Annotated in this window: 48 protein-coding genes, 2 tRNA genes and 2 pseudogenes; 29 read left to right on the top strand and 23 right to left on the bottom strand. The window is 64.9% G+C overall.

Annotation, left to right across the window (positions count from 1 at the left end; all coding sequences use genetic code 11):
- Positions 1-1,061, bottom strand: a 1,061-nt coding sequence (gene aroB, locus K0M74_RS16655; RefSeq protein ID WP_293974991.1) for a 3-dehydroquinate synthase, incomplete at its 3' end; no start/stop codon positions are given.
- Complete coding sequence (locus tag K0M74_RS16660; protein ID WP_293974994.1) at positions 1,049-1,627, bottom strand: shikimate kinase; 579 nt, start codon at positions 1,625-1,627, stop codon at positions 1,049-1,051. The genes aroB and K0M74_RS16660, both read right to left, overlap by 13 nt.
- A 127-nt stretch (positions 1,628-1,754) precedes the next feature.
- Here K0M74_RS16660 and K0M74_RS16665 point away from each other — a divergent pair, with 127 nt between their 5' ends.
- From K0M74_RS16665 to K0M74_RS16680, 4 genes are all read left to right on the top strand, one after another.
- Positions 1,755-3,581: a hypothetical protein gene (locus K0M74_RS16665; protein WP_293974997.1), complete on the top strand. Its 1,827-nt coding sequence runs from the start codon at positions 1,755-1,757 to the stop codon at positions 3,579-3,581.
- 29 nt (positions 3,582-3,610) lie between these two features.
- The gene (locus K0M74_RS16670; RefSeq protein WP_293975000.1) at positions 3,611-4,540 is read left to right on the top strand and encodes a tyrosine recombinase; all 930 of its coding nucleotides are present in this window, start codon (positions 3,611-3,613) and stop codon (positions 4,538-4,540) included.
- Between the two features lie 10 nt (positions 4,541-4,550).
- Positions 4,551-5,498: an acetyl-CoA carboxylase carboxyltransferase subunit alpha gene (locus K0M74_RS16675; RefSeq protein ID WP_293975003.1), complete on the top strand. Its 948-nt coding sequence runs from the start codon at positions 4,551-4,553 to the stop codon at positions 5,496-5,498.
- Between the two features lie 152 nt (positions 5,499-5,650).
- The gene (locus tag K0M74_RS16680; RefSeq protein WP_293975006.1) at positions 5,651-7,162 is read left to right on the top strand and encodes a M48 family metalloprotease; all 1,512 of its coding nucleotides are present in this window, start codon (positions 5,651-5,653) and stop codon (positions 7,160-7,162) included.
- Between the two features lie 85 nt (positions 7,163-7,247).
- Here the strand turns inward: K0M74_RS16680 and K0M74_RS16685 are convergent, their stop codons facing one another.
- Both K0M74_RS16685 and K0M74_RS16690 read right to left on the bottom strand, forming a co-directional pair.
- Positions 7,248-7,415, bottom strand: a complete 168-nt coding sequence (locus K0M74_RS16685) for a Flp family type IVb pilin (RefSeq protein ID WP_293975009.1) — start codon at positions 7,413-7,415, stop codon at positions 7,248-7,250.
- 140 nt (positions 7,416-7,555) lie between these two features.
- Positions 7,556-7,768 carry a Flp family type IVb pilin gene (locus K0M74_RS16690; protein ID WP_366932694.1) on the bottom strand — a complete coding sequence of 71 codons (213 nt, stop codon included), beginning with the start codon at positions 7,766-7,768 and terminating at the stop codon, positions 7,556-7,558.
- Positions 7,769-7,791: 23 nt separating this feature from the next.
- On the opposite strand from K0M74_RS16690, the gene K0M74_RS16695 reads away from it, so the two are divergent.
- On the top strand, positions 7,792-8,220 hold the full coding sequence (locus K0M74_RS16695) for a (deoxy)nucleoside triphosphate pyrophosphohydrolase (protein WP_293975015.1): 429 nt from the start codon (positions 7,792-7,794) through the stop codon (positions 8,218-8,220).
- Here the strand turns inward: K0M74_RS16695 and K0M74_RS16700 are convergent.
- Positions 8,217-9,008, bottom strand: a complete 792-nt coding sequence (locus K0M74_RS16700) for a methyltransferase domain-containing protein (protein WP_293975019.1) — start codon at positions 9,006-9,008, stop codon at positions 8,217-8,219. The genes K0M74_RS16695 and K0M74_RS16700 overlap by 4 nt on opposite strands.
- A gap of 102 nt (positions 9,009-9,110) precedes the next feature.
- On the opposite strand from K0M74_RS16700, the pseudogene K0M74_RS16705 reads away from it, so the two are divergent.
- From K0M74_RS16705 to K0M74_RS16725, 5 genes and pseudogenes are all read left to right on the top strand, one after another.
- Positions 9,111-9,281 (top strand): annotated as a pseudogene (locus K0M74_RS16705) (ComF family protein); the annotation flags it as partial.
- A 216-nt stretch (positions 9,282-9,497) separates the two neighbouring features.
- Positions 9,498-9,902, top strand: a complete 405-nt coding sequence (locus tag K0M74_RS16710; RefSeq protein ID WP_293975114.1) for a ComF family protein — start codon at positions 9,498-9,500, stop codon at positions 9,900-9,902.
- A 72-nt stretch (positions 9,903-9,974) separates the two neighbouring features.
- Entirely contained in the window at positions 9,975-10,235 is a 261-nt protein-coding gene (gene grxC, locus K0M74_RS16715; protein WP_293975022.1) for a glutaredoxin 3, read from the top strand.
- Between the two features lie 2 nt (positions 10,236-10,237).
- Positions 10,238-10,711: a DUF1178 family protein gene (locus K0M74_RS16720; RefSeq protein ID WP_293975025.1), complete on the top strand. Its 474-nt coding sequence runs from the start codon at positions 10,238-10,240 to the stop codon at positions 10,709-10,711.
- A gap of 49 nt (positions 10,712-10,760) precedes the next feature.
- A tRNA-Arg gene (locus tag K0M74_RS16725) sits at positions 10,761-10,837 on the top strand.
- A 90-nt stretch (positions 10,838-10,927) separates the two neighbouring features.
- On the opposite strand, the gene K0M74_RS16730 is transcribed toward K0M74_RS16725, so the two are convergent.
- From K0M74_RS16730 to K0M74_RS16740, 3 genes are read right to left on the bottom strand one after another with little or no spacing between them, the layout of a single operon-like run.
- Entirely contained in the window at positions 10,928-11,920 is a 993-nt protein-coding gene (locus K0M74_RS16730) for a hypothetical protein (protein ID WP_293975027.1), read from the bottom strand.
- Between the two features lie 37 nt (positions 11,921-11,957).
- Positions 11,958-13,532, bottom strand: coding sequence for an aldehyde dehydrogenase family protein (locus K0M74_RS16735; protein ID WP_293975030.1), 1,575 nt, complete (start codon positions 13,530-13,532; stop codon positions 11,958-11,960).
- A 47-nt stretch (positions 13,533-13,579) separates the two neighbouring features.
- Positions 13,580-14,929, bottom strand: coding sequence for an amidohydrolase family protein (locus K0M74_RS16740; RefSeq protein ID WP_293975033.1), 1,350 nt, complete (start codon positions 14,927-14,929; stop codon positions 13,580-13,582).
- 176 nt (positions 14,930-15,105) lie between these two features.
- On the opposite strand from K0M74_RS16740, the gene K0M74_RS16745 reads away from it, so the two are divergent.
- The 4 genes from K0M74_RS16745 (at position 15,106) to K0M74_RS16760 (ending at position 20,473) form a co-directional block, all read left to right on the top strand.
- Positions 15,106-17,547 (top strand): TonB-dependent receptor, encoded by a 2,442-nt coding sequence (locus tag K0M74_RS16745; RefSeq protein WP_293975037.1) that lies wholly within the window; start codon positions 15,106-15,108, stop codon positions 17,545-17,547.
- Between the two features lie 192 nt (positions 17,548-17,739).
- A complete protein-coding gene (locus K0M74_RS16750; protein ID WP_088442311.1) occupies positions 17,740-18,363 on the top strand; it encodes an XRE family transcriptional regulator in 624 nt (207 codons plus the stop codon).
- A gap of 101 nt (positions 18,364-18,464) precedes the next feature.
- A complete protein-coding gene (locus tag K0M74_RS16755) occupies positions 18,465-19,529 on the top strand; it encodes a membrane dipeptidase (RefSeq protein WP_293975040.1) in 1,065 nt (354 codons plus the stop codon).
- Entirely contained in the window at positions 19,526-20,473 is a 948-nt protein-coding gene (locus tag K0M74_RS16760; RefSeq protein ID WP_293975043.1) for a hypothetical protein, read from the top strand. The genes K0M74_RS16755 and K0M74_RS16760 overlap by 4 nt, the downstream gene beginning before the upstream one ends.
- A gap of 136 nt (positions 20,474-20,609) precedes the next feature.
- On the opposite strand, the gene K0M74_RS16765 is transcribed toward K0M74_RS16760, so the two are convergent.
- From K0M74_RS16765 to hutI, 5 genes are all read right to left on the bottom strand, one after another.
- The gene (locus tag K0M74_RS16765; protein WP_293975046.1) at positions 20,610-20,786 is read right to left on the bottom strand and encodes a hypothetical protein; all 177 of its coding nucleotides are present in this window, start codon (positions 20,784-20,786) and stop codon (positions 20,610-20,612) included.
- A gap of 130 nt (positions 20,787-20,916) precedes the next feature.
- Entirely contained in the window at positions 20,917-22,581 is a 1,665-nt protein-coding gene (hutU, locus tag K0M74_RS16770; RefSeq protein ID WP_293975049.1) for a urocanate hydratase, read from the bottom strand.
- On the bottom strand, positions 22,578-23,381 hold the full coding sequence (gene hutG / locus K0M74_RS16775) for an N-formylglutamate deformylase (RefSeq protein ID WP_293975052.1): 804 nt from the start codon (positions 23,379-23,381) through the stop codon (positions 22,578-22,580). Before hutG ends, hutU begins: the two co-directional genes overlap by 4 nt.
- Positions 23,381-24,901 (bottom strand): histidine ammonia-lyase, encoded by a 1,521-nt coding sequence (hutH, locus tag K0M74_RS16780; RefSeq protein WP_293975054.1) that lies wholly within the window; start codon positions 24,899-24,901, stop codon positions 23,381-23,383. Before hutH ends, hutG begins: the two co-directional genes overlap by 1 nt.
- A complete protein-coding gene (hutI, locus tag K0M74_RS16785) occupies positions 24,898-26,109 on the bottom strand; it encodes an imidazolonepropionase (protein WP_293975055.1) in 1,212 nt (403 codons plus the stop codon). The genes hutH and hutI overlap by 4 nt, the downstream gene beginning before the upstream one ends.
- A gap of 29 nt (positions 26,110-26,138) precedes the next feature.
- Here hutI and K0M74_RS16790 point away from each other — a divergent pair, with 29 nt between their 5' ends.
- Genes K0M74_RS16790 through K0M74_RS16800 form a run of 3 tightly spaced genes read left to right on the top strand, consistent with a single transcriptional unit; the run spans position 26,139 to position 30,278 of the window.
- Positions 26,139-27,488, top strand: coding sequence for a formimidoylglutamate deiminase (locus K0M74_RS16790; RefSeq protein WP_293975057.1), 1,350 nt, complete (start codon positions 26,139-26,141; stop codon positions 27,486-27,488).
- Complete coding sequence (locus tag K0M74_RS16795; RefSeq protein ID WP_366932695.1) at positions 27,485-28,258, top strand: GntR family transcriptional regulator; 774 nt, start codon at positions 27,485-27,487, stop codon at positions 28,256-28,258. Before K0M74_RS16790 ends, K0M74_RS16795 begins: the two co-directional genes overlap by 4 nt.
- Before the next feature lie 43 nt (positions 28,259-28,301).
- Positions 28,302-30,278, top strand: a complete 1,977-nt coding sequence (locus K0M74_RS16800; protein ID WP_293975111.1) for a transglycosylase domain-containing protein — start codon at positions 28,302-28,304, stop codon at positions 30,276-30,278.
- Between the two features lie 142 nt (positions 30,279-30,420).
- On the opposite strand, the gene K0M74_RS16805 is transcribed toward K0M74_RS16800, so the two are convergent.
- Genes K0M74_RS16805 through K0M74_RS16820 form a run of 4 tightly spaced genes read right to left on the bottom strand, consistent with a single transcriptional unit; the run spans position 30,421 to position 37,252 of the window.
- Positions 30,421-31,485, bottom strand: coding sequence for a DNA alkylation repair protein (locus tag K0M74_RS16805; protein WP_293975059.1), 1,065 nt, complete (start codon positions 31,483-31,485; stop codon positions 30,421-30,423).
- 48 nt (positions 31,486-31,533) lie between these two features.
- On the bottom strand, positions 31,534-32,934 hold the full coding sequence (locus tag K0M74_RS16810; protein WP_293975062.1) for an efflux transporter outer membrane subunit: 1,401 nt from the start codon (positions 32,932-32,934) through the stop codon (positions 31,534-31,536).
- Positions 32,927-36,091, bottom strand: a complete 3,165-nt coding sequence (locus tag K0M74_RS16815; protein ID WP_293975065.1) for a multidrug efflux RND transporter permease subunit — start codon at positions 36,089-36,091, stop codon at positions 32,927-32,929. Before K0M74_RS16815 ends, K0M74_RS16810 begins: the two co-directional genes overlap by 8 nt.
- Positions 36,092-36,097: 6 nt before the next feature.
- Positions 36,098-37,252, bottom strand: coding sequence for an efflux RND transporter periplasmic adaptor subunit (locus K0M74_RS16820; protein ID WP_293975068.1), 1,155 nt, complete (start codon positions 37,250-37,252; stop codon positions 36,098-36,100).
- Between the two features lie 109 nt (positions 37,253-37,361).
- Between K0M74_RS16820 and K0M74_RS16825 the strand changes: the two genes are divergently transcribed.
- The 7 genes from K0M74_RS16825 (at position 37,362) to rplA (ending at position 42,627) form a co-directional block, all read left to right on the top strand.
- Positions 37,362-37,997, top strand: coding sequence for a TetR/AcrR family transcriptional regulator (locus K0M74_RS16825; RefSeq protein WP_293975071.1), 636 nt, complete (start codon positions 37,362-37,364; stop codon positions 37,995-37,997).
- A gap of 80 nt (positions 37,998-38,077) precedes the next feature.
- Positions 38,078-39,430 (top strand): MFS transporter, encoded by a 1,353-nt coding sequence (locus tag K0M74_RS16830; protein ID WP_293975074.1) that lies wholly within the window; start codon positions 38,078-38,080, stop codon positions 39,428-39,430.
- A 159-nt stretch (positions 39,431-39,589) separates the two neighbouring features.
- Positions 39,590-39,787: a preprotein translocase subunit SecE gene (gene secE, locus K0M74_RS16835; RefSeq protein ID WP_088442198.1), complete on the top strand. Its 198-nt coding sequence runs from the start codon at positions 39,590-39,592 to the stop codon at positions 39,785-39,787.
- A gap of 34 nt (positions 39,788-39,821) precedes the next feature.
- Positions 39,822-40,358 (top strand): transcription termination/antitermination protein NusG, encoded by a 537-nt coding sequence (nusG, locus tag K0M74_RS16840; protein WP_293975077.1) that lies wholly within the window; start codon positions 39,822-39,824, stop codon positions 40,356-40,358.
- Between the two features lie 40 nt (positions 40,359-40,398).
- Positions 40,399-41,328 carry an acyl-CoA thioesterase II gene (locus K0M74_RS16845; RefSeq protein WP_293975080.1) on the top strand — a complete coding sequence of 310 codons (930 nt, stop codon included), beginning with the start codon at positions 40,399-40,401 and terminating at the stop codon, positions 41,326-41,328.
- A gap of 164 nt (positions 41,329-41,492) precedes the next feature.
- Positions 41,493-41,924, top strand: a complete 432-nt coding sequence (gene rplK / locus K0M74_RS16850; RefSeq protein WP_293975083.1) for a 50S ribosomal protein L11 — start codon at positions 41,493-41,495, stop codon at positions 41,922-41,924.
- Positions 41,925-41,928: 4 nt separating this feature from the next.
- Complete coding sequence (gene rplA, locus K0M74_RS16855) at positions 41,929-42,627, top strand: 50S ribosomal protein L1 (protein WP_088441336.1); 699 nt, start codon at positions 41,929-41,931, stop codon at positions 42,625-42,627.
- A gap of 148 nt (positions 42,628-42,775) precedes the next feature.
- Here rplA and K0M74_RS16860 read toward each other — a convergent pair whose 3' ends face one another.
- The 5 genes from K0M74_RS16860 to K0M74_RS16880 form a co-directional block, all read right to left on the bottom strand.
- A complete protein-coding gene (locus tag K0M74_RS16860) occupies positions 42,776-43,282 on the bottom strand; it encodes a YbjN domain-containing protein (RefSeq protein WP_293975085.1) in 507 nt (168 codons plus the stop codon).
- 156 nt (positions 43,283-43,438) lie between these two features.
- Positions 43,439-43,771 (bottom strand): accessory factor UbiK family protein, encoded by a 333-nt coding sequence (locus K0M74_RS16865; RefSeq protein WP_293975088.1) that lies wholly within the window; start codon positions 43,769-43,771, stop codon positions 43,439-43,441.
- Between the two features lie 37 nt (positions 43,772-43,808).
- Complete coding sequence (locus K0M74_RS16870) at positions 43,809-44,360, bottom strand: TspO/MBR family protein (protein ID WP_293975090.1); 552 nt, start codon at positions 44,358-44,360, stop codon at positions 43,809-43,811.
- A 61-nt stretch (positions 44,361-44,421) separates the two neighbouring features.
- Complete coding sequence (locus K0M74_RS16875; protein WP_293975093.1) at positions 44,422-45,162, bottom strand: TlyA family RNA methyltransferase; 741 nt, start codon at positions 45,160-45,162, stop codon at positions 44,422-44,424.
- Positions 45,162-47,201: a thioredoxin family protein gene (locus tag K0M74_RS16880; RefSeq protein ID WP_366932697.1), complete on the bottom strand. Its 2,040-nt coding sequence runs from the start codon at positions 47,199-47,201 to the stop codon at positions 45,162-45,164. The genes K0M74_RS16875 and K0M74_RS16880 overlap by 1 nt, the downstream gene beginning before the upstream one ends.
- 125 nt (positions 47,202-47,326) lie before the next feature.
- On the opposite strand from K0M74_RS16880, the gene K0M74_RS16885 reads away from it, so the two are divergent.
- Together K0M74_RS16885 and K0M74_RS16890 are read left to right on the top strand one after the other, a co-directional pair.
- Entirely contained in the window at positions 47,327-49,003 is a 1,677-nt protein-coding gene (locus K0M74_RS16885; RefSeq protein WP_293975099.1) for an alkaline phosphatase family protein, read from the top strand.
- A gap of 20 nt (positions 49,004-49,023) precedes the next feature.
- Positions 49,024-49,854, top strand: coding sequence for a pyrroline-5-carboxylate reductase (locus K0M74_RS16890; protein ID WP_293975102.1), 831 nt, complete (start codon positions 49,024-49,026; stop codon positions 49,852-49,854).
- Here the strand turns inward: K0M74_RS16890 and K0M74_RS16895 are convergent.
- On the bottom strand, positions 49,851-50,363 hold the full coding sequence (locus K0M74_RS16895; RefSeq protein ID WP_293975105.1) for a MarR family transcriptional regulator: 513 nt from the start codon (positions 50,361-50,363) through the stop codon (positions 49,851-49,853). The two genes, K0M74_RS16890 and K0M74_RS16895, sit on opposite strands and share 4 nt — an antisense overlap.
- A 78-nt stretch (positions 50,364-50,441) precedes the next feature.
- Between K0M74_RS16895 and K0M74_RS16900 the strand changes: the two genes are divergently transcribed.
- The 3 genes and pseudogenes from K0M74_RS16900 to K0M74_RS16910 form a co-directional block, all read left to right on the top strand.
- The gene (locus K0M74_RS16900) at positions 50,442-51,527 is read left to right on the top strand and encodes a branched-chain amino acid aminotransferase (protein ID WP_293975108.1); all 1,086 of its coding nucleotides are present in this window, start codon (positions 50,442-50,444) and stop codon (positions 51,525-51,527) included.
- 56 nt (positions 51,528-51,583) lie between these two features.
- A tRNA-Gln gene (locus K0M74_RS16905) sits at positions 51,584-51,658 on the top strand.
- A 139-nt stretch (positions 51,659-51,797) separates the two neighbouring features.
- Positions 51,798-51,944 (top strand): annotated as a pseudogene (locus tag K0M74_RS16910) (IS256 family transposase); the annotation flags it as partial.
- Positions 51,945-52,080 lie beyond the last annotated feature (136 nt).

Raw genomic sequence — 52,080 nt, forward strand, 5'->3', positions numbered from 1 at the left:
TATTCGCTGATCGCCGCAGGATCGATGGGAACACTCTCCGAAGTGTGGGGCGAGCTTTCCCAGGCATCGGGTGCTGCGGAACGGCTGGGCGAACTGCTGCAGGAGGTTTCGCAGGTCGCCACCCCCGCGGTGGCCAGAGCGTGCGCCACGCCGCCCGCGGCGAGAGCCGCCCCGACGCGGGGGGCGTCGGCGCTCGGGCACAGACCTTGCAATGCCGAAAAACGGTGAGCGAGCGCCATGCCGGCGGCCACGGCCTCGCCGTGCAGCAGCTTGTCGGAATAGCCTGTCGCGGCCTCGAGCGCATGACCGAAGCTGTGGCCAAGGTTGAGCAATGCCCTGATGTCCTGCGTCTCGCGTTCGTCGGCGGCAACGATGCGGGCCTTCGCTGCGACGCTATGGGCGATCGCCTTGTGCCGGGCGGCGCTGTCGCCCGCGAGCAGCGCCGCACCATGCGCTTCGCACCAGGCGAAGAAAGCGGCATCGTCGATCAAGCCATATTTGATCACTTCGGCATATCCTGCGGCCAGATCGCGGCGCGGCAGAGTCTCGAGTGTCGTCGGATCGATCACGACCAGCGCGGGCTGGTGAAAAGCGCCGATCATATTCTTGCCCGCGGCGACGTTGATCGCGGTCTTGCCGCCGACACTGCTGTCGACCTGCGCCAGCAATGTGGTCGGCACCTGGATGAAGTGGCAGCCGCGCTTGACGATACTGCATGCGAAGCCGACAAGGTCGCCGATCACGCCGCCGCCAAGCGCGATGACATGGTCGCTGCGTTCAATCCCTTCGCCGATCAGCCATTCGGTCAGGCGAGCGAGCCCGGCCCAGCTTTTCGTCGCTTCGCCGGGGTCGAGGACGAAGGACGAAAAGGAGATATTCTCCATCGCCAGCGCGGTGCCGAGGGGGGCCAGATAATGATCGGCGACATGGGCATCGGTGACGATCATCGTCCGCGGGCGTTTCAATAATGGCGCGACATGTTCGCCGATGCTGCGGATCAGCCCGTCGCCGATCAGGATCGGATAACTGCGGGCGCCAAGGTCAACGGTCAGCTGTTCCATTGCGGATCTTCCCACTTTGACAGGGCCTCCAGTATCGCGCGCACGGTGTGATCGTGCGGGGTGCTCGCCGAACTGACGCGCAGATGCGCCTCGGCATAGATCGGGTTGCGGACCGCCGCCAGTTCGCGCAGCACCTCGGCAGGGTCGCGGTTCTTGAGCAGGGGGCGGTGGCTGCGACGCCCGACGCGCTCGACCAATGTCGCGATGTCGGCATCGAGCCAGATGCACAGACTGTCCCGCAGGATCAGCGCACGCGTATCGGGGTTGATGAAGGCGCCGCCGCCGGTCGCCAGCACCATCGGTTTGCCCGCGAGCATGCGCGCGATCACCCGCCGCTCGCCGTCGCGAAAATGCGCTTCGCCAAAGCGTTCGAAAATGTCGGCGATCGTCATCCCGGCGGCGCGCTCGATTTCGTCGTCGGCGTCGGCGAAACGCATGCCGAGCCGTCCCGCAAGGCGGCGGCCTACGGTGGATTTTCCTGACCCCATCAATCCGACAAGCACGATCGACCGGTCGCGGATCGATGTGGGATTGGCAGCAGCCGGGCTTTTCGGGTTTCGCGACATGGTGCGCGGGGCTATACCGCCCGGGACGCGCGGAACAACGGTTTTCGCCGATCAACGAAGGCCCGGCCAATCGGGCGCGAAGGATTGAGGTGGACGTGGCCGACAAGATTGGCGAAAGCGCAGCGCAATGACGAAAAAACTGCTGACGCTGACCGTCGCCCTGTCGGGTACTGCGCTGGCCGCCGCGCTGGTGCTGCCCGCGCTCGCGCAGGAATCGCTGCTGCCCGAAGGCTTTGGCAATCCTGCCGACACCCCGGCGCCGCGCCCCACGCCAACGCCGTCGCAAACCCCCGCGCCGACATCGGCACCGAAAAACGGCACGACCCCACCGCCTGTCACCTCCTCGGTGGGCGCCACCGACACTGCCGGAACGCCCGCCGACGCCGCTGACGAAAAAGGCGAAGACGGCGAAGACGGCGAAGAGGTCACCCCCGGCACGCTGAAATACGACCTACCGCCGGGCGCCCGCCGCCTGCTCACCCGCATCGGGCCGCTGACGCCCGAAACCGGCGGACTCGCTCCCGATGCCTTTGGCGTGCGTGGCCAATATGCCGCGGCGATCATGCGCCGCACCAACGGCCAGTTTGCGTCGCGCTGGGGCCAGATCCTGCTGCGCCGCGCGCTGGTATCGGCGATCGATACCCCCGATACGATTAACGGCGCTGATCTGGCCGCCGATCGTGCATCGCTGCTGTTGCGCATGGGCGAATCACTCGCGGCCCGCTGGATCGTTCAGGCTGTTGATTATGATCGCGCGAGCCCGCGCCTCGTGGCCACGGCGCAGCAGACTTATCTGGCCAACGCCGATCCGGCAGGCATGTGTCCCTATGTTCCCGCGGGTTTGGCCCATGGCGACGAGCAGGCATGGCGACTGGCTTCGGCGATCTGTTCGGGCTTGTCGGGCGAGGCGGGGCCAGCGGGCTGGGCGATCGGGCGCGTCCGGTCGAGCGGCAAGATTTCGAATTTCGACATATTGCTTACCGAACGTGTGCTCGGCGCAACCGGCAGCGGGCGCCGCTCGACGACGATCGAATGGGATAATGTCGACCGGCTGACCAGCTGGCGGTTCGGGATGGCGACCGCGACGGCGGTCCCCGTCCCCGAACCCCTTCGCACGTCGGCCCCGGCCAATATGAAGGGCTGGACGGTGCTCGCGCCGATGACCGAAATGGCGAATCGCGTCGCTGCGGCGCCCGAGGCGGCGGCGCGCGGCGTGCTGTCGAGCGAAGCCTATGTATCGTTGCTGAGCGCGGCGGCGGGCGAGGAAGAACCCGCGGAGGCACTTGCGGCGCAGACCGAACAGTTGCGGGCGGCCTTTGGCGCCGCCGATGGCGGTGAACGCTATACCGCGATGCAAAGGCTTTGGGGTGCTGGAACAACACCCGTGCAGAGCTACGCCGCGATCGTTTCGACCGCGCGCGCCGCCGCCGCGTTGCCAGTGAGCACCGATGTCGGGAGCGATCCCTGGCAGTTGCTGGGGTCGATGCTGGCCGGCGGTTACGACGCCAACGCCATCGCTTGGGTGCCGAAGGTGACGGTGGGCAGCCGCGCGTGGGGCCTGCTGGCGGTCGGGTCGCCGCGGCCGCTGAACGGCACGACGGCTGGCACCGTCGGGCAGTTTTCGGGCGATGACGATAGCGCCGGCTTTCTGCGCTCGAAATTCCTGCTCGCCGGACTGGCAGGCCTCGGGCGGATCGAAACGGGCGTTGTGGCGTCGGCGGCGAGCGATCTCGAAGTCGATCTGGGCAAGCAGACGCGCTGGTCGCGCGCGATCATGGCGGCCGCCGAGCGGCGCGAGCCCGGCATGGTGGCATTGCTCGCCGCCGCCGGGATGCAGGGCGAATGGTCGAAAGTGCCGCCCTATCATCTTTATTATATCGTCCGCGCGCTGCGCGAGGTGGGGCTGGCGTCCGAAGCGCGGATGATCGCCGCCGAAGCGCTGGTGCGTGTCTGAGTCTGAGCGTTTGATGGCGCAGTCAGACGATGTCTGACGGAGCAGCGATCGACCGTTTTCTGGAGATGATGGCCGCCGAGCGCGGCGCGGCGCGGAACACGCTCGCCGCCTATCGCCGCGATCTGGAGCAAGCGGCCGAATGGATCAAAGGCCCGCTCGCCGACGCGGACGTCGCGGCGCTGCGCCGATTGATGGCAGATTATCAGTCGCTTGCGGCTAGCAGCGCGGCGCGCAAACTGTCGGCGCTGCGGCAGTTCTTTGCCTTCCTGCTCGACGAAGGCGACCGTGCCGACAATCCCGCGCTCGATATTGCACGGCCGACGACGCGCCGCCCGCTGCCACGCATTTTGACCCATGAGCATGTCGAGCGGCTGTTCGCGCAGGCCGAAGAGGACGCCGCAGGCGAAGCGCCGCCAGCGCGCGCGGTGCGGATGCTGTTGCTGCTCGAACTTCTCTATGGTTCGGGGCTGCGCGCGAGCGAGTTGGTGGCACTGCCGCGGCGCGCAATCGCCGGCGAGCGCGAATATCTGATCGTGCGGGGAAAAGGCGACAAGGAGCGGCTGGTGCCGTTGTCGGATCGCGCGCGCGGCGCGCTCGACCGCTGGGTTCCGCTGCTGGCCGACGGTTCGCCCTGGCTGTTCCCGTCGGGCAAAAGCCATGTCTCGCGCGTTCGGTTGTTCCAGATGCTGCGCGATCTGGCGGGCCGCGCGGGGATTGATCCGACCGCGGTCAGCCCGCATGTGCTGCGCCACGCCTTTGCCACCCATTTGCTCGAGGGCGGGGCGGACCTTCGTGCATTGCAGCTGATGCTGGGCCATGCCGACATCGCGACGACCGAGATCTATACCCATGTCGACAGCCGGCGCCTCGTCGAACTGGTCAATCGCCGCCACCCGCTCGCGCACATCGACGCCGGACCGGAGTCGCCAGACGTTGACGTTGCGGCGCCATCGGCTTAGCGGTCCGACGATGACAGCCTTTCTGGACTTCGAAAAACAGGTCGCCGCGCTCGATCGGCAGATCGCCGAATTGCGCGAGATGGGGGACGACCCGACGCTCAATATCGACAATGACATCGCGCGGCTGGAGGATAAGTCCTCGAAATTGCTGCGCGATATCTACACCAAGCTGACGCCGTGGCAAAAGACGCAGGTCGCGCGCCACCCCGACCGCCCGCATTTCAAACATTATGTCGCCGAGATGTTCGACGACTGGATGCCGCTCGCCGGCGACCGCAACTTCGGCGACGATCAGGCGATTTTGGGCGGGCTGGCGCGCTTTCGCGGCCGCCGCGTGATGGTGATCGGCCATGAAAAGGGCGACGATATCCCGTCGCGGATGAAGCATAATTTCGGGATGGCCAAGCCCGAGGGCTATCGCAAGGCGATCCGCCTGATGCAGCTCGCGGACCGTTTTGGCCTGCCGGTGATCACGCTGGTTGATACCTCGGGCGCCTTTCCGGGCATCCAGGCCGAAGAACGCGGTCAAGCCGAAGCGATCGCGCGCTCGACCGAACAATGTCTGGCGCTCGGCGTGCCGATGGTTGCGGCGATCGTCGGCGAGGGCGGATCGGGCGGCGCAATCGCGCTCGCTGCCGCGAACCGCGTGCTGATGTTCGAACACGCCGTTTATTCGGTGATTTCACCCGAAGGTTGCGCGTCGATCCTGTGGCGGACGTCGGACAAGGCGGCCGATGCTGCGGCGGCGATGAAGATGTCGGCGCAGGATCTGCTCGGGCTGAAGATCATCGATCGCATCGTTCCCGAACCCGTCGGCGGGGCGCATCGCGATCCCGACATGGCGATTGCCGCGCTCGGCGATGCGATCGCACAGGAACTCGACAGCCTGTCGGGTATGCCGCGCGACGCAGTCCTTGCCGCGCGTGAGGAGAAATTCCTCGCGATGGGGCGCGCCTGACGCGCCGCAATAGCGGAACCCGATCGCGGGGATTAGCGTTCATCGTCAAGATATTGGCCGCGTCTCTGGCAAGCCGCGGTTGCGCCACGGCTTGCCTCGTGGCGAATAGGGGATATTCCTTGGGCAACGAACGGCATGTGGGAGGCGCAGCGATGAGCAAGATCAAAAAAAACAGCCTGGCGATCAAGCTGGCGGCGACGGCGGCGCTCGGCAGTCTCGCTTTCACTGGGGTTGCCGACGCTCAGCTCAAGGCGATCAAGACGGCGACCAACATTTCGCCTTCCGAGCGCAAGCAGGGCGATGAAGCGCATCCGCAGCTGATGGCCGAATTCGGCGGTGCGTATAACGGCCCGCAAGCGGCCTACGCCGTCCGCGTCGGACAGAATATCGCGCTGCAATCGGGGCTGTCGAATGCGCGCAGCGATTTTACCGTCACTTTGCTCAATTCGCCCGTGAACAACGCCTTCGCGATCCCCGGCGGCTATGTCTATGTCACCCGCCAGCTGATGGCGCTGATGAACGACGAGGCCGAACTCGCCGGGGTGCTGGGGCATGAGGTCGGCCATGTCGCGGCGCAGCACAGCAAAAGGCGCCAGTCGGCGGCGACGCGTAATCAGATTCTGGGTGTGCTGGGCGCGGTGCTCGGCGGCGCGATCGGCGACAGCGGCGGCGTGCTCGGCGGACTCGGCGGCCTGCTCCAGAATAATGCGATGCGGGTCGCACAGTTTGCAACGCTGGGCTTTTCGCGCAGCCAGGAATTGCAGGCCGACCAGCTCGGCGTTCAATATCTGCGCAGCGCGGGGTACGACCCGCTCGCGCTTTCGACGATGCTCGCGAGCCTCGCCAACCAGACCAATCTCGACGCGCGGCTGTCTGGCGGTGACGCGCGGTCGCTGCCGGCATGGGCGAGCACACACCCCGATCCGGCCTCACGCGTCCGCAACGCTCAAACGCTGGCGAGCCGCGTTGGCGGCACCGGCGGGGTGCGGAATGTCGACGCCTTCCTCGCCGCCATCGACAATGTCCTTTACGGTGACGATCCGGCGCAGGGCGTCGTCGAAGGCAACCAGTTTCTGCACCCCGATCTGCGTCTGCGTTTTGAAGTGCCGCGCGGATACGGCATGCAAAATGGTGCCACCGCGGTGTCGGTCAGCGGCAATGGCGGGCAGGCGCAGTTCACCACCGGACCCTACAGCGGCGACATGAATGCCTATATCGCCGCCGCGTTCAAATCGGTCGCGGGCAATTCGGCAATCAGCCCCAGTGCGGTCCAGCGGACGACGGTGAATGGGCTTCCTGCCTTTTATTCGACGGCGCGCGTCGCCAGCCAGTCGGGGCAGGTCGATGTGACGGTTTTCGCGTATGAGTTTTCGCGGAGCAGTGCGTTTCACTTTATTACGTTGACGAAGGCGGGCGGCACGGGCGTGTTCAACCCGATGTTCAACAGCGTCCGGCGGCTGAATGCGGCCGAAGCGGCGGCGATCAGGCCGCGGCGGATCGATGTGGTGACGGTGGGGCGCGGCGATACGATGGCCAGCCTGGCGCGGCGCATGGCCTACAGCAATTATCAGGCCGAGCGGTTTCAGGTGCTTAACCGGCTGACCGCATCGAGCCGGTTGACGCCGGGGCAGAGGGTGAAAGTCGTGGTTTATGCCAATCGTTGAGGCGATTAGGACAAAAAATAAGGGGCGGCCCTGCAGGGCCGCCCCTCTTTTTTATTTCCCCGGCAAGCCGGGAAATTTCGGTCGATTACGCGTCGGTCAGACCGTTATCGACCTTCTCGAAAGTGCTGGTGACGCTGTTGCCAACCGCGCCCATGGCGGTGATGCCAGCGACGGCGATCAGAGCCGCGATGAGGCCATATTCAATGGCGGTAGCGGCCTTGGTATCGCGGACGAACTTTTTGATGAACTTCATGACTGGTCTCCTGATTTCACTTACCCTGTTGACGGTCTGGTCTGGGTCAACACGGGTTGGTTTAAGGCGAATAGGTTTTGAAAATCTTAATGACGGACCCTGAACAAAAAACCTACCGAGTCCCATAAACGGACACTCTATTACATTGCGTTGGTGGCGGCCGACGAAACACCGGTCCACATATTCGACGTTGATCTGCCGACGTTGGTTATTGTGCTCATCGCAGCAAGAAAGATGAGGGCCAGTATCAGCCCATATTCGACGGCTGTGGCGGCCCTGGTCGACCGCATCAGCCTGTAAAGATTGCGCATTGTTCCACCCCTGACTGAAATATAGTTCCCGAGGATGCCCATGTTCGCACAGGAAGGTTAACAATTTGTCCGTCGCCAACCCCGGAAAACCGCCAAAAAGTGACCTGGTCGTAGTCGCCGCCGCGCTTGTCGATCGCGACGGTCGCCTGCTTGTCCAACAGCGACCCGACGGATTGCCAATGGCCGGCCTATGGGAGTTTCCGGGCGGCAAGATCGAGCCGGGCGAGACGCCAGAACAGGCGCTGATCCGCGAACTCGCCGAAGAATTGGGCATTGATGTCGAACAAGCCTGCCTGGCGCCAGCCTGCTTCGCCAGCGATATACTGGGGGATCGGCACCTGCTCTTGTTGCTATTTGTTTGTCGCAAATGGCGCGGTACGCCCGTCGCACGACATGCGAGCGCGCTTCGCTGGGTGCGCCCGGTCGACCTTTATGGGCTGGCCATGCCGCCAGCGGATAAGCCGCTGATCGGTCTGCTCGAAGCGTTGATTTAGGCTTTCGGCTTCAGCGCCGCGGCGAGCGAGGCTTTGCCGCTGCCGCGCCGGGCCGGCTGTGGCTGGTCCGGATGGGGCGCCCAGCCGCTGAAATGGACGAGGCGAAAGCTTTCGGCGACGCGGCCGTCGGCGTCGGCCTGTGCGGCAAAGGCAGCAGTGATGCTGGCAATTTCCGTACGGGTCAGCGGTGGCGGCGCCGGGTCGAGCCGACTCGCCATGCCGCCTGCCCTGAGATCGCGGACCAATGCCAACCAGTCGCCATAGCGAACGGCCAACGCCTCGACATCGACGACGGGCAGGGTAAAGCCGACGCGCTGGAGCAGATTGCCGATCGCCGAAAGGTCGATCTGCGGGTGCATTCGGGCGATGGGGCGTACGCCGTCGGCCATGACCGCGCGGCGCAATCGCGGCAGGCTGCCGTCCCCCACAAAAGCGCCGAGGAGAAGTCCGTCCGGAGCGAGCAAGGCACGCAGTCGGACAAGCGCACCGGGAACATCATTGAGGCTGTCGAGCCCGCCCGGCCAGACGACAAGGTCGAAGCTGGCGAAAGGCAGGTCGATGCTGTCCGCTTCGCAAACCATTGCGCCGGTAAGGGCTGCCAGACGCGGTCCGGCTTCGACAATCGTCAGCTCATGGGCGATGCCGCGCAAATGCGCCGTCAGCGCCGGATCATGCGCGCCGATCAACAGGATACGCGAAAACGCGCGCGTCACCATCGCTAGCCGGTCAACGATCGCCTCGGCGATGACCGGCGCCAGAAAATTGGCCGAAGCTGGTACGTTCGCCATCCGGTCGCGCTGGGCAAGATGGCGCGCGGACGAAAAGAGCGGGCGGGGCAAATGCGACATGCGCCGCTTGTGCCGCCGCAGAGGATGCGGCACAAGTCGTCGATGGCGGCAATAACCGGTGATGCCGAAGAAAATGCGGCGGCGACGGCGCGATGGTCGTACCACTTGCGCGCCTTAGTGCGGACCATCGCCGGCGATGCGCTACCCCCACGCTGCCCCGGATGCGGCGTCATTGTCGGCGAGGACCGGCAGTTTTGCCTGTCCTGCTGGACATCGCTCGATTTTCTCGATGGCCCGGCCTGCTCGCATTGCTCGGTCCCATTGCCCAGGGCGCTGCCCGTGGGGCCAATCGCTTGCGGCGCCTGGCTGGCGGCAGCACCACCCTTTGAGGGCGCGCCTGCCGCCCTCGCCTGTAGCCCTGTCGCGCACTGTGGTGTTGCGGCCGAAATATGGCGGCGAACCGGTCACGCGCGGTTGATGGCGCAATTGATGACACGCCCGTTGATGGCGTTCGGCGATCCGCAGGAGATGCTGCTGGTGCCGATCCCGTTGCATCGCTGGCGCCTCTGGTCGCGCGGTTTCAATCGGGCAGCGCTGATTGCCCATGCGCCGACGCGGGTAACCGGCACGCCGCACGATCACCACCTGTTGCGGCGCGTCAAATCGACCGCATCGCTCCGCGACAAGAATCGCCGCGAACGGGAAAAAGAGGTTTCCGGCGCCTTTGCGCTGGCGCGCGATTCCGGGGTGCGCGCGTCGGGTCGTCATGTGTTGCTGATCGACGACGTTCACGCCAGCGGCGCGACTTTGCGCGCGGCGGCCCGGGCGTTGCAGCGCAGCGGAGCGAACGGGTGTCGGCTCTCACATGGGCGCGCGCGGTTCCCGACGCGCTGATGACAAGCAACATATTTGACTTTGCATCGTTGGATTCCGATATGTCCGACCACATCATGACAGGATAGCCGCATGGCGAAGATCGAAGTATTTACAAAATTCCTCTGCCCCTATTGCTCGCGCGCGAAAGCGCTGCTCGATCGCAAAGGCGCCGAATATCAGGAAATCGACGTGACGATGGATCGCGCCGGGTTTGATGCGATGGTCGAGCGTGCGGGGGGAGCACGCACGGTTCCGCAAATCTTTATCGACGGCAAACATATCGGCGGCAGCGACGACATGGCGGCGCTCGACGCGCGCGGCGGGCTCGACCCGCTGTTGGGGATTGCCTGACCTTGATCGTTTTCGATCTTTGCTGCGCTGCCGGAGATCACCGTTTCGAAGCGTGGTTCGCGAGCAGCGACGCCTTTGCCGACCAGCAGGCGCGCGGGCTGATCGGCTGTCCGGTGTGTGGCGACAGCGATGTGAAGAAAGCTGTGATGGCTCCACGGGTGGGGGCCAAGTCGAACCAGTTGACAGTCAAAGCGCCGACCAATCCGAACAATGCCGCGACAGCGGGCGAAATTTCGCCCGAACTGGTACGCAAAGTCATAGCCGAAATTGCAGCGAAACAGGCCGAGATGCTACCCCGATCGCGCTGGGTCGGGCGCGATTTTGCGGACGCGGCGCGCGCGATGCACGAAGGCCGCACAGCAGAGGATCTGATCCACGGCCAGGCCTCGCCGCAGGAGGCGCAGGCGCTGCGCGACGACGGCATTGCGGCGATGCCGCTGCTCGTGCCGATCGTCCCGCCCGACGCGGTAAATTGACCCGGCCCAATTGACGCTGCGCGTGCGGCGCCGCTACACGAGCCGCGGCGCACCCGTAGCTCAGCAGGATAGAGCATCAGATTCCTAATCTGGGGGCCACAGGTTCGAATCCTGTCGGGTGCACCACCTCCAGTCCTCGACGATCGCCACCTTCGCGACCGTTCCCGCGCCCCTGGTACTCCGCGCGCGAACGGCCGCTCTTGGGGGCTAAGCGCGTCAGGGTTGCTGGCCGGGGAACAGCAGCAACCAGTCGGCCTCGGCCTGGACCCGGGCAAAATAGCTCCAGCTGTCGACGTTGATCGACCGCTGGAGCCAAGGTTTCGCCTTTTCGGCCTCGCCCATCAGGATGTAATAATTGGCGAGGCTGTAGGCGGTCGATGCGGCGACGCCGTCGGCGGTGGCGAAAGCGCGGCCGGTGTCTTCGGCGCTGAAGAAGGATTTGGGCGACCGATGGCCCTTGAACAGCTGGAGTCCGTCGAAATAGGTGTCCGGGCTGCCGTCGGGTTGCACCTCGAACAGGGTCAGGTCGTAATCGTCGAGCACCTTCTGCGCCGCGCGCAGATTGCCGCCGCGCGCGAGCGACAGATATTCCCAATAGCTGTTCGCGGTGCGCGCTTCGACATCATGGTTGAACGCGGCCGATTCGCTCGATTTGGCGAACCATTTGGCGGCGTTATCGAAATCATGCTTGGCGAAATAGGCCTGGCCGAGGTGATAATAGAGATAATATTGCACGACGTCGGGGGTGCCGGGGAAATAGTCGGGGCCTGGCTTTTCGCGTTCGAGCGGCTGACCTTCGTAAATCTTCGCGGCCTTCAGACCGACCTCGACCGACTTGTCGAACTGGCGCAGCGAGAAATGGCGGTGCGCGAGGTGGCGCATCAGCTTGCCCGAATTGGGAAAGCGTTTGAGCGCGGTTTCATAGACCGCGGCCGATTCTCTGACATAGCCCTGATAGAACAGGATGCGCCCGTACCAGGTCGCAGTGTCGACGTTCATGTTGCTTTCGAACGCCGCCTTGGCGTCTTTCGCGGCGCGTTCGAGCGTGGCGACCGCGGCGACGCCGACGTTGCGGTCGGGGTTGGTCACCATCGGCTGGCCGAGCAGCGAGGTGCCCTGGAAGCTGCCTTCCTGCGCGGCTGCGAGCGACGGGGTCGCGAGCATCAGCAGACTTGCCGACGCCAATAGTTTCAGGGTGCGGGGGATCATATTCACTCTCCTTGGATCTTGTTTCTTGTGCGTAGTTTCACGGATCGATGTCGAGGTCGAACTTCACGCCCTGCGCCAGCGGCAGCGACGCCGAGTAATTCACCGTCGCGGTGGCGCGGCGCATGTAATTTTTCCAGCTATCGGACCCCGACACACGCCCGCCGCCGGTGACTTTTTCGCCGCCGAAGGCGCCGCCGATTTCGGCGCCGCTGGTGCCGATGTTGACGTTGACGATGCCGCAGTCGCTGCCCTGCGCCGACTGGAAGCGCTCGGCCTCGCGGACGTCGTTGGTGAAGATGCTCGACGACAGGCCTTGCGACACGCCGTTCTGCAGCGCGATCGCTTCGTCGAGGGTGTCATAGCCCATCACATAGAGGATCGGCGCGAAGGTTTCTTCGCACACGATCGCGCTTTGCTGCGGCATTTCGACGATTGCCGGGCGGACATAATAGCCGTCGGCGGCGCCCGCGAGGTCGAGGCGCTCGCCGCCATGGACGATGCCGCCCTCGCGCCGTGCCTGTTCGAGCGCGCCCTGCATGCCGTCAAAGGCGATCTGGTCGATCAGCGGCCCGACATGCGTGGCATCGTCGAGCGGCGATCCGATACGCAGGGTGGCGAAAGTTGCGATCAGGCGCTGGACAAAGGCGTCGCGGATGCTGTGGTGAACGATCAGGCGGCGCAGCGTGGTGCAACGCTGGCCGCAGGTGCCCGTCGCTGCGAACACCGCGCCGCGCAGCGCGAGGTCAGGGTCGGCGCTGGGCGCGATGATCGCGGCGTTGTTGCCGCCGAGTTCGAGGACCGATCGGCCGAACCGCCCGGCGACGCGCACCGCGACATCCTGTCCCATCCGCACGCTGCCCGTCGCGCTGACGATCGCGACGCCGGGGTGATCTGCGATCGCGGTGCCGCAGCGCGCGTCGCCAATCGCGACTTGCACCAGATGATTGGGCGCCAGATCATAATCGTCCGCGGCTTTCGCCAGCAGCCCGGCAAAGGCGAGCGCGGTGAGCGGAGTTTTCTCCGACGGCTTCCAGATCGCGCTGTCGCCGCAGACCAGTGCCACCGTCGTCCCCCACGCCCACACCGCGGCGGGGAAATTGAACGCCGAGATCAGGCCGAGCACCCCCATCGGGTGCCAATATTCGGTCAGACGATGCTCGGGGCGTTCGGACGCGATGGTCAGTCCGAACAGCTGGCGCGACAGGCCGACGGCATATTCACAGATGTCGATGACTTCCTGCACCTCGCCGCGCGCTTCGGTCAGGATCTTGCCATTCTCGATCGACAGCAGCAGCGACAGCGCCTCCTTATGCTCGCGCACCTGTGCGCCATAGCGGCGGACCAGTTCGCCGCGATGCGGGGCCGGAACGAGCTTCCAGGCGGCAAAGGCGGTGCGCGCGTTCGCAACCATGGCATCGACGTCGCCGGGGGTATCCATGCGCAGCGCGGCGAGCGGCGACCCGTCGATCGGTGAAAAGACCGTCAGGTCGGATCCGAGGCGATCGTCGAAAGACAGGCCGAGCTGATCAAAGGTCGATGCCGCTTGCGCCGCGAGCGGGGAGACGGGGAGCGCGGTTGACGGGATTTTCGCAATATTTTCGGGAGCGTTCATATGTCTCTTCTGCCAGTTCTTCGGTTGTTTGTTGCGTTTATTGTGGGTCAGTCGGCAGGCCGGGCGATGATCCGACCGTCCTTGATGACGACGGCGACTTTCTCCAGCACGGTGACGTCGCGATACGGATCGCCCGCGACTGCGATCATGTCGGCATATTTGCCGGGCGCGATCGTACCGAGATGGTCCGACTGGCCGAGCAACGCCGCGGCATCGACAGTGGCCGAACGCAGCGCCGCCATCGGGGTCATCGGCCCCTGTTCGACCATCTTGCGAAACTGCCGCGCATTTTCGCCATGCGGCGACACCCCGGCGTCGGTGCCAAAGGCGATATTCACCTTATGGCGCACCGCAAGGCGGATATTGTCGCCCGATACCTTGCGCGCTTCGGCAATTTTTGCCTGCACCGCGGGGGTAAGGCGCGCGGTGTCGGCACTGTCGTGCGATTCCAGCAGGCCGAGCGTCGGCACCAGCCAGGTGCCGCGCGCCGCCATCGTCTTTGCGGTGTCGGCGTCGAGGTACGTGCCATGCTCGATTGAATCGACCCCGGCGCGGACCGATGCGGTGACGCCCTGTCCGCCGTGCGCGTGCGCCGCCACCTTCAGCCCCAGGCTGTGCGCGGTGGTGACGATTGCGTTCAGTTCTTCGTCGCTCAGATGCTGGCCCAGCCCGCGCGCCTGCTGCGACATGATGCCGCCGGTCGTGGTGATCTTGATCAGGTCGGCGCCAAATTTCGCGGCCTCGCGCACGCGCAGCGCGCATTCGACGGCGCCGGTGCATGCGCCGGTATAGTCATAGGGAAACAGCGCCTCGGTCGTTTTGCGGTTGAGCCCCGACATGTCGCCATGGCCGCCGACGATCGAGAGCGAGGTGCCAGACAGGAAGATGCGCGGGCCGGGGACCGTCCCGTCGGTGATCGCATCGCGCAACGCGTGGATGGCGTAGCCGTCCGACCCGACATCGCGAACCGTCGTGAAACCCGCTTCCAACGTCTTTTTCGCATTGGAAAAGGATGCCAGCGCGACGTCTTCGGGCGTGTCGATCGCCGCCGACCAGTTGCGCGTCGCGGGTGAAAAGCTGAAGTGGACGTGGGTGTCGATCAGGCCGGGCAGCAATGTCCGGTCTTTAAGGTCGATCACCGGCGCATCGCCAACATCGACGTAGCCCGGCAGAAGCTGAACAATTTTGTCCTTGCGAACGACGATCGTCGTCGGGCCGAGCGCGCGCTCACCGGGAACCGCGATCACGGCGCCGGCATGAATAACAAGATCTTGCTCGGCAACTGCTGGCTGCACTGCGGCGGCAGCAGACGTCAGCAGGGCGAACACCGATGCCGACAATGCGCCAAGGCGGCGGGTCGGCCGGTCGCGTGCGGGCGGGTTGGCGATGTCGACCACGTAAAGGACTCCCCGGCGATCGGGCCAGTGCGATCAGCGGCAGCCCTTGAGCACCACATAGGAATATTTTGCTAGCTAGGCAATAAAATTTATGATAGGAAAAAATTCAAGAATAAAACGAGGTCCGGAAATTTGCGGTTTTCAGGGTCAATAATGGGTTACCAAGGAGGGAAATAATGTCGAAGTTCGTTTCACGTCTGCTGTTGTCGTCGGCGCTCGCATTCGCGATCACGCCGGTTGCCCAGGCGCAGACGCCACCGCCCGAAGCTGACGGTGCCGACACCGATGAGGGCGGCAGCGATATCGTCGTCATCGGGACGCGCCGCAAGGATCGCTCGATCACCGACAGCTCGGTCGCCATCGACGTCATCTCGCCGGAGCAGATCAGCACGACCGGCTATGCCGACGTGAACGATGCGCTGCGCACCTTGGTGCCTGCGTTCAACGCGCAGCGCCTGCAGGGAAATGACGGATCCTCGTTCGTGCGCCCGGTCACGCTGCGCGGTTCGCCGGCCGATCATGTCTTATTGCTAATGAACGGAAAGCGCCGCCACCGCGCCTCGATCGTCCAGATCGGCACCGGCCACGCGTCGACCTCGGGCTCGCAGGGCCAGGATTTTAATGTCATCCCGCCGATCGCGCTGTCGAGCGTCGAAGTGCTGCGCGACGGCGCGTCGGCGCAATATGGTTCGGACGCCATCGCCGGTGTCATCAATCTGGAGCTGAAAAAGGCGCGCAGCGGCGGGTCGATCATCGGGCAGGTCGGTGAATATTACGGCACGGGTGGGCGTACCTATGACATTCAGGGGCATATTGCGGTTCCGGTTGGCGACAATGCTTATTTCAACCTGGCGGCGCAGTACACTGACCAGGCAAAGGCCTATGCGCGCAAAGCCAGCCATGCGGGCGCGGCGGCGCTGCGGGCGGCAGGCGTGCCGGGGGTTCCCGAGCATCCCGAAGGCAATCTTGATCCGCGCTACATGGCGTTCAAATCGGTTTGGAACGCCGGCATTGAAATCAGCGACGAGCTGGAAGCCTATACGTTCGGCAACTATATGACCGGCAAAAGCTCGGTGACTTTCGGTCTGCGCCAGCCTTTCGCCGCGGGCGGGCTGAACGGTCATAGCACCTATGCCAATTCGGCTTTCGACCTCAGTCCGGCGCACCCGCAGCAGTTCAACCTGGCCAGCATCTATCCGGGTGGCTTCACGCCGGAATTTGGCGGCCATCTCGAAGACTTCAGCGCCCTTGTCGGGCTGCGCGATCAGAATGGTCCGCTGACCTGGGATCTGTCGGCGCGCTATGGCACCAACACCGTCGATTATACCATCAGCGGTACGATCAACGCGTCGATGGGGGTGAATTCGCCGACGTCGTTCAAGCCTGGTTCTTTGACCCAGCGCGAAATCCAGTTCGACGGGGAAATCGCCTATGAGCTTAACGACGACATCCTGATCTTTGCGGGTGCCAGCCACCGCAAGGAAACCTATGTCATTGGCGAGGGTGATGTCGCAAGTTACCTGACCGGTCCGTTGCAGGATTTGCCCGCCGGATCGAACGGCTTCCAGGGCTTCTCGCCTGAATTTGCAGGCAGTTTCGACTCCAATAGCTATGCGGTGTTCGCCGAAGTCGATGCCGATATTACGCCGTGGTGGAACCTGTCCGTCGCCGGTCGCTACGAAGATTATGACCAGTTCGGGACGAACTTCAGCTACAAGGCGGCGACGCGCTTTGAACTGAGCGATGCTTTTGCGCTTCGCGGGTCGGTCAGCACCGGTTTCCGCGCTCCGGCGGCGGGACAGGTGTTCGGTACCAGTCTGACCTCGCAACTCGACGGCATGGGCGGTTTCATTCTCGATGCCGTGCTTGTCCCGGGGTCGCCCGCGGCGCAGGTGTTCGGTTCGGAGACGCTGGAACCGGAAACCTCGTTCAACATGTCGGCGGGTGTCGTTTTTACCGGTCTGGACGGCTTCCTGACGACGCTGGATTTCTATCAGATCGACGTCGATGATCGCCTGTTGTTGACGCCGTCGCGCAACACCACTGCAGCCGAGCGCGCCGCGCTGGCGGCGATCGGCTTCCCCAATGGGGCCGATATCGAACAGGTACGCTACTTCCAGAACGAGATGAACACCCGCGTGCGCGGCTTTGATCTGGTCAGCACCTATCGCCATGGCTGGTCAGACAATGCGTCGACCGACTTCAGTCTGGCGGTGAATTATAACGAGCAGCACCTGCGTGGTACGCCGCCGACGGGGTTTGGTCCGTCGATCGTCACCGAGTTCGAGCGCGGTACGCCGCGCTGGCGCGGTAACTTTTCTGCCACAACCAAGGTCGGGGATTTCGGATTCATGGCCCGCGCGATCCATTACGGGGCGTGGCGCCGCCGCGACGGCGCCGCCTTCCTGCCGCGCAAGGCGGTGACGCTGTTCGATGCCGAGGTGACCTATTCGGGAATTCAGGACGTCGACCTCAGCATCGGCGCGCGCAACATCTTCAATATCTTTCCGCCCGATCGTGGGCCGGGTATCGCGCGCGTCGGTCTGATCTATGACAACCACAGCGTGTTCGGGGTCGCCGGTGGTTTCTATTATCTGAACGCCAAATATAGGTTCTGATCCGCGCACTCCGCGAGACAGCTTGTTTCCGGTGGGCATATACGGCGCTGACATGGGCGAATTGTCAGCGCCGTAGCCTATCGGAAATTTGTGCATTATAGGATTGTAACGCGGACGGGGCTGCCTGGTTTGACTTGCCATCCCGAATCCGTCGATCTTGCACTGTTTGGCCAAGGTAAGGACCGCCGATATATGCCCCCCAGAACAGCAGATGAGCCGGAAATTCTGGGCGCCGTTCGTCAATCGAAGCGGCCCCGAACCGAAGGTTTCCATCTGGGGCGGCGTCTGCACCAGCTGCGCCGCGAGCGCGGGATGACGCTCGAAGACGCGGGGCGGCTGACCTCGCTCGCTGCATCGACGCTGTCGAAGATCGAAAATGACCAGATGTCGCCGACCTTTGATGTTGTGCAGAAACTGGCGCTGGGTTTCGACATCGACATTACCGAGCTGTTTGCCAGCAACACCGGACAGGACGCTGCCGGACGTCGCAGCATCACGCTGGCCGGAGCGGGACGCCCGATGGAAACGCCGGTCTATAATCACCGGCTGATTGCCGTCGAGCTGAAGCACAAGAAGATCCTGCCGTTCGTGACGACGATCAAGGCGCGCAGCCTGGAGGATTTCAAAACCTGGTCGCAGCACAGCGGCGAGGAATTCCTTTATGTGCTCGAAGGCGAGATCTGTTTTCAAACCGAGCATTATGAGCCCGCGATTCTGGGGGTTGGCGACAGCGTCTATATCGACAGCAGCATGCAGCACGCCGCCTATTCGACGAGCGAGCAGGACGCGGTCGTGCTGTGGGTCAACACCGGCTGATCGCACCGGATCTGCGCGGCGGAATCGCGCTTTTAGCATCGCTTGCAATAATTTTCTTATCGGCTATAAATTTCCAATAGAAAATATTGGGAGTCGATGCGATGGATAGACGGCAATTTGTGCTTTCGGGGGCGGCACTGTCAGCCGCCGTGGCAATGGCACCCGCTTTGGCGGCGAAGCAGACCACGCGCCCGCTGACCTTTGACGCGATGGGCGAAGTGCGGTTCGAATATGATGCGGCGCTGGTCGGCCAGATGCGTGATAGCGGGCTCGACGCGATCACGGTGACATTGTGCGATCCCAAGACCTACGAAGCCCATGCCTATGAGGACGCGATCCAGGCGGTGCTCGACCATGACGTACATATCGCCGCCAATCCGGCGCTGTTCCTGAAAGCGACGCGCACCAGCGACATCGACGTCGCGCGCCAGAATGGCCAGATCGCCATCTATTATCTGTTCCAGAACACGACCCAGTTCGGGCGCGACCTCGACAATATCGACCTGTTCCACAAGCTGGGCGTCCGTTCGTCGCAGATCACCTATAACGACCAGAATTGGGCGGGCGCCGGGTGCAAGGAATTGGGCGCCAATGGCTTGACCCATTTCGGCCGCGAGGTCGTGGCACGAATGAACAAGGTTGGGATGCTGATCGACCTGTCGCATGCGAATATGCAGACGATGTCCGACACGATCAACGCGTCGGCCGATCCGGTGATCATCTCACACACCGCCTGCATGGCGATGCACAAGAATGTCCGCAATACCACCGATGACAATCTACGGCTGCTGGCGCAGAAGGGCGGGGTGGTCGGCATTTGCCAGATGCGGCCGTTCCTGACGACGAAGCGCCAGGGCGCGCTTGCGGACTATTTCCGTCATATCGACCATGCGGTGAAGGTGGCTGGCGCCGACCATGTCGCGATCGGCAGCGACCGCGACCATCGCGTCGTTGAAATGACCGATGCTTATATCGCCGAACTGAAGCGCGAAGAAGGTGCCAATTTCAACGCCGACGACTGGCCGCTGTTCATCGACGAACTCAACGGCCCGCGCCGGATGGAAGTGGTGTGGGACGGGGTGCGCAAGCTCGGTTATGCATCAAGTGACGTCGAAAAGATCATGGGGACCAACGTGCGCCGCATCTATCAGGATGTGGTCGGATGACCGCGCGATTGATGGGCGGCGCAGGGATTGCGCTGGCGCTCCTGCTCGCTGCGGCTCCGCCATCGGTGGCGGCGCAGCCTGCCGCTACGAGCGCGGGCCAATGCACGACAAGCCTGATCGGCACCCCGCTCACGCTGCCGAAATTTTCGGAGGCGACGCAAAAGCGGCTCGATCAGGATATCGAGATCGCCCGCGCCGCGCTGCGCATCGCGCCCGACCGCGAGGATTCGCACATCTGGCTGGGACGGCGCCTCGACTATGCCGGGCGGATCTGCGATGCGGTCGACGCGTTCACCGACGGGCTGAAGGCCTTTCCGAACAGCTATAAGCTCTACCGCTTTCGCGCCCGCGACCTGACCCGCGCGCGTCAGTTCGACGCAGCGCTCGCCGATTACAGCAAGGCGCTCGAGTTGATGGGCGACACCCCCGACAGCTTCGAACCCGACGGGCTGCCCAATCCGATCGGGCTCACGATCAGCACCTATCGCGGGAACATCGTCTATTATCATGCGCAGACCAGCTTCGCGACCGGCGACTATCAGACCGTTGTCGACGGGATGGCCAAGTCGCTGGCGCTGGCGGCCGAATTTGCGCGCGACGATATGCGCGTGCCGACCGCCTATTGGACCTATATCGCCTATCGCAAGATGGGCGAACACGCCAAGGCGCGCGCCGCGATCGACGCGATCGAGCCGGGGCTGAAACTGATCGAGAACGATATCTACTATCAGGCGGTCCAGATCATGCAGGGGCGGCTGAAGCCTGCCGATGTCGGCGCGACCAAGGACAGCACGATCAAGTTCGCGATCGCAATGGAGCGCCGCTTTGCGGGCGACGAAGCGGGCGCGAAGGCACTGCTGGCCGAGATCATTGCCGAAAATGCGCAGGGTCATTGGCCGGCGGAAGCCGAGCTGGCGGCGCCGGACCGCGCGCCGCGGCGATAGAAGACCCTGCCACGCCAATCAGCTAGACCCCGTCGGTCGGATGCCGCATCACGTTAGCGGGAGATCCGACGTGACCTGCCGCCCTCGACCTGCCGCTGCGCGACGAGCAGCAAATGCTGCGCGACAGCGTGCAGCGTTACCTCGCCGACAATGCGCGACCGGACTGCGCGGTCTGGTCGAATCGCTCGCGCGAGCACCTGAAGACCGCGCCGACCAGCCCGCGCGGCAGATGCACCGGCGCGATGATCGCCTCACCGAAATTCGGGGTATTCCTGGTCTGCTCGCAATCGACCGCGCCGATCAGCGCAGGCATCGCAGCCCAGCTTTGCGACGTGGGGCCGGTCAGACATCTCTCCGACATGATCGGCCGGGAACGGATCCGGCGCGATCATGCTGGCACAGTCGGGTGTTGCGCGACAAGCGTTAAGCCGCAGCAATCGGGCTTACCGCAGGCTGGGGAGGTCCAGCCCCCTCTCACGCGCACAGTCGATGGCGATGTCGTATCCCGCGTCGGCGTGGCGCATGACGCCGGTGCCGGGATCGTTCCACAGCACGCGCTCCAGCCGCTTGGCCGCTTCGGGGGTGCCGTCGGCGACGATCACCATGCCGCTGTGCTGCGAATAGCCCATGCCGACGCCGCCGCCGTGGTGGAGCGATACCCAGGTTGCGCCGCTGGCGGTGTTGAGCAAGGCGTTGACCAGCGGCCAGTCCGAAACTGCATCCGACCCATCGCGCATGGCTTCGGTTTCGCGATTGGGCGAGGCGACCGAGCCCGAGTCGAGATGATCGCGGCCGATGACGATCGGGGCTTTCAGCTCGCCCGACGCGACCATCTCGTTGAACGCGAGGCCAAGCCGGTGGCGGTCGCCGAGTCCAACCCAGCAGATGCGCGCGGGAAGCCCCTGAAACTGGATCTTCTCGCGCGCCATGTCGAGCCAGTTGTGAAGGTGCTTATTGTCGGGGAGCAGCTCCTTCACCTTGGCGTCGGTCTTGTAGATATCTTCGGGATCGCCCGACAGCGCCACCCAGCGGAAGGGGCCGACGCCGCGGCAGAACAATGGCCGGACATAGGCGGGGACGAAACCCGGGAAGTCGAAGGCGTTCTCGACGCCTTCGTCCTTCGCCACCTGACGGATGTTATTGCCATAATCGGTCGTCGGCACGCCTGCGGCCTGCATATCGAGCATCGCCTGGACATGCACCGCCATCGACGCCTTTGCGGCTTTGGCGACCGCGGCGGGATCGCTCTCGCGCTTCGCAAACCACGCGTCGAGGGTCCAGCCCGCGGGGAGGTAGCCGTTGACCGGGTCGTGCGCCGAGGTCTGGTCGGTGAGCAGGTCGGGGCGGATGCCGCGGCGGACCATTTCGGGCAGGATGTCGGCGGCGTTGCCGAGCAGGCCGACCGAAACAGGTTTGCCCTCGGTGTGGCTGGCTTCGATCATCGCCAGCGCCTCGTCGATGCTCGCCGCCTGCTTGTCGAGATAGCCGGTGCGCAGGCGCATCTCGATGCGGCTCGGCTGGCATTCGATTGCGAGGCACGACGCGCCCGCCATCACCGCCGCGAGCGGCTGCGCGCCGCCCATGCCGCCGAGCCCCGCCGTGAGCAACCAGCGACCCGAAAGGTCGCCGCCATAATGCTGGCGCCCCATCTCGACGAAGGTTTCGTACGTGCCCTGAACGATGCCCTGGCTGCCGATATAGATCCAGCTGCCGGCGGTCATCTGACCGTACATCATCAAGCCTTTGCGATCGAGCTCGTGGAAATGCTCCCAATTCGCCCATTCGGGGACGAGGTTGGAATTGGCGAGCAGCACGCGCGGCGCGTCGCTATGGGTGCGGAATACGCCCACCGGCTTGCCCGACTGGATGAGCAAAGTCTCGTCACCCTCGAGCCGCTTCAGCGTCTCGACGATCCGGTCATAGCTCTCCCAGTCGCGCGCGGCGCGGCCGATGCCGCCATAGACGACCAGCTCGTGCGGCGCCTCGGCAACGTCGGGATGGAGGTTGTTCATCAGCATCCGCATCGGCGCTTCGGTGAGCCAGCTCTTTGCCGTGATGTCGGGGCCGGTCGCCGGTCGGATCACGCGGCTATTGTCGAGGCGTGTCATGGTCGTCCTTTCGCAAAATCGAGGGTCGCGGCGATCACCTGCTCCAGCACGGGCCGGATCGCGGGATTGGGATCGAGAGGGGAGGGCCAGTTGGTGTGGGTGATCGTATCGGGTTCGGCCATGTAACCGCGCTGCGCGAGTTCCATCTGGACCGCGTGGATGCCATCGTCGGGGCGGCCGTAGTGGCGCGTCGTCCAGCCGCCCTTGAAGCGGCCGTTGACGACATGACTGCGACCGCTCGCCGCACAGATGTTGGCGACGATTGTTTCAAGCTCGGGAGCTGAGGTGGCGCCACCGTTGGTGCCGATGTTGAATTGGGGCAGCTCGCCGTCGAACAGGCGCGGAACACGGCTCCGGATCGAGTGCGCGTCGTAAAGGACGACCTTGCCATGGGTCGCCCGCAAGCGTTCGAGTTCCTCGGTCAGCGCGTCGTGATAGGGCCGGTGATACAAGTGGAGCCGCTGAATGATCTCGGCCTCGTCGGGCAGATCGAAACGGTAAAGCGGCGCGCCGTCGAAGGTGGTCGTCGGGCACAGCTCGGTCGTCGCCTGCCCCGGATAGAGCGACGCGCCCGAGGGGTCGCGATTCATGTCGATGACGCTGCGCGAAATCTCGGTCGCGACGAGCGTTGCACCAAGATCGGCCGCGAAGGCGTATAGCTCGGCGATCCACCAGTCGGTGTCGATCTGCGCATGCCAGCGCGAGACGAACTGCTCGTCGAGTCCGGCGAGATCGGTGCCGCCATGCGGAAAGGCGATGACGAGCGGCGCGTCGCCGCGACGGACGCGCAGCCAATCCATTAGCTCAGGCCCGGCAGGTCGGCGGGAACCGCAGCAACCAGGCTGCCCGAACGGATCAGCGCGGTCGCGGCCGCCATGTCGGGGTGGAAATGGCGGTCGTCTTCGAGCGTCGGCACCGCGGCGCGCAGATGCTGGTGCGCCGCCTCCAGCGCATCGCTCGATGTCAGCGGCGCGTGGAAGTCGATGCCCTGGCACGCGGCGAGATATTCGATTCCGATCACCGCGCTGACATTGTCGGCCATCTCGAGCAGGCGGCGAGCGCCGTGCGCGGCCATCGACACATGATCCTCCTGATTGGCGCTGGTCGGGATCGAATCGACGCTGGCGGGATAGGCGCGCTGCTTGTTTTCGCTGACTAGCGCAGCGGCGGTGACCTGCGGGATCATGAAGCCCGAGTTGAGGCCGGGGCGCGGGGTGAGGAAGGCGGGGAGGCCCGACAAGGCGGGATCAACGAGCATCGCGATGCGGCGCTCGGCAATCGAACCAATCTCGCACAGCGCGAGACCGATCATGTCGGCGGCAAAGGCGACGGGTTCGGCGTGGAAATTGCCCCCCGACAAAGCCTCATCGGTGTCGGCAAAGATCAGCGGATTGTCCGAGACGCCATTCGCCTCGACGCCGAGTGTCGTCGCGGCCTGACGCAGCAGATCGAGCACCGCGCCCATCACCTGCGGCTGACAGCGCAGGCAATAGGGATCCTGCACGCGCGGATCGTCCACCGCGTGCGAAGCGCGGATAGCCGACCCCGCCATCAGGCCGCGCAACGCGTCACCGACCGCGCGCTGACCAGCATGACCGCGCAGCGCGTGGATACGGGGGTCGAACGGCGCGTCGGAACCCTTGGCGGCTTCGGTCGACAGCGCGCCGGTGATCAGCGCCGACTGGAACACGGTTTCAGCGCGGAACAGACCCGCGAGCGCATTGGCCGCTGAAAATTGCGTGCCGTTGAGCAGCGCGAGGCCTTCCTTCGGCCCGAGTTCGACCGGCGCGAGGCCCGCCTGCGCGAGCGCTTCGGCGGCGGGTAGGGTCTGACCGCCGACCTCGATGGCGCCGACCCCGATCATTGCCGCCGCCATGTGCGACAGCGGCGCGAGGTCTCCGCTCGCGCCGACCGAACCCTGCGACGGAACGACAGGGGTGAGTCCCGTTGCCAGCATCGTCTCGAGCATCGCCACCGTTTCGCGCCGCACCCCCGATGCGCCGACGCCGAAGCTCGCGAGCTTGAGCGCCATCATCAGACGGACAACGGGGACGGGCGAGGGCGCGCCGGTCCCCGCGGCGTGGCTGAGCACGATGTTGCGCTGGAGCGTCGCCAGATCGTCGTTCGCAATCCGCACGCTCGCCAGCTTTCCGAACCCGGTGTTGATGCCATAGACCGGGTCGCCCCTGGCCACGATGCGCGCCACGGCAGCGGCGCTGGCATCGATGGCGTTCCACGCGTCGGCGTTCAGCGTCGCGCTCGCACCTTCATAGATGGCGCGCCAGTCGGCGAGCGTCATCGCGCCGGGGTTGATGATCATTGTCCGTCCTTGATACGTTGGTGCAGCGGGTTGAAGCCGATGCGGTAAACCAGCTCGGCGGGTTCGGTGACGTCCCAGATCGCGAGGTCGCATGCCTTGCCTGCTTCGAGCGTGCCGATCTCGGCGCCGAGCCCGAGCGCGGCAGCGGCGTTCACCGTCACCCCGCGCAGCGCTTCGATCACCGTCAGCCCGAACAAGGTCGCACCCATGTTGAGCATGAGCAGCAGCGAGGTCGTCGGCGAGGTGCCGGGGTTGTTGTCGGTCGCCAGCGCGATCCGCACCCCGTGGCGGCGCATCGCCGCGATCGGCGGCAGCTTGGTCTCGCGCATGAAATAAAAAGCGCCGGGCAGCAGCACCGCGACCGTCCCCGCCGCCGCCATCGCGGCGACATCGCCGTCGGTCGCATATTCCAGATGGTCCGCCGACAGCGCGCCGTGGCGCGCCGCGAGCGCGCTGCCGCTCAGCGACGACAATTGTTCGGCGTGCAGCTTGACCGCCAGCCCGTGCGCCTGCGCCGCTTCGATCACCTGCGTGCATTGCGCGGGCGAAAAACCGATGCCCTCGCAAAAGGCGTCGACCGCGGTGGCAAACGGCGCCGCCGCTGGGATCATTTCATTGCAGACGAGGTCGATATAGCCGTCGCTGTTGTCGCAATACTCGGGGGGCAGCGCATGCGCGCCAAGGAACGTCGGCGCGACGCGGATCCGGCGTCGTTCGCCCAACGCGCGGGCGGCACGCAGCATCTTCAGCTCGTTTTCGGTGTCGAGGCCGTAGCCCGACTTGATCTCGATCGTTGTCACCCCCTCGGCGATCAGCGCGTCAAGGCGGGGGAGGGCCGTGTCAACCAGTTCGGCCTCGCTCGCGGCGCGGGTCGCGCGCATCGTTGACACGATGCCGCCACCTGCGCGGGCAATATCCTCATAGCTCGCGCCTTCGAGCCGCATCGCCCATTCATTGGCGCGGTTGCCGCCGTGAACCAGATGGGTGTGGCAATCGATCAGCCCGGGGGTGATCAACCGGCCGCCGCAATCGGTGGTTTTCGCGGCCTTCATCGGCGCACCATCAGCCGGACCGGCATAGACGATCCGCCCGTCCGCTGCCGTGACGACGCCATCGTCGATCAGTCCCAGCCCGTCATCGGTCAGCGTCGCGAGTCGCGCGTTGGTCCAGCTATGCTCCATCTGGACAACATCTCGCGATTGCGTCATTATGTCTAGACATAATATGAGGGCTCAAGATGATCGCTTATTGGTTTCAGCGCGCATGGATCGCCAATCAGTGGCTGCACAATGTGCGCCTGACGGTCGCGGAAGGGCGGATTTCAGCGCTTGAAACCGGTGTCGGCGCCGCGCCCGGTGATGAGCGCCACGCCGCAGCGCTGCCCGGCCTGTGCAACGTCCATAGCCACGGTTTTCAGCGCGGGATGGCGGGGCTGTCGGAACGCCGCAGCCGCCCCGACGACAATTTCTGGAGCTGGCGCGAAATCATGTACCGCTTCCTCGACCGGCTGACGCCCGAGGATGTCGCGGCGATCACCGCGCAGGCCTACGCGGAAATGCTCGAGGGTGGTTTCACCCGCGTCGGCGAGTTTCACTATCTCCACCATGATCCGGCGGGCGCGACCTTCGCCGATCCCGCCGAAATGGCAGGCGCAATCGTCGACGCCAGCTCGGTGACGGGCATTGGCCTGACCTTGCTGCCGGTCTTCTATGCCCATGGCAATTTCGGCGGCGCGTCGCCAAGCCCCGGCCAGCGGCGCTTCCTCAGCGACATCGACGGCTTTGCAACGCTACTCGACAGCGCGCGGACCAAACTAGTCGGCGACGCCAATATCGGCATCGCGCCGCACTCGCTACGCGCCGTCGCGCCCGACCAGCTGGCGGCGCTGCTCGCGATGTCGCCCACCGGGCCGGTCCATATCCACGCCGCCGAACAGGAAAAGGAAGTCGCCGACTGCATCGCATGGAGCGGCGCGCGCCCGGTCGCATGGCTGCTCGATAACGCCGCCGTCGATGCGCGCTGGTGCCTGATCCACTCGACGCATCTGGATGCGGATGAAGTGCCGCGTCTCGCCGCCAGCGGCGCGGTTGCCGGGATCTGCCCGATTACCGAGGCGAACCTCGGCGACGGCATCTTCCCGGCGATCGATTATCTGGCGGCGGGCGGCCGCTTCGGGATCGGCACCGACAGCAATATCCTGATCGACGCCGCGGGCGAGCTGCGCGCGCTCGAATATTCGCAGCGGTTGGCACATCGCGCCCGCGCGCTGCTCGCCGGAACCGAATTGCCCTTCGTCGGCGCCAATCTTTACGCCCGTGCGCTCGCCGGCGGCGCGCAGGCGCTGGGGGTCGAAACGGGCCTTGCGGTCGGCCAGCCCGCCGACATCATCTCGCTCGACCTCGACCACCCGAGCTTCGCGGGAACCGACGACGCGACGCTCCTAGACCGCTTGATTTTTGCGGGCAGGGCAGGGACAATCGACTGCGTCTGGCGCGCCGGGGTCAAGCGCGTCGCAGGCGGGCGCCATGTCGATCGCAGCGCCATCGCTGCCGCCTATCGCAAAAGCGTCGAGCGGATCGTCGCGTGACGCGCGCGGCGCCGAACCCGGCGCGCCGAATCCGCGAGGATATCGAGGCCCGCATCCGCTCGGGCGAGTGGAAACCGGGAACAAGGATCCCGATCGAACAGGAGCTCGCGGCGCGCTACGGCTGCGCCCGCGCGACGGTCAGCAAGGCGCTGGGCGAGCTCGTCGCCGCCGGTCTGGTCGAACGGCGGCGCAAGGCGGGCTCGTTCGTCGCACATCCGCCGGTGCATTCGGCGGTGATGACCGTTCCCGATCTGGCCGAGCTGATCGCGGCGCGCGGCGAAACCTATCGCTGGGAAGCGCGCGCGATCGTCCGCCGCAAAAATGTGGGTGAAGCCGACACGCTGCAGATCGACGGAATCCACTTTGCCGCCGACGAACCCTTCGCGCTCGAACGCCGCACCATCGAACTCGCCGAAGTCCCTGCGGCGGCGGAGGCGGATTTTGCCGTCGAGGCGCCGGGAACATGGCTGCTCGCGCATATTCCCTGGACCTCGGGGCGCCCAGTGGTGGGGGGCGGCGGCCTGCCTCCCGCCCCACCGCGACACCGGGCGCGGCGACCGGCCCGTCACGCATGTCCGCCAGCTTTTCCGCGGCGATCGATTCGATCTGGTGGCCGAGTTTCAGGCCGGGATGCCCCGGCGCGAAGGCGAATGAATTCTGCGCGCTATCCTTGGACCTTTGCTCTCTGTCCTGCGGAGCGGTGCATAAGCCATTTGCTTATGCTGTATTGCGATATTAATACGGTAGCTGAGCATGACCTGGTTCCGTAAATCCAAAACTCCCGATCCAGCGCCCGCCGCGCCGCCGCTTTCCATGCCCGGCGCGCCCGTTTTCGACGTGCCACCGCCGGTTGTCCCGGAATCGCGGCGGCGCAAATGGCTACGCCGGATCTCGCGCGGCTTTGCCATTTTCTGTATCCTGTTTATCCTGCTCGTCGGCTGGCTGGCGCTGACCGCGCCTTTGTCGAAATCGCTCGAACCGATCGTGCCGCCGCAAATCACCTTGCTCGCCTCCGACGGCACCCCGATCGCGCGGTCGGGGGCGATCGTCGATGCGCCAGTGAAGGCCACCGCGCTGCCCAAGCATGTCACTGGCGCCTTCCTTGCGATCGAGGACCGGCGTTTCTACACCCATATGGGCGTCGATCCGCGCAGCATCGCGCGCGCGGTCTGGAGCAATGTCAGCGGCGGGCGAACGCAGGGCGGCAGCACGATCACCCAGCAACTGGCGAAATTCACCTTCCTGACACCGAAACGCACCCTCGGTCGCAAGGCGCGCGAAGCGCTGATCGCTTTCTGGCTCGAAGCCTGGCTGACCAAGGACGAGATTCTCGAACGCTATCTGTCGAACGCCTATTTTGGCGACAACACCTACGGCCTGCGCGCGGCGTCGCTGCATTATTTCTATCGACAGCCCGAAAAACTGACCCCCGCGCAGGCGGCGATGCTTGCGGGACTGGTGCAGGCACCGTCGCGGCTGGCGCCGACCAAGAATCCCGATCTGGCGGCCAAGCGGATGAAGCTCGTCGTCAACGCGATGGCCGATGAGGGCTATATCACCGCCGCGCAGGCGAAGGCGATCCGTACCCCGAGCATCGATGTACGCTCGCGCAATACGCTGCCGACCGGCACTTATTTTGCCGACTGGGCGCTGCCCGAGGCGCGCAAGCTCAGCGACGTCGGCTATTCGCGCCAGACGATCAAGACGACGCTCGACGCGCGTTTGCAGGCGGTGGCGCGGCGCGTGACGAGCCGCGCCGGGGTCGGCCAGGCGCAGCTCGCGCTGGTCGCGATGCGCCCGAATGGCGAGGTCGTCGCGATGATCGGCGGGCGCGATTATGCCGCATCGCCGTTCAACCGCGCGACGCAGGCGCGGCGCCAGCCGGGATCGACCTTCAAACTCTTTGTCTATCTAGCCGCGCTGCGCGCCGGGTGGGAACCCGATGATGTCATCGACAACCAGTCGATCGAAACGGGATCATACCGTCCCAAAAATTCGGGCGGCGCCTATTCGAAAACGATCACGCTGGAGGACGCCTTCGCGACGTCGAGCAATGTCGCGGCGGTGCGGCTGCTGCGCGAAGTCGGCGACGACAAGGTGATCGACATGGCGCGCGACCTGGGGGTCACTGCGCCGATGACCAGGGGCGACCCCAGCCTTGCGCTCGGCACCTCGAGCATGACCTTGCTCGAACTGACCGCGGCCTATGCCGCGGTGGCAGCGAACAGCTATCCCGTCGTCCCGCATGCGTTCGAGGGCGAGGAAAAGGGCTGGTTCGAAAATCTGATCTCGGGACCCAGCCGCTTCGGGTCGGGCGTCCATGACGACATCGAACAGATGCTGCGCGCCGCGGTCAATCGCGGCACTGGCCGCGCGGCGCGGCTGCCGCAGGCGAATTTCGGCAAGACCGGGACCAGCCAGGACAATCGCGACGCGCTGTTCGTCGGCTATGCCAATGGGCTGGTGGTCGGGGTGTGGATCGGCAACGACGATAATTCACCGCTGCGCGGCATTTCGGGTGGCGGATTGCCCGCGCGGATCTGGCGCGATTTCATGACCCAGGCTTCCGGCCAGAAAGCGCCGCCGCCGCGCTCGGCTGACCCGCGCGGGCCGGTCGAACCACAGGACATTCCCGACATCGGTGCGATCCCGATCGGCGACAACAGCAGCGTCGGGATTGAGGGCGGCACTGCGGTGATCTCGACCGAAATCAACGGCAGCCGGATCGATTTGCGGGTGCCGATCGCGAACGAGGGGCCGCCCCCCGAGCCTGTTCCCGCGCCGCCGTGAGGGATGGGCGGGTTCAGGAATGAAGCTGTGCTCCCGCGAAGGCGGGAGCCCATCGCCAGCCCGCGCGAGTTTGAACCGTCTGGGGATGGATCCCCGCCTTCGCGGGGAAACAGGAATCTTCTTGAGCCTCGAATAAACGCACTCAGCCAGCCAACAGGTCAAACCCACCCGTGGCCATCCTCGTACCGTTGACGATCAGATCAATCCTGTGCCGCCCCGGATGATGCCGCCGCGTGCTGAAATCGCGGATCGTCTGGTTGATGCGCAGTGCGACGGCCTCGCCCCCGGCGAGGTCGAATGTCTTCCACTTAAACACCTTCGCCGCGCTTTTGCCGCCCGCCCGCGCATAGTGGACGCGATAATCGACTACCAAAGGCTGATTTTCCTTCGAATCCGAAACAATCTCTGAGGTGATCACGATCCGCTCGCCCAGCCGCACCACCGATGGTTCGACCGCGAAGCTACGCACCGTCACCGCTGCGCCATGGCCGACGCCGATCAGCGCCAGCGCGCGTGGCTCGCCCTGCTTGATCAGGGTGCGGAGTGCATGGCGGATGATCCACGCGGTGTGCGGATCATCGTTCGGCCAGTCCGCCAGTCGATCGAGCAGCCAGTCGGGGCAGTCCTTGGCAATGTCGTTGAGATGATTGGCGACCGATTTGCGCACATAGAGGCTGGGATCGGCCTTTAATGTCTCAAGAATATGCGCCGCGCGGGTCGGATCAGCCTTCAACCCTGGAACCCGCGCCGCCCACGGCAGCCGCGGGCGGCCGCCTTCGCTCGCCAGCCTGCGGACATGCTCGTCATCGCTGCCGGTCCAGCGCGCCATCACTGCCAGCGCGCGATCGGCATCCTGCGCCAGAAAGGGCCGGATCGCGAATTCGGCGGTGCCAAAGCGTGTCAGACTTGCGAGCGCGTCCATCGATCGGTCGAAATCGTCCAGCCCGTAGCGCGCCACATATTCGGTCACCGCTACCGCTTGAAATCCGTGCGTCAGCTGCGGCGCCATTTCGCGGATGACGCCCAGCGCCGCTGCATAATCGGCGGGCAGCGCGGGGCGTAGCGCCTCCGCAATATGGCGCACCCGCTCCATGATCGACAGCGCGTCGAGGCCGTCGGTGGCGACGCTCAGGAATGCCGATCGATCGAAGCGCGGCGAAGCAGCCACGCCCGCGTCGGCGATCGTCGTCAGCGCTTGCGGACCCAATATGTCCTTCAGCAGGGCAGGGGCTTTGTCCGAAATCGCCTTGGTCCTTCAGCGCCGCTCGACCAGCCCGCCGCCGAGCGCGACGTACAGCGTCACCAGATTGTCGACCTGCGCGCGGCGCGTTTCGATCAGCGTCTGTTCGGCGGCAAACAGATTGCGTTCGGCGTCGAGCACTTCGAGATAGGTCGATACCCCCTCCCGGTACCGCTTGCGCGCCAGATCGGCGATCTGCCGCTGCGCGAGCGTCCCGCGTTCCTGCGCCTCGACCTGCTCGGCGAGATAGCGGCGTCCGGCGAGCGCATCGGCCACTTCGCGGAACGCTCCTTGGACGGTGCGCTCATAAGTCGCAACCGCGATATTTTCGCGCGCCTCGGCGACGGTGAGATTGCCCTTGTTGCGACCGAAATCGAAGATAGGCAGGCTGATCGACGGACCAAAGCTCCAGCCGAAACCGTCATTGCTGAACAGATTGTCGAGCGAGCCCGAGGCGAAGCCGAGGTTACCCGTCAGCGAGATCGACGGGAAGAAGGCCGCGCGGGCCGCACCGATATTCGCCTGCGCGGCGCGCAGCCGTTCCTCTGCGGCGAGGATGTCGGGACGTGCGACGAGCAGGTCCGACGGCAATCCCGCGGTCAGCACCGGCGACTGTCCCTGCGCGACGAGCGGCAGCGGTGCGGGCAGGGGGCCGGCGACCGGTCCGCCGGTCAGCACGGCGAGGAAATTATCGGCCTGCGCCTTGCCGAGTTTCAGACTGGCGAGCTGCGTCTCGGCCTGCGTCAGCAGCGTTTCCGACTGGCGGTAATCGAGCGCCGAAGTCACCCCCGCGTCCAGCCGCCGCTTGGCGATCCGCAGCCCTTCCTTGCGGCTGGTTACCGTCGCTTCGGCGAGCGCGATCTGTTCCTCGGCGCCGCGCGAGGCGAAATAGGTCGACGCGACGTCGCGCACCAGCGCCAGGCGGAACGCGCGCTCGGCCTGCTGGGTCGCCAGATACTGGCTGCGCGCCGCTTCGGACAGATTCTTGACCCGCCCCCAGAAATCGAGCTCGAACGACGTCACTCCGACCCCGACCGAATAGCGGCTGGTGGTGTCGGTCCCGGCGCCGGACAGCGACGGCCCGCGGGTGCGGGCGGCATCGGCGCTGGCACCGACCGTCGGCAGACGGTCGGCGTCCTGGATGCGGTAAAGTCCGCGCGCTTCCTCGATCTGAGCGACCGCCACCGCAAGATCGCGGTTGCGCTCGATCGCCTGCGCGATCAGCACTTCAAGCTGCGGGTCGGCGAAAAAGTCCTGCCAGGCAACATCGGTTGCGCGCTGGCCCAGCGTCACATCGCCGACAAACGCCTGCGGATAATCGGGCGCAGTGGGCAGCGCCGGGCGCTCGTGCGGCGGCGCCATATTGGCGCAGCCGGCAAGCGTCGTCGCTGCGAGCAACGCGATCCACTTACGCATGTCCAGGCTCCTCATGAAGGCCTTTTTCGGTGGGGGCAGGGGGCCGCTTGCGGCTGATCCACTTGCGCACCGACAGATAGAAGAGCGGGATGAAGAAGATGCCGAGCAAGGTTGCCGCGATCATCCCGCCCATCACGCCCGACCCGACCGCGATCCGGCTCGCCGCGCCCGCGCCGCTCGCGATGACGAGCGGCACCATGCCCAGGATGAACGCCAGGCTGGTCATGATGATCGGGCGCAGCCGAAGCTTCACCGCCTCCATCACCGCATCGAGGGTCGATTTGCCCTCGGCCTCCTGCTCGATCGCAAACTCGACGATCAGGATCGCATTCTTCGCCGACAGGCCGATGATCGTGATCAGCCCGACGTTGAAATAGATGTCGGCGGACAGGCCGCGGAACATCGAAAACAGCACCGCGCCCAGCACGCCCAGCGGCACCACCAGCAGCACCGACACCGGCACCGCCCAGCTCTCGTACAGCGCCGCAAGCAGCAGGAACACGACGATCAGCGACAGCCCGAGCAGCAGCCCGATCTGCCCCGCCGACTGTTTCTCCTCATAGGAAATGCCGGTCCATTCGAACGCGAACCCCGTCGGCAGCGTTTCGGCCAGCCGCTCCATTTCGGCCATCGCCTCGCCGGTCGATTGGCCCGGCGCGGGTTCGCCCGAGATAGTCATCGCCGGATAGCCGTTATAGCGCTGCAACTGCGGCGCCTCCGCCGACCATGCGGCCTTGCTGAACGATCCGAACGGCACCATGCCACCATTGGCGCTCCGCACGCGCAGGTCGAGCACGTCCTGCGGCGTCATCCGGCTCGCGGCGTCGGCCTGCAGCAGGACACGCAGCACGCGGCCTTCGCGGGTAAAATCATTGGCGTAGGCGCTGCCAAAGCTGATCGCCAGCGTCGCATTGACGTCGCCGATCGACAGCCCCAGCGCGCGCGCCTGAATCCGGTCGATATCGACCTTCAGCACCGGGGCGTCTTCCTGACCCTCGGGCCGGACGTTGGCGAGCAGCTTGCTCTGCATCGCGCTGCCCAGCATCTGGTTGCGCGCCGCGACGAGCGCCTCGCGCCCATTCGCGCCGCGGTCCTGCAATTTGAAGGTAAAGCCGCTCGACGTGCCGAGTTCGGGGATCGACGGTGGGCTCAGCGAGAAGGCGAACGCCTCCTTGATCCCCATCAACGTCCCCATCGCCTTGCCCGCGATCGCGTCGGCGCTGTCGCCATCGCCGGTGCGCTCGTCCCAGGGTTTCAGCGGCGTGAACATGATCGCGTTCGCCTGACCCTGCCCGAAAAAGCTGAATCCGTTGACCAGCACGATATTCGCGACCTGCGGTTGTTCGGCAAAGAAGGCTTTGACCTGCTTCGTCGCTTCGGCGGTGCGCTGCGACGTCGCGCCCGGCGGCGCCTGGACCACCGTGATCAGATAGCCCTGATCTTCCTGCGGCAGGAACGATCCCGGCAGGCGGGTGAACAGCAGGCCGGTCACCAGCACCATCGCGGCAAACACGCCCAGCCAGCGCAGCGGCGACGCCAGCATCTTGCCGACCCCGCCCTGATAGCGATCGGTGGTGCGGCCGAACCAGCTGTTGAAGCGGGCAAAGAAGCGATCAAAAAAGGCGCCGATCTTGCCCTTGCGTGCCGTGTCGTCGTGCGGCTTGAGAAGCGTCGCGCACAGCGCGGGCGTGAGCGTCAGCGCGAGCAGCGCCGAGAAAGCGATCGAGATCGCCAGCGTCATCGAGAATTGGCGATAGATGCCGCCGGTCGACCCGGGGAAAAACGCCATCGGAATGAACACCGCGATCAGCACTAGCGTGATGCCGATGATCGCGCTGGTGATCTGCCCCATCGCCTTCACCGTCGCGTCATACGGCGACAGATGCTCTTCGTTCATGATTCGCTCGACATTCTCGATCACGACGATCGCATCATCGACGAGGATGCCGATCGCCAGCACCATGCCGAAAAGGGTCAGCACGTTGATCGAAAAACCGAACATCCACAGGCCCAGGCACGCGCCCGCCAGCGCGATCGGTACGACCACGGTCGGGATCACTGTCGCGCGCCAGTTATGCAGGAACAGGAACACGACGAGGAAGACGAGCACCATCGCCTCGATCAGCGTGATCACAACCTCTTCGATCGACAGCTGGATAAAGGGCGTCGTGTCATACGGGATCGACCAGGTGATGTCGGGCGGAAAGCCCTTCTCCAGCGCGGCCATCTGGCTGCGCACACCCTCGGCGGTCGCGAGCGCGTTGGCGCCGGGGGTCAGCTGGACCGCGAGGCCCGCCATCGGTTTGCCGTTAAGCTCCGACGAGAAGAGATAGCTTGCGGACCCCAGCTCGACGCGCCCGACATCGGCCAGCGTCACCGCCGACCCGTCGGGATTGGCGCGCAGGATGATGCTTTCGAACTGCTCGGGCTTGGTAAAGCGGCCCTGCGTCGTGATCACCGCATTGAGCTGCGCGCCCTTGGCGATCGGCTGGTCGCCCAGCTGGCCGCCCGGGGTCTGGCTGTTCTGCTCCTGCACCGCGCCCAGCGCGTCAGCGGCGGACAAATTGTACGACGCCAGCTTTTGCGGATCGAGCCAGATGCGCATCGCATATTCGGGTGCGAACGCCTGAACATTGCCGACGCCGTTCACCCGTCGCAGCTCGTCGAGCACGCGCGTGTTGGCGAAGTTGTTGACCTCCATCGGGTCGGTGTTGCCGCTCTTCGACGTGATCGCGACGATCAGCAGAAACCCGGAATTGGCTTCGGTCACCGAAATGCCCTGACGCCGGACGTCTTCGGGCAGGCGCTGTTCGACGCGGCGCAGGCGGTTCTGCACCTCCATCTGCGCATTATCGATGTCGGTCCCGGCCTCGAAGGTCAGGTTGATCGACGCGGTGCCGTTCGATTCGCTGGTCGAGGCCATGTAGAGAAAGCCCTCGACCCCGTTCAGTTCCTGCTCGATGACCTGGGTGACATTCTGTTCGAGCGTCTTGGCATCGGCGCCCGGATAGGTGACGCCGATGGTCAGCGACGGCGGCGCGACCGACGGATATTGCTCTACCGGCAGGCTGCGCAGCGCGATTATGCCCGCGAGCAGGATGCCGATGGCGATGACCCACGAAAAAATGGGCCGGTCGATGAAGAAGCGCGGGGTCATGTCAGATCAGCGCTTTGCCGCGGGCGTCGACGCCGTGCCCTTGGGCGGCGCAATCCGCACCGGCTGGCCGGGCTGGACCTTTTGCAATCCGTCGACGATCACCCGGTCGCCGGGGCGCAGTCCGTCGAGGATCGCCCATTGTCCGGCGACCATCGAGCCCAGCTTTACGGGGCGCGGGGTCGCGATATTCTTGGCGTCGAGCACCATCACGCTGGCGGCGTCGGCGGTCAATCGGACTGCGCGCTGCGGGATCAGCATACCGTCGGCGCGGTTGCCAGCAAAGATGCGGGCGCGGACAAACTGCCCGGGCAGCAGCGCAGAGGCCGGGTTGGGGAATTCGGCGCGCAGTGCCGCGGTTCCCGTCGCCTCGTCGATCGACAGGTCGAGGAAGTCGAGGTGGCCGACGACCGGATAGGCGCTGCCATCCTCCAGGAGGAGCTGCACTTCGACGCGTTCCAGCTGCGGCGAGCTCACCTTGCCCGACCCCATGTCGCGGCGCGTTGCCAGCAGGTCCGAACTCGACTGGCCGAAATTGACATAGACGCGGTCGATTTGTTCGATTGTTGTCAGCAGCGTGCCCTGCGCCGCGCTGACCAGCGCGCCTTCGGTGACCTCGGCGCGGCGGGCGCGGCCCGAAATCGGCGCCGTGACCGACGCATAGCCCAGGTTCAGGCGCGCCGATTCCAGATTGGCCTGCGCCGCCTGCACATCGGCCTCGGCGGTGCGCTGCGCCGCAACCGCGGCGTCATATTCCTGCTTGCCGATCGCCTGATCGGCGAGCAGCGGCTGATAGCGTGCGACAACCTGCCGCGCGTTCGCCGCGGTCGCCTGCGCGCGGGCCAGCTGGGCGCGCGCCGCATTCGAGGTTGCGTTCAACTGGCGCGGGTCGATGCGAAACAGCGAGGTTCCGGCGCGGACAAAGCTGCCCTCGTTGAACAGTCGCCGTTCGACGATGCCATCGACGCGGGCGCGGACTTCGGAGGTGCGAAACGCCTGCACGCGGCCCGGCAGTTCGATGACGTTGGGCACGGGTTGCGACCGGACGGTGACGATCGTGACCTCGGGCGGCGGTGGGGCGGGGGGCGCTTCGGACGCGCACGCGGTGAGCAACAAGGCCAACGCGGCAACGCTGACGCTGGCAAAGGAACGAGCGCGACTCATAAGAACCCCTGAATAATGCTGTATTGTGAAACGTAGAGGGCGCAAAAACGCCTTGCACAAATCGCCATGTAATTTAGATTACAGAAAAGCACAAGGGAGAGAATCACGGATGGTACAGTCCGACTTGCTGGAATGCCCGATGGGGCCACCAACGCTGCGCGAACGCCGCCGCGATGCGATCCTCGACGCCGCCGAAGCGCTGTTTCTCGAACAAGGCTATGAACGCACCAGCCTCGCCGAAATCGTCAAACAGTCGGGCGGATCGCTCGCCACGCTCTATGATCTGTTTGGTAACAAACAGGGACTGCTCCACGCGATTGCCTCGCGCTGGGGCAACGAAGCCCGATGCCAGCCGGCCGAATCCATGGCAGTGGCGGATCTGTCGAACGTCGAATTGCTCAGGGGCTATGCACATCGGCAATGCGACCGGATGCGCTCGCCGCGCGCCGTCGCCCTGATGCGGATGCTGATTTCAGAAAGCCTGCGCGACCGCGATTTCGCGCTGCAAATCTATCGCGATCTCCACGTCCCGGCCATTGAGGAACTGTCGGCGCTGTTTGCCGAATGGGCCGCGGCCGGTCAGGCCGAAATCGACGATCCCGAAGCGGCGGCGAAACTGCTGCTCAGCATCGTCATCGGCGATTCGATGCTCCACACGCTCGCGGGGCTCGAGGATGAATGGCTCGACAACGACCAACTCGACTGGCGCCTCCAGCCGTTCCTGTCGCATTTCAAAATCGTCTAGCGGCATAGGCAACGGGCATCTGTTGACATGGCTGTCAATAACTGAAAGCCTGCTCCCTTCGGCATCGGGAGCATCGCATCGTGGCCAGTACCGCCCTGCCATCGGCTGGCCAGCCCGACCAAGCCGACACACTGCGCCCGCGCACCGTCGCGGCCTACGCCGCCACCGCCGGGCCGACGGTCATCCTCGGCCTGCCGTTCAGCGTCTACCTGCCACCCTATATTGCCGAGGGCGGGATGATTTCGGTGGCGCTGGTCGGGCTGCTCTTTTCGCTCACCACCATCTGGGACGGTGTGGTCGATCCGCTGATCGGGACGATGGTCGACCGCGTCCGCACCGGGCTCGGCGCGCATCGCCGCTGGATGCTGCTTGCACTCGTGCCGCTCGCCTTGCTGCTGCTGGCGCTGGTGACGATCGGCGACCGGCTGCCCTTTGCCGCGCTGTTCCTGATGATGGTGCTCTTTTACTCGAGCTACAGCCTCTATGAAGTCGCGCAACTTTCGTGGGGCTCGGCGCTGGTCCGCACCCCGCGCGACAGCGCATTGCTCTACGGCATGCGCGACTGGTTCGCGAAGATTGCGCTCATCCTGGCGTTTGCGGCACCCGCCGCGGCGCAAATCCTGATCCCGGGGGTCAGCCTGCAAGGCCGCATCATGGCCTATGCCAGCCTGTTCATGCTGATGGTGCCGATCGCGCTTTACGCGATCCGCCTCGTCCCGCCCCGCGCGGTCGTTGCCGAACCCGGCATCGGCTGGCGCAGCGAGCTTCGCGTCTCGCTGGCGTTCCCGCCGCTGATGCTGCTGCTTGGGGTGCAGTTCCTCAACAGCTTCGCCTTCGGGTCGCTCACCTCATTATTCGTCTTTTTTGCCGCGGCGGTGCTCGATCTCGACGGGCAAAGCGCGGTGCTACTGTTCGCCAGCTTCATCGGCGGAGCGATCGCGTCGCCCGTCTGGACCTTGCTTGCGCGGCGCTACGGCAAGCCGCCGATGATGGTCATGATGGGGCTGCTCATCTCCAGCCTGCTGATCGCCACCTTGTTCCAACGGCCGGTGGGAGTAGGGCAGGCGGCGGGCTTTTCGATCATGCTCGGGACCGGGTTTGTCGGATTGCTTTTCACCCATTCGATGCTCGCCGACATCATCCCGGGCGATGCGATACGCTGCGGGCGAAATCGATCGGCGTTTCTGTTCGCGCTGCTCAACCTGATGCAGAAATTCGGCGTCGCTGCCGCCATCGCCGTCAGCTACCTGCTGCTTGATCTCGTCGGCTTCGATCCGAAAAACGGCGCGGCGGCGGCGCGCGAACTGCATCTGGTTTTCGCACTCCAGCCGATGATCAGCTGGATGATCATGATCGCACTGCTCCTTTTGATGCGCCGGGCGCTGGCGCGCGAAGCCGACCCTGCACTTGCAATCGCCGCAGCGCGCCAGTAAAGGCCGCTTTCATTCGGACAGATGCGCCGTTTTCCTTCCGCCTTTCGCCGACACGCTCGGGGAGGGTGGGCGGACTATTGCCCAAAAGCGCGCTTGACGCGGGGGGCGCGGCAACCCATCTGGCCCGAAGCAGAATATTATTAGGACAGGACGATCGACATGGCGAAAACCAGCCCGGCTGAGTTCATCAATCAGGTGCGCGCCGAAGCCCGGAAGATCGTCTGGCCGACGGGGCGTGAGACGTTGCAGACGACGATCATGGTGCTCATCATGACGACGATCCTCGCGCTGTTCTTTCTCGGCGTCGACACAGTTTTCAACGCGATCGTCAGCTGGCTGACGTCGCTCGCGCGCTAATCGCCGCAGTTACAGGGACAGGATACGGACACACATGGCGCGCTGGTACATCATTCACGCCTATTCGGGTTTCGAAAACAAGGTGCGCGATTCCGTGCTTTCCGAAGCCGAACGCATGGGCCTTACCGAATTTGTCGAAGCGGTCGAAGTGCCGGTGGAAACCGTCACCGAGGTGAAGCGCGGCAAAAAGGTTCAGGCTGAACGCAAGTTCTTCCCCGGCTATGTCCTCGCCAAGCTGACGATGACCGACGATGTCTATCACCTCGTGAAAAACACCCCGAAGGTCACGGGCTTTCTGGGGTCGATGGGCAAACCGCAGGCGATCAGCGAATCCGAAGCCGCGCGCATCCTGAACAGCAAGGAAGAGGCTGCGGCCCGTCCGAAGCAGGAAATTCGTGTCGATTACGAAATCGGCGATCAGGTCAAGGTGCTCGACGGTCCCTTCGCCAGCTTCAACGGGCTGGTCGAGGAACTCGATTTCGAAAAGGCGCGCGTCAAGGTGTCGGTGTCGATCTTCGGTCGCGCCACCCCGGTCGAACTCGACTTCGAACAGGTCGAACGCATGAAGTGATGGCCGTTGGCTGTCGCTACCTCAAGGAACGGATGACGATATGAGCCTGACTCCCGCCGAGATTCAGGCTCGCATCGATCGCGTCCGCGAAATTCAGTCCGCTTTCTCGCCGGAAAAAGTCGTCAGTGCAGTCACGCAACTGTTCGATCTCGTCCCCGCCGAAGAGCCCGACGAATATAGCTTCCCCGCCTTCGACAAGCCGACCCGCGACCGCATTTTCGGCGGACAGGTGATTGCGCAGGCGCTGGTTGCTGCGGCGCGCACCGTCGATCCGCGCAAATCGGCGCATTCGCTCCACGCCTATTTCCTGCGCGGCGGCGATGAAGCCAAGCCGCTGCATTTTCGCGTTCACCGCGATTTCGACGGGCGCAGCTTCGCCAACCGCCGCGTCGTCGTGCGTCAGGATGGCAAGGTGATCTTCAACCTCACCGCATCCTTTCACGCCCCCGAACCCGGCGCCGCGCATCAGGTGCCGATGCCCGACCTGCTGCCGCCCGATCAATGCGTCGAATTCACCGAAAATCTTGCTGCCGATCCCAATGTCAGCGACGCCCAGCTCGACCGCATGGCGTGCCTGCGCCCGTTCGAGATGCGCAGTTTTCGGCCGCCCTCAACCGAAAAGGCATCGGCGCATTATCAATGGTACCGCCTCGCGGCGCCGATCGGCGACGACCCGCTGCTCCACCGCGCCTTCCTTTCCTATGCGTCCGACATGGGGCTGCTTTCCTCATCGCTGATGCCACACGGCTTCACCTGGTCGACCCCCGGGCTGTTTTCGACCAGCCTCGATCACGCGATGTGGTTCCATGACGATATTCGCGTCGATGAGTGGTTCGCCTATGTGATGGACAGCGACTGGACCGGCGCCGCGCGCGGCATCAACCGCGGCCTCGTCTATCGCCAGGATGGGACGCTGATCGCATCGGTGATGCAGGAAGGCTTGCTGCGGCTGGTGCCGCCCGCCGCCTGAGCCGCTTCAGGCTTGTTTTCCGCAGCATTTGCGCTTATGCGCGCCGCTTCGCGTCAGATAAGGGCGTGATTCCGCGCGGGAGGAAGGGGTGATGCCCTTCTGTTCGACCGCTTATTTTGAGGTCTCGCTGCACGGCGGGACCGACAGAAAGATAGGAGGCCATCATGGCTAAGAAGATCAGCGGCTATATCAAGCTGCAAGTTCCGGCAGGGACCGCAAACCCATCGCCGCCGCTCGGGCCGGCACTCGGCCAGCGCGGTGTCAACATCATGGAATTCTGCAAGGCGTTCAACGCCGTGACCGATTCCCTGGAAAAGGGCACCCCGACCCCGACCATCATCACCGTGTTCGCGGACAAGAGCTTTTCGTTCGTCACGAAAACGCCCCCCGCGACCTATCTGATCAAGAAGGCCGCAAACCTGAAGTCGGGTTCGAAAGAGCCTGGCAAGATCAGCGGCGGCAAGATCGCCCGCTCGAAATTGACCGAAATCGCCGAGATCAAGATGAAGGATCTCAACGCGAACGATCTGGAACAAGCGACGAAGATCATCGAGGGCAGCGCGCGCTCGATGGGCCTCGAAGTGACGGAGGGCTGATCCGATGGCAAAGCTGACCAAGAAGCAGAAGTCCCTCGAGGGCAAGGTTGACAGCCTCAAGCTGCACACCGTTGACGAAGCGCTCAAGACCGTGCGCGAGCTGGCCTCGGCCAAGTTCGACGAAACGCTCGAAGTCGCTCTGAACCTGGGCGTCGATCCGCGCCACGCCGACCAGATGGTCCGCGGCGTCGTGACGCTTCCCGCCGGGACCGGCAAGGACGTCAAGGTCGCCGTGTTCGCGCGCGGCGACAACGCCGACAAGGCGCTGGCCGCCGGTGCCGACAAGGTCGGTGCCGAAGACCTGATGGAAGACATGCTCGCGGGCAACCTCGACTATGGCCGCGTCATCGCGACGCCGGACATGATGGGCATCGTCGGCCGCCTCGGTAAGACGCTGGGTCCGAAGGGCCTGATGCCGAACCCGAAGCTGGGCACCGTCACCCCGAACGTCGCCGAAGCCGTGAAGGCCGCCAAAGGCGGTCAGATCGAATTCCGCGTCGAAAAGGCCGGCATCATCCACGCTGGTCTGGGCAAGCTGTCGTTCGGCGAGGAAAAGCTCCGCCAGAACTTCGACGCCTTCGTCGACGCGATCGTCAAGGCGAAGCCGGCTGGCGCCAAGGGCAAGTACGTTCGCAAGATCGCGCTGTCGTCGTCGATGGGTCCGGGCGTGAAGGTCGATACGGCCGACGTGACCGGCGCCTGAGCGGCACCAACTGATTTAGCGAAGGGCCGGGGGAAACTCCGGCCCTTTTCTTTTTGGGTATCCCGACCGTCAGGAGGCCCGAGGGACCAACCGGAAATGTCGTGGCGCGTGCAAAGCCGCGCCTCCCCGAAGGCAGGCCGCAAAAAGGCTAAGCTTCGCCGCGCGTTTCGATCAGCGATGCTGCCAGCGCTTCGGCGGGGGACTTGCCGCCCCACAGCACGAACTGGAACACCGGGTAAAAGCGCTCGCATTCGTCGATCGCGCTTTCGATCAGCGTTTCGGTCATGTCGAGCGACAGCGATGCGTCGCTACCGATCAGCATGCCGTGGCGGAACAGGATCGTGCCGCTGTTCGACCACAGCTCGAAATGGCCAAGCCACAATTGTTCGTTGATCAGCGCCAGCGCCTCATGCGCGACAGCGCGCTTGTCTTCGACCACGCGGATGTCGGGAAAAGCGAGCAGTTGGATGACGCCGTCGTCGGCGCGCCATACCGCGCGCAGCTCATAAGTTGTCCAGCTACCCTGCGCCGTCGCGACGATCTCGTCCTCGCCGACCATCTCGTGCGGCCAGTCGTGCGCGGCGAAATAGGAGGACAGCATGTCCATCGGCGCGGCGTCCTGACCGTCTTCGTCGTCGTAAATATCTTCGCTCATGGGGGCGCTTTAGCGGGGTTTGGCGGGAGTGGCGAGTCCGGGAATATCCGTCGCCCCCGCGATGGGTGGCCAGAGTCACGCGCCGCCTGACACGGCCATTGGCAACCTCATGCTACGCCGCTGGCGGCCCCCATCGCGGGGGCGACGCTTCTTTCGCTATTTCGCTTTCGGCTTTGCTGCGGGCTTGGCAGTCACAGGCTTCGCGGCAGCAGGCTTTGCCGCCGCGGCCTTCGGCGCCGCCGCAGGCTTCGCTCCGCCTTCCAGCTTGTCGAGCCGCGCCTTCAGCGCTTCGGTCTCGGCGCGCGCCGTCGCCGCCATCTGCTTCACCGCTTCAAATTCTTCGCGGCTGACGAAATCCATCCGGCCGACCCATTCCTTGGCGCGTTCGCGCATCGCGGCCTCGGCCTCGCGGCCGGCACCAGCAACGGTTCCGGCAACGCCGTTCACCATCTTGGCCAGATCGTCGAAAAAGCGGTTCTCGCTCTGCATCTTCAAATTCCTTTGTCGGACGTTCAGTCCCTTGCCGTCACCCTATCTGGGTGCTGGCGGCGGTTGGGACAAGGGTTTCGGCGTCGGGATTGCGCTGGTCGATCTGAAAATTCAGGATCGCGGCGAAGCTCAGCCAGACCATGTAAGGGACGAGCAGCCAAGCCGCGGCCTTGCGGATCGAGGCAAAAGCAAAGGTGGTGGCGATCGTCATCATCAGGATGAAGATGATCAGATAAAGCGCGCTCGTCACCTGATATTGGCCAAAGAACAGGGGTGACCAAGCGAAGTTGGCGATCAGCTGAACAAAAAACAGCGTCAACGCAAAGCCGCGCCCCTTGGCGCCGCGCGCGTGCAGGATCATCGCCAGCGACAAACCGAGCATGATGTAGAGGATCGGCCAGACCACCCCGAACACCCAGCCGGGCGGGGTGATCGCGGGCAGGTCAAGCGAGGCGAACCAGCGATTGCCGTAACCGCTGTTCGACAGCACGCCCATCAGGCTGCCGATCAGGACGATGGCGGGGACGGTCACCAGCGCCCAGCGCAGATACGACATACGAAGCTGGCCCGGTGTAGCGATCTCGGTCATGCACATGGTCCTTTGCGCGGGAATCGGTGGATCTAGGATGTTGCGGCGGGCGGGGCTGGCGTCAAGCGGCAGCTTTGATCGCGGCGATCAGAAATTCGACATTACCCTCCGGCCCGGTGATCGGGCTTTCGACGGTGTCAACGACGCGCCAGCCGCTGCGTTCCATCCAGGCGCGCACTTCTTCGCACACCCGCGCGTGGACCGCGGCATCGCGGATCACTCCCTTTTTGCCGACCTCGTGCCGCTCGGCCTCGAACTGCGGCTTGATCAGCGCGACGAGGCGGGCATCCTCTTTGGCAAAGCTCATCGGCACCGGCAGAACTTTGGACAGCGCGATGAAGCTGGCGTCGCAGACGATCAGGTCGACAGGTTCGGGGATGTGCGCGGCGGTCAGGATGCGCGCGCTCGTCTGTTCGTGGACGATGACGCGATCGTCCTGGCGCAGCTTCCACGCCAGCTGGTTGGTGCCTGAATCAACCGCATAGACGCGCGCCGCGCCGCGGCTGAGCAGCACGTCGGTGAAGCCGCCAGTGGACGACCCGACGTCGATCGCGACCGCGCCCGTCACATCCCAGCCGACGTGGGTAAGCGCATGGTCGAGCTTGACCCCGCCGCGCGACACCCACGGATGGTCGCGGCCCTTGACGCTGATCTCGGCGTCGTCGGCGACCTGTTGCCCGGCCTTGTCGATCTTGCGATCGCCCACGAAGGCGAGCCCGGCGAGGATCAGCGCCTGCGCGCGCGTCCGGCTTTCGGCGAGGCCGCGATCGACGAGCAACTGGTCAGCGCGCTGCTTGGCCATCAACCGCCCGCCTGTTCAGTCAGCATCCCCGGCGTCAAGATCTGCGGCAGGATCTCGGGCTTTGCCGCGCCCGGCGCATACCACAGATAGAGCGGGACACTGTTGCGGCCATGCTCGGTGAGGGTGCGGGTGATGACGGGGTCGCCATTGGTCCAGTCGCCGACGAGCGTGACGACACCCACCGCGTCAAACTTGTCCTGCACCGCCTCGCGGTTGATCGCCCCCGCCTCGTTCGCCTTGCACGAAAGGCACCAGTCGGCGGTGAAATAGACGAAAACGGGCTTGCCGGTGGCGCGCGCCTTTGCGAGCGCATCGGGCGAGAACGTCGAGCCGCTCGCCGCGGTCGTGCGTTCGGTGTCGGCAACTTCCGTGACGGTGCCGCCAAGGCCAACAACGAAAAGCAGTCCGGCCGCGATCAGCAGCCATGACCGCCGGTCGCCGCGCTGCATCGCGCCGTAGTGGGTCAGAAGCACGAGCGCCATGGCGACCGCAACGATCGGCCAGATCAGCTGCGACCCGCTGCCCAATTGCCGCCACAGCAGCCAGCCGAGCGCGAGCGCGGTCAGCCCCATCGGCAGCGCCATCCATTTGCGGAACCGGTCCATCCACGGCCCGGGCTTGGGCAGGCGGTTGCGCAGCGCCGGGACAAAACCGACCGCGAGGAAGGGGAGGGCAAGACCAAGGCCGAGACCGCCAAAAATCGGGAGCGCTGCCCATGCGGGCAGCACCAGCGTCGCGCCCAGCGCCGCACCGAGCAACGGGCCGCTGCATGGCGTCGCGACAAAGGCGGCGAGCGCGCCGGTCCAGAAACCGCCCGCTGCGCCGCCCTTGTCGACCAGCGCCTGCCCGCCGCCGAACGATGGCAGGTCAAAGGTGCCCAGCAGGTTAAGCGTAATCGCGAGCGCGAGGATCAGCAGCGCCAGCACGCTGACCGGATGTTGCAACTGAAACGCCCAGCCGACCTGCTCGCCCGCGGCGCGCAGCGCGAGCAGCGCGGCGCCGAGCAGCAGCGCGGTGACGATGGCGCCTGCGGTATAGGCGAGCGCCTCGACCTTCGCCGATCGCGCATCGCCGCCCGAGCGCGCAAGGCTGAGCGCCTTGAGGCTGAGGATCGGAAAGACGCAGGGCATCAGGTTCAGAATCAGCCCGCCGAGGATCGCGCCGCCAAGCGCGGCCCAGAACAGCCCAAGTTCGATGACGTCGGTCGTTCCAGCGATCGCCTCACCCGCAGCTGGCACCGCTCCGGGCTCGAGTTGCACCGACAGCCCGCGCCCCTCGCCAAGTTTGAGCAGCGCCGCGACTGGCCCGGTGGCTTCACCTTTAGCGCGGGTCTCGACGATGATGAAATCGCCGTTGCGGCTGAATTTCTGCGGCGCGACATAATCGACCAGATTTTGCGTTTCGATAAAAATATAGGGTGCCTCGAGCGCCGGCCCGGCGGGCAGGGGGATGGCGAAGCGCACGGTATCGCCGCGCCGCTCCCACGTCCCGCTGCGATCGAGCGGCTGCGGTAGCAACGCGCGCCAGCCATCGAAACGCGTGCGCGACGCGGCTGGCACCGCGCCATCGCCCGCTTTGAGCGCAACCGAAATCACCGCCTTTTCAGGCACGCAAACCTTGTCGGTACAGGCGAGCCAGTTGGCGACGCCCGAAAGCGTCAAATCGTTTCCCTGCGCGACACTTTCGTCAACTTCGACGTCGGCGAGCAGCGCATAGGGATGCTCGTAAACATGGTTCATCATGCCGAACAGGATCAGCGGTTCGGGGACCGGATAACGAAACGGCGCGACCGTAACGCCCTCCGGCAAATTCCATTCGACCGACAGCCCGAATCCGGCGTCGCCGCCATTAGTCCAATAGCCGTGCCAACCCTTGTCGGGGGTCATGGTCAGCGCAAGCGTGGTCCCGCCGCCGGATGCAGGCGCGGCGGATTCGGCGACCAGCTTCGGCTGGATATGCGTCGACTGCGCCCGTGCGGGGCTGAGCGCGAGCAAGGCGAACGCCAGCAGCGCGAGCACCGGGCGCCATAGCGCTGTCACAAAAACGTCCTTGCCGCGATCCATGCCGGTTCCGCTGTCACCTGTCTCTCGAGGCTTGCCATATAGGCGGGTTTCGCCGAGAGGACAGCCCGCGCTGACACCCTGTGCAACGGAGACCGCCGCTCGTGACGTTGAAACATCTCAAAATCGCCCTGGCCGCTACCCTCTGCGTCGGCGGCGCCAGCACCGTACTCGCGCAAAATTCAGCGCCGCCCGTCCCGAAAGTGACCGCCGCGACACCGCCACCCAAGCTGATTGTGATGGTCGCGGTCGACCAGCTGTCCGCCGACCTGTTCGCCGAATATCGCGACAAATTCACCGGCGGCTTCGCACGGCTCGCATCGGGTGTGGTATTTCCGTCTGGCTATCAGGCGCAGGCCGCCACCGAAACCTGCCCCGGCCATGCGACGATCCTGACCGGCAGTCACCCGGGGCGCGCGGGGATCGTCGCCAACAATTATTTCGACCTCTCGGTCGCCCGCGAAGACAAGCGCATCTATTGCGCCGAAGACGAAAGTGTCCCCGGCACCGCGTCGGGCGGCGGCAAATATGCGCCGTCGGTGAACCATCTCCTCGTCCCGACCCTCGGCGACATGATGAAAGCGCGCGATCCGAAGACGCAGGTCGTATCGGTCGCGGGCAAGGACCGCGCCGCGATCATGATGGGCGGGCGTCAGGCCGACGAACTGCTGTGGCTCGCGCCCAACGGCCTCACCAGCTACCGCGGCACCACCCTGTCGCCGACCGCAACGCAGGCCGGTGCGGCAATCGCCGCCGCGATCGCGCAGCCGCGACCGGGGCTGGCGCTGCCCGCCGATTGCGCGGCGCACGACATCGCGATCCCGGTCGGCGACAAGGGCGCCACCGTCGGAACGGGCCGCATGGCGCGCGATGCCGGCGACTTCCGGCGCTTCCTCGCGTCGCCCGAGGCTGATGGCGCGGTCCTAGCAACCGCAGCGGCGCTGCGTCAGGTGCGCAAGATGGGCGAGGGCAGTGCCACCGACCTGCTGATCGTCGGCCTGTCGGCAACCGATTATGTCGGCCATGGTGTGGGTACCGCAGGCGCGGAAATGTGTCTCCAGATGATGGGTCTCGACCGCGAACTCGGTGACTTTTTCGCGCGGCTGGATGCGACGGGCATCGACTATATTGTCGCGCTGACCGCTGATCATGGCGGCCACGACATGCCCGAACGCAATCGTCAGAACGCCTGGCCTGCTGCCGAGCGCGTCGATCGCGCGCTCGCCCCCGACGCGCTGGGCAAGGCGGTTGCCGAAAAGCTCGGACTGCCGCAGCCCTTGCTCTATGGTGACGGTCCGTTCGGCGACATGTATCTGACGAAGGCGCTGACCCCGGCGCAACGCACGGCCGCGCAGGCCGAAATTTTGGCCCGGTTGCGCGCGCATCCGCAGATCGAGGCGGTAGTGAAGGCGGATGAGCTGGCGAACCGGCCATTTTCGAAACAGGCGCCCGACACCTGGACGCTGCACGACAAGTTGCGCGCGTCGTTCCATCCGGACCGGTCGGGCGATTTTATCGTGGTCCTGAAACCGCGCGTCACCCCGATTCCCGAATCGGGACTCGGCTATGTTGCGACGCATGGCTCGGCGTGGGATTATGACCGGCGGGTGCCGATGCTGTTCTGGCGCAAGGGACTGGCCGGATTCGAGCAGCCCAATGCGGTGATGACGGTCGACATCATGCCGACGCTGGCGGCGCTGATCAGCATTTCGGTCGATGCAGGTCAGATCGACGGGCGCTGCCTCGACCTGCTGTCGGGTGCCGACAGCAGCTGCCGTTAGGGAGTGGAAAAGAAACGAATATGACGAAGCTTTTGCGGGATTTCTCCGGTCGGTTATTGCTGGTCGGCTGTGGCAACATGGCGGGCGCGATGCTCGATCGCTGGCTGGCGGCGGGGCTTGACCGCGTGCAGGTTGCGATTGTCGACCCCTTGGCGGCGCCGCGCGATGGCGTTGTGCAATACACATCGCTGGTGGAATGGCAGGCCGCCGGCGGCACCGCCGACTGGATCATGCTGGGTATGAAGCCACAGCAATTGGGCGACGTCGCCGACGTGCTGGCGCCGCTTGCAACGGCCGGCGTCCATTTGATGTCGATCCTGGCGGGCGTGTCATTGGCCGACCTTGCGGCGCGTTTCCCGGGTGCGGGTGCGCAGGTTCGCATCTTGCCTAACCTCGCGGCGCGCATTGGCGCCGGGGTGACCGCGGTGGCGACGCTGGGTGACGCCGATGACGCGGCGATCGCGGCGCTGCTCGATCCGCTGGGACAGACGGTGACGCTGGCCGATGATTCGACGATGGATCTGGTTACCGCCTTTACCGGCAGCGGTCCGGCGTTCGTCTTTCGCCTGATCGAATCCTACGCTGCCGCAGGCGAACGCCTCGGCCTGTCGGCAGAGGATTCGCTCGCACTGGCCACGGCAACTTTTGGCGGCGCCACGGCGCTGCTCGCCGACAGCGGCGAGAAGCCAGGCGTGTTGATCGCGCAGGTCGCGAGCAAGGGCGGCACGACGCAGGCGGGACTCGACGTCCTCGACAGCGACGGCCAGCTTGCGGCGCTGCTCACCAATGTGCTCCGCGCGGCGCGCGACCGCGGGCGCGAGCTGGCCGATCTGGCGCGCGGCGAGGGCTAAGTCGGATCGCGCCCCAGCGCCGCAATGCGTTTGCGGTCGCGCGCGGGGACGAGCGCCTCGCTAACGTGCCAGAAGCCGGTCACCGCCTGTTGTCCGGCATGGGTATAGGCGCGGCTCATCGTATCGCGCAGCAGCGCAAAGGTCGCGGCTTCGATGGTGCGTCCGGCCTCGGTCAGGCGCAGTTCCTTTTGCCGCCGGTCGCGGTTTCCTGGGCGCGTTGTCAGCATGTCACGCGCTTCCAGCTCTTTCACCACCCGGCCCAGCGATTGTTTGGTGATCCCCAGCAGCGCGAGCAGGTCCGAAATCGTCAGCCCCGGCTGCCGTGCGATGAAATAGAGCGCCCGGTAATGCGCGCGCCCCAGCTCCTGCTCGGCAAGCTGCGCGTCGATCGACCGCCACAGCGACGCATGCGCGAAGAACAGAAATTCGATGCCGCGACGCACTTCGTCTTCGCGCAAGAAAAGGGCAGACGCAGCGGGTACTTGTGAAAGAAAATTTTCCTCAGCCATGGTCACTACCGTTGCGCGCGGCGCCCGACTTTGGCAAGAGGCGCGCTCCACAGACCGCTCAGCCACAGGTGTTTTTGCATGTCCGCTCCCGCTTTTACCCATCTGCCGCACCCCAATCGCGTGGCGGACGATGTGCGCGCGGCAGCGATTGCCGATCCGGCGTTCGGGCGCGTCTTTACCGACCATATGGTGTCGATCCGTTATACCGAGGGGCAGGGCTGGCACGACGCGCAGGTGATGCCGCGCGGCCCGCTAACGCTCGACCCCGCGACCGCGGTGCTCCATTATGCGCAAGAGATTTTCGAGGGGCTGAAGGCATACCGGCTCGACGATGGGTCTATGGCGCTATTCCGGGTCGAGGCAAACGCCGCGCGCTTCAACGCCAGCGCGCGCCGCATGGCGATGGCCGAAATGCCCGAGGAGCTGTTCATCGCCGCAGTGAAGGAAGCCGTCGCCGCCGACGCCGCCTGGTTCCCGCCGGTCGATGGCGGCGCGCTGTACTTGCGCCCCTTCATGTTCGCGAGCGAAGTTTTCCTGGGGGTGAAGCCCGCCGCGGAATATCAGTTCCTCGTCATCACTTCGCCGGTGGGCAATTATTTCAAATCGGGCGCCCCGGCGATCTCGTTGTGGGTGTCGGAAGATTACACTCGCGCCGCGCCGGGCGGCACCGGCGCCGCCAAATGCGGTGGCAATTATGCCTCTAGCCTGATCGCGCAGCGCGAGGCGATCGCCAAAGGGCACGACCAGGTCGTTTTCCTCGATGCTGCCGAACATCGCTGGATCGAGGAACTGGGGGGCATGAACATGTTCTTCGTGTTCGACGACGGCAGCGTCGTCACCCCGCCGCTGACCGGCACGATTCTGCCCGGCATCACCCGCGACACGATCATCACCTTGGCACGCGACGCCGGGCTGACGGTGCGCGAGGAACCCTATGCGATCGACCAGTGGCAGGCCGATTCAGAGAGCGGCAAGCTCACCGAAAGCTTTGCTTGCGGCACTGCTGCGGTGGTGACCCCGGTGGGCAAGGTGACGCGCGGCGACACCAGCTTTACCATCGGCGCCGGCGGTCCGGGGCAGGTGACGGGTATGTTGAAAGACAAGCTGGTCGACATCCAGCGCGGCCGCGCCGCCGATCCGCACGGCTGGGTGACGCGGCTCTAAGGGGCGCCTTGCCAACAGGGGCCGAGGCGCTATAGAGCGCCCTCGCACCGGCCCGTTGGGGCGTCGCCAAGTGGTAAGGCAGCGGCTTTTGATGCCGCCATTCGCAGGTTCGAATCCTGCCGCCCCAACCAGCCGATGCAGGTTTGCAACTATTTGGAAACAAACGCGAATCTCTGGGCATGAAACACGGAGGCCGGTCGTTCCCATTTGATGGTGTAGGTTCGCCGGCGTAGCCTTAGCGATCTACGGCCAAGCCGGGTTGATCATGCTGCCATGGCGGCCAAGGCGCAGTGGCGCAGCGTTGCCGATCAGCACAGGCCGACAGTGCCCAAGCTGGCGGTCCTTATGGACAGCGCCGAAGAAGGCGTCCTAGCCTACATGACCTTCCCCGCACAGCATCGCAGCAAGTTGCACTCACGGATGAGATGGACAAGACCTTTCCGTGCAAAATTGTGCTATGGCCCTTGTGCGCGGGCGACTCCGTGGCGAAGAACGGAACTCCGGCTGCAAGGTCCGTCAGGCCGCCTTTTCACAGCCCTGCCGGTTTGGAGCG

Source organism: Sphingopyxis sp., assembly GCF_019459305.1.
In the GTDB taxonomy this organism is placed as follows: Bacteria; Pseudomonadota; Alphaproteobacteria; order Sphingomonadales; family Sphingomonadaceae; genus Sphingopyxis.

Excerpts from the sequence above, each read along its gene's own strand:
- K0M74_RS16660 (WP_293974994.1), bottom strand. The coding sequence starts at position 1,627 with ATGTCGCGAAACCCGAAAAGCCCGGCTGCTGCCAATCCCACATCGATC.
- K0M74_RS16665 (WP_293974997.1), top strand. The coding sequence starts at position 1,755 with ATGACGAAAAAACTGCTGACGCTGACCGTCGCCCTGTCGGGTACTGCG.
- K0M74_RS16670 (WP_293975000.1), top strand. The coding sequence starts at position 3,611 with ATGTCTGACGGAGCAGCGATCGACCGTTTTCTGGAGATGATGGCCGCC.
- K0M74_RS16675 (WP_293975003.1), top strand. The coding sequence starts at position 4,551 with ATGACAGCCTTTCTGGACTTCGAAAAACAGGTCGCCGCGCTCGATCGG.
- K0M74_RS16680 (WP_293975006.1), top strand. The coding sequence starts at position 5,651 with ATGAGCAAGATCAAAAAAAACAGCCTGGCGATCAAGCTGGCGGCGACG.
- K0M74_RS16685 (WP_293975009.1), bottom strand. The coding sequence starts at position 7,415 with ATGAAGTTCATCAAAAAGTTCGTCCGCGATACCAAGGCCGCTACCGCC.
- K0M74_RS16690 (WP_366932694.1), bottom strand. The coding sequence starts at position 7,768 with ATGGGCATCCTCGGGAACTATATTTCAGTCAGGGGTGGAACAATGCGC.
- K0M74_RS16700 (WP_293975019.1), bottom strand. The coding sequence starts at position 9,008 with ATGGCGAACGTACCAGCTTCGGCCAATTTTCTGGCGCCGGTCATCGCC.
- K0M74_RS16710 (WP_293975114.1), top strand. The coding sequence starts at position 9,498 with ATGACACGCCCGTTGATGGCGTTCGGCGATCCGCAGGAGATGCTGCTG.
- grxC (WP_293975022.1), top strand. The coding sequence starts at position 9,975 with ATGGCGAAGATCGAAGTATTTACAAAATTCCTCTGCCCCTATTGCTCG.
- K0M74_RS16730 (WP_293975027.1), bottom strand. The coding sequence starts at position 11,920 with ATGATCCCCCGCACCCTGAAACTATTGGCGTCGGCAAGTCTGCTGATG.
- K0M74_RS16735 (WP_293975030.1), bottom strand. The coding sequence starts at position 13,532 with ATGAACGCTCCCGAAAATATTGCGAAAATCCCGTCAACCGCGCTCCCC.
- K0M74_RS16745 (WP_293975037.1), top strand. The coding sequence starts at position 15,106 with ATGTCGAAGTTCGTTTCACGTCTGCTGTTGTCGTCGGCGCTCGCATTC.
- K0M74_RS16750 (WP_088442311.1), top strand. The coding sequence starts at position 17,740 with ATGCCCCCCAGAACAGCAGATGAGCCGGAAATTCTGGGCGCCGTTCGT.
- K0M74_RS16755 (WP_293975040.1), top strand. The coding sequence starts at position 18,465 with ATGGATAGACGGCAATTTGTGCTTTCGGGGGCGGCACTGTCAGCCGCC.
- K0M74_RS16760 (WP_293975043.1), top strand. The coding sequence starts at position 19,526 with ATGACCGCGCGATTGATGGGCGGCGCAGGGATTGCGCTGGCGCTCCTG.
- K0M74_RS16765 (WP_293975046.1), bottom strand. The coding sequence starts at position 20,786 with ATGCCTGCGCTGATCGGCGCGGTCGATTGCGAGCAGACCAGGAATACC.
- hutU (WP_293975049.1), bottom strand. The coding sequence starts at position 22,581 with ATGACACGCCTCGACAATAGCCGCGTGATCCGACCGGCGACCGGCCCC.
- hutG (WP_293975052.1), bottom strand. The coding sequence starts at position 23,381 with ATGGATTGGCTGCGCGTCCGTCGCGGCGACGCGCCGCTCGTCATCGCC.
- hutH (WP_293975054.1), bottom strand. The coding sequence starts at position 24,901 with ATGATCATCAACCCCGGCGCGATGACGCTCGCCGACTGGCGCGCCATC.
- hutI (WP_293975055.1), bottom strand. The coding sequence starts at position 26,109 with ATGACGCAATCGCGAGATGTTGTCCAGATGGAGCATAGCTGGACCAAC.
- K0M74_RS16790 (WP_293975057.1), top strand. The coding sequence starts at position 26,139 with ATGATCGCTTATTGGTTTCAGCGCGCATGGATCGCCAATCAGTGGCTG.
- K0M74_RS16800 (WP_293975111.1), top strand. The coding sequence starts at position 28,302 with ATGCCCGGCGCGCCCGTTTTCGACGTGCCACCGCCGGTTGTCCCGGAA.
- K0M74_RS16810 (WP_293975062.1), bottom strand. The coding sequence starts at position 32,934 with ATGCGTAAGTGGATCGCGTTGCTCGCAGCGACGACGCTTGCCGGCTGC.
- K0M74_RS16815 (WP_293975065.1), bottom strand. The coding sequence starts at position 36,091 with ATGACCCCGCGCTTCTTCATCGACCGGCCCATTTTTTCGTGGGTCATC.
- K0M74_RS16820 (WP_293975068.1), bottom strand. The coding sequence starts at position 37,252 with ATGAGTCGCGCTCGTTCCTTTGCCAGCGTCAGCGTTGCCGCGTTGGCC.
- K0M74_RS16825 (WP_293975071.1), top strand. The coding sequence starts at position 37,362 with ATGGTACAGTCCGACTTGCTGGAATGCCCGATGGGGCCACCAACGCTG.
- secE (WP_088442198.1), top strand. The coding sequence starts at position 39,590 with ATGGCGAAAACCAGCCCGGCTGAGTTCATCAATCAGGTGCGCGCCGAA.
- nusG (WP_293975077.1), top strand. The coding sequence starts at position 39,822 with ATGGCGCGCTGGTACATCATTCACGCCTATTCGGGTTTCGAAAACAAG.
- K0M74_RS16845 (WP_293975080.1), top strand. The coding sequence starts at position 40,399 with ATGAGCCTGACTCCCGCCGAGATTCAGGCTCGCATCGATCGCGTCCGC.
- rplK (WP_293975083.1), top strand. The coding sequence starts at position 41,493 with ATGGCTAAGAAGATCAGCGGCTATATCAAGCTGCAAGTTCCGGCAGGG.
- rplA (WP_088441336.1), top strand. The coding sequence starts at position 41,929 with ATGGCAAAGCTGACCAAGAAGCAGAAGTCCCTCGAGGGCAAGGTTGAC.
- K0M74_RS16860 (WP_293975085.1), bottom strand. The coding sequence starts at position 43,282 with ATGAGCGAAGATATTTACGACGACGAAGACGGTCAGGACGCCGCGCCG.
- K0M74_RS16865 (WP_293975088.1), bottom strand. The coding sequence starts at position 43,771 with ATGCAGAGCGAGAACCGCTTTTTCGACGATCTGGCCAAGATGGTGAAC.
- K0M74_RS16870 (WP_293975090.1), bottom strand. The coding sequence starts at position 44,360 with ATGACCGAGATCGCTACACCGGGCCAGCTTCGTATGTCGTATCTGCGC.
- K0M74_RS16875 (WP_293975093.1), bottom strand. The coding sequence starts at position 45,162 with ATGGCCAAGCAGCGCGCTGACCAGTTGCTCGTCGATCGCGGCCTCGCC.
- K0M74_RS16890 (WP_293975102.1), top strand. The coding sequence starts at position 49,024 with ATGACGAAGCTTTTGCGGGATTTCTCCGGTCGGTTATTGCTGGTCGGC.
- K0M74_RS16895 (WP_293975105.1), bottom strand. The coding sequence starts at position 50,363 with ATGGCTGAGGAAAATTTTCTTTCACAAGTACCCGCTGCGTCTGCCCTT.
- K0M74_RS16900 (WP_293975108.1), top strand. The coding sequence starts at position 50,442 with ATGTCCGCTCCCGCTTTTACCCATCTGCCGCACCCCAATCGCGTGGCG.